Below are 43113 nucleotides of genomic sequence, written 5' to 3'. Positions count from 1 at the left end.
TCGTCATTGCCTGCTTCTTTTTCTGCCATTTGAGCTTCGAAACGCTCACGTTGATCGATTGGATCGTTTAATTCTGTGAAGGCATTTGCATGCTCACGGCGAACGATAAATAGCTCGAAACGGTCTGTGAAGCGTGGGTCTTCAGGATTTTTCTTCGCTAATGGAGAAATTTCAACCGGGTGACCTGTTACGAAAGTAGGCTGCACTAATGTTTCTTCTACTTTTTGCTCAAAGAATTCATTGATGATGTGACCTACTTCGTGTGCATCTTTAATTTCCACACCGTGTTCAGCAGCATGTTTGCGTGCTTCTTCTACAGTCATTGGTGCCCAGAAGTCTACACCTGTTGCTTCTTTAACTGCATCTACCATATGCACACGTTTCCAGCCGACACCTAACTCAATTGTATCCTCACCGTATTGTACTGATGTTGTGCCAAGAACGTCCTGAGCTACATGTGCAATAAGGTTTTCCGTTAGATCCATAATATCGTTATAATCTGCATATGCTTCATATAATTCGATCATTGTGAATTCCGGATTGTGACGAGTTGAGATACCTTCGTTACGGAATACACGACCGATTTCATATACTTTCTCCAAGCCGCCAACGATTAAACGTTTTAAATGCAGCTCGATTGCGATACGCATATATAATTCCATATCTAAAGCATTGTGGTGTGTAATGAACGGACGAGCCGCCGCGCCACCTGCAATTGTATGCAGCATTGGTGTTTCAACTTCCAAATAACCATTGTTATCTAAATAGTTGCGGATTGCACGAATGATTTTTGAACGTTGGATGAATGTTGTTTTTGATTCATCGTTTGTCATCAAGTCTACATAGCGTTGACGGTAGCGTTGTTCTACATCTGTCAGGCCGTGGAATTTATCAGGTAACGGGCGTAACGCTTTCGTTAGGAAAGTGAACTCTGTTGCTTTAACAGATAGCTCTCCAACTTGCGTACGGAATACATTTCCTTTTACCCCTACGATATCTCCAAGATCCGCTTTGTTGAATAATTCGTATGCTTCTTCACCGATTGCATCTTTACGTACATAAATTTGGATTTGGCCGGCTAAGTCCTGGATATGCGCAAAACCTGCTTTACCTTTACCGCGCTTTGTCATAATACGTCCTGCGATTACAACTTCACGTGGATTTTCTTCTAATTGCTCTTTATCTAATTGCTCATTTTCTGCAATAACTTCGTTCGATAAATGTGTGCGTTCAAAACGGTTACCGAATGGGTCCATACCGTTTTCGCGAATATCTGTCATCTTCTGGCGTCTCACCAAAAGTTGGTCGTTTAATTCTTCGATATTTGACACGTATTTCACTCCTTAATGTTTTTGCGCTCCAAAACGGCACAATAGTCCATAATGTTTCCATTGTACAGCATTTCTTATAGCGATTCACCTGTTTCGAATTAATTTTAAATATCAGATAATTCTGTTAAGCGCTTTTTCTTTACATAACAAAAAGGCATCATGAGCTGATGCCTTTCACTACTGTCTATACAATAACCGCTTCTTCTTCGTATTCATCTGCCACACTGTTCAAAAGAATACGTAAGTCTTGCTCAGTCTCTGTTAAATTGATGGCATTACGGATTTTCCCGTTTCCGCGAATTCCTTTTAAATACCATGATGCATGTTTACGCATTTCTCTTACCGCCACTTTTTCACCTTTAAGTGCTTTCAGACGTTCAAAATGGAGTAAACAAACATCCATCTTTTCACGAACAGATGGCTCTGGAATTTGAATGCCTGATTCCAAGTATTTCACCGTTTGATAGATCATCCATGGATTCCCTAAAGCAGCACGGCCAATCATAACCGCGTCTGCATTCGTATGTTCCAGAATGCGCTTTGCATCTTCCGGTGTTTCCACGTCCCCATTTGCGATAAACGGAATGCTGATATTTTTCTTAACTTCGGCTAAGATATCCCAGTTTGCCTTCCCTTCATACATTTGCACACGTGTTCGGCCATGCATTGCAATAGCCGCTGCACCTGCACGTTCTGCTGCTTGGGCATTTTCCACAGCGAATACACGCTCTTCATCCCATCCGATACGCATTTTTACCGAAACCGGCTTGTCTACTGCATCGACAACAGCTGAAACCATTTCGTAAATTTTGTTCGGATCAAGAAGCCATTTTGCACCAGCTTCACATTTAATAATTTTGTTTACAGGACACCCCATATTGATATCGATAATGTCGGCTGTTGTATGTTTGTCTACAAACTTCGCTGCCTCTACTAAATTTTCTTTGTCTCCTCCGAAAATTTGCAGTGTCATCGGATTTTCGCGCTCATCGATATAAAGCATGTCCAATGTTTTTTTGTTGCGGATATTCAACGCTTTATCACTGATCATTTCAGCATAGACTAACCCTGCACCAAACTCTTTTACAGTTAAACGGAAAGCCGAGTTGCAAATTCCAGCCATTGGGGCAAGAACGACACGGTTATCCATAATAATATCGCCTATTTGGAATGGCTTTTGGTCGATGTTTGACACCTTTATGTTCCCTCCACTTGGTTATTCACCTTTTAATTCGTTTATATCTATTTGTAATACATCTGCAATTGTTTGAAGTTGTTCTTCAGAGGCTTTTTTCTCGCCTCGTTCAATACGCCCTAAAATTGTTACAGATATACCTATATGTTTTGCAAATTCGGTTTGCTGAATTCGTTTTAGTTTTCGAAAGGCACGAATTCTGCGACCGTATTGATTTTCTTCCACAGATTGACGCCTTCTTTCTCTATATCAAGTGCATGTAACGCTTTTTGCACGCCTACAAGCATATCACAGTTTTGCGTCATAATCTCTTCTAATGGTACAAGCACGAATGCACGCTCATACATACGAGGATGTGGAATCGTTAAATTTTCTGTTTCATATTGTAATTGACCATACAGCAAAACGTCCAAATCGATAATTCGTGGTCCCCAGCGGAATTTGCGAACACGGCCGAGATCATTTTCGATTTTTTGGCACTGGGCAAGAAGCTCATAGGCATCAAGCTCTGTTTCAAGAGCAACGGCAATATTTAAAAAATCGGCCTGGTCTGTATAACCTACTGCTGCTGTTTCATAAATTGAAGAAATCGCTGTTACTGAAATGGCCTCATGTGCAATGAGCAGCTTTACCGCGTCCTGCAAGTTTTGCTCACGCTCACCGATATTTGTGCCAATCGATAAATAAGCTGTCGTCATCATACGAATTGCCCTCTAGTAATTTCAACTGCAACTTCTTTATAATGCCCCGGAATTGGAGGATCCGGCTTAATAATTTCGACGCGGCACCCGAAAATCTGACCTTCATACTGCGTTAAAATACTTGAAGCCACTTTTTCCGCAACTGCTTCAATTAATTTAAACGGTTTACCTTCAATCACTTCTTTACAAATATCATAAACGCCAACATAGCTTACCGTATGATCCAGCTCATCCGTCTCACCTGCCCGCTTCATGTCAACAGCAAGTGAAACATTAGCCCGAAAGCGTTGTCCTAATACGTTTTCTTCCGGTAATACACCGTGATAACCAAAAAACTGCATTTCTTTTAAATGAATATAATCCATTGCAAACTCCTTAATGTCTCGGTGCCAATTCACCTTGTACTTCAAATTTCCCTACAAGCGCATCCATCATTTTCACTGTACGCGCAACTTCCTTAACATCATGAACACGCATCATATGGCAGCCCTTTTGGACTCCAAATGCGCACGTAGCGGCTGTCCCTTCCACTCGTTCCTCTACAGGCAATTCTAAAATCGATCCGATCATACGCTTGCGTGATGTTGCAAGCAATACCGGATACCCTAATGCTACAAGCTCATCAAGGCGCTGCATTGTTTCAATGCTTTCGCTTAGACTTTTCACAAAACCGATGCCCGGATCAAGGAAAATGTGCTCGTCTCGCACACCTGCTGCTTTTGCAATCGTAATGCTTTCCTGCATATCGGACATATAATCGGAAAAGTAGTTATCGTACTGATCTGACAGTCGGTTATGCATTAAAATAATCGGCACATCCAGTTCTGCAGCAACATTCGCCATTTCCGGATCCGCTTTTGCACCCCATATGTCATTAATAATATGTGCACCCGCTTCAATTGCGGCACGTGCAACATTTGATTTATACGTATCAATTGAAATAATCGCAGGTACTTCTTTAAGAAGCGCTCTAATTACCGGTACGACACGTGCAATTTCTTCCTCATCGGAAATTCGTATATAGCCGGGGCGTGTAGATTCCCCGCCGACATCGATAATTTTCGCTCCATCTGCCACCATTTTTTTCGCCTGGGCAACAGCTTTTTCTACCGAATTGAACTTGCCGCCATCCGAAAATGAGTCGGGTGTTACGTTTAAAATGCCCATCACGAATGTTTCTTTGTGAAAATCCAATTCAATCCCATTTAATGTGAGTACTTTATAGTTTTCTAACATGACGTTCTCCTAAAAGCGTAATGATTTTCTGTAAATATATTTGATGCAGCTTTTTATAAAGTCTGCCTTCGCTGCCGGCAAACTGCACCTTACCAATACGGGAAATCGGTACAAGCTCCTGTACAGCAGTTGTGATAAAGCATTCATCTGCCTGTTCCAATTCCCATGCCATAAAGCGGCCTTCCCGGACCGGGATTTGGAGTTCGTCAGCGAGTTGAATGACGATTTTTCGGGTAATCCCCGGTAAAATACCTAAATTAGTAGAAGGCGTATACAGTATACCATCTTTTATCCAAAAGACGTTTGACGTAATGCCTTCTGCGACAATACCGTCCTGATTGGTAAAGAATCCTTCCTGTGTCGCCAAGCTAGGCAATTCTAGACGCGCCCGAACATTGTTGCCGTAATGATGACTTTTATAGCGCGTCTGCTGTTCAGGGGAATTTCGCGCTGTTTTCAGCCAGACCGCTTCTTTTTCTGTACCGCGCACCATATTCGGCAGTTCTTTGCGAAACAGAATAACGGTCGGTTCGTTATATTCTGACGGGGCAAGTCCGATCGGATGTACACCAGCCGAGACATTCAAACGAAAATACCCTTCTTTTCCATCCTGTGCATTCAACTTTTCAATGATCTCTTCCATGTTCTGCAGCGTATACGGAAAATCAATACGGTATTCTTTTAAAGCTTCCAGCAGGCGGCTGAAATGCTCATGTAAATAGACAGCCTTTCCCTCATATGTACGAAACGTTTCAAAAAAACCGAGTCCATATAAAAAACCGTGATCAAATGGGGAAATTTTCAGATCCTGTTCATCGATATACTGACCATTCATCCAACAAAGCATTGCCCTTTCCTCCTAACAATACGTCTCAATAAATGTTTTTAACAGCTGCATGCCGTCTTCAGTCATAATCGATTCCGGATGATATTGAACCCCTTCAATCGGATACTGTTTATGACGCAGACCCATAATTTCGCCTTCCTCTGTCCAAGCCGTCACTTCCAGACAGTCCGGTAATGTTTCAGGTTCTACAATCAGCGAATGATAACGCGTTGCTAAAAACGGATTCGCATTGTTTTTATGCAGACCAATTCCATTATGAAGAACAGGAGATGTTTTCCCATGCATCAATCTCTCGGCACGCACGACTTCGCCTCCAAACACTTGTGCAATTGCCTGATGGCCTAAGCACACACCTAAGATTGGAAGCTTCCCTGTGAAATGTTCGATAATGCGAAGGCTTTCCCCCGCATCATTTGGTGTACAAGGTCCCGGTGAAATAACAAGCATCATCGGACCTAGCTTTTCGATTTCTTCCACCGTAATTTCGTCGTTGCGCTTTACGACCAGCTCATGGCCGAACTCACCGAAATATTGCACTAAGTTATATGTAAACGAATCATAGTTATCAATCATTAAAATCATTTGCTCACCTCTTCTGCCATCGCTTTTGCCTGCCACATTGCCTTCGCTTTATTCATGGATTCAATATATTCGTTTTCCGGAATCGAATCGATGACTATTCCTGCACCAGCCTGAATGTACGCAATGCCATCTTGAATATACGCTGTACGGATAACGATATTTAATTCCAGGTCGCCTGTGTAGCCAATCCAGCCGATCGATCCTGTGTAAAGACCACGGCGTACAGGCTCAAGCTCTTCAATAATTTCCATCGTACGGATTTTCGGTGCTCCTGTAATCGTTCCACCCGGGAACATTGCCCGAATGACATCGGCATTTGTTTTTCCTTGCGCAATTTCCCCGCGGACATTCGAAACGATATGCATTACATGCGAATAATGCTCAATTACCATGAACTCATTTACTTCTACCGTTCCGTATTTGCTCACCCGTCCTAAATCATTGCGTTCCAGGTCAACCAGCATGACATGTTCTGCACGCTCTTTTTCATGTTCAATAAGCTCATTGGCCAAGGCCAGATCCTGCTCCTCGGATTCTCCGCGCGGACGTGTCCCTGCAATCGGTCTTGTTGAAAGTTCATTACCTTTACGTTTTACAAGCAACTCCGGTGAACCGCTGACAACCGCAAAATCTTCACTTTCAATATAGGCCATATACGGCGAAGGATTAAACGAACGAACTGCCTCATACATCGCAATCGGTGCAGCCGAAAGCTTTTTCGCCTGACGCACAGATAAGTTCACCTGGAACACATCACCTTGTCCAATATAGTGCTGAATTTTATGTATAGCAGCTTCAAATGCATCCCCGCTGAAGGAAACTTGCAATTCCGCTTCATCCTGCTGCATATTTTTTGCTGTTTCCTGGTTAAAATGACGCTTTTCCAATCCGGCTTCCGCATACTGTTGCCAATCCGATTGCCATGAAGGCAAATCAACTTCACAAGTAGCAAATTTCATCAATGTCACTTCATCTGTTTGGACATTATGTACTGCCCAATGATCAAACAAATAAAAATATAGATCCGGTACTTGCAAGTCATCTTCCGCTTCATTTGGAAGAAATTCAATTGTGCGCGCATAATCATATGAAATAAATCCAATTGCCCCGCCTTGGAAATCAGGAAGCTTCGGGTTCGCTTCAAGCTTATACTCGGCAATCACTTTTTCCAGCTCCGCGAGTGCTTCACCTGTTTTCAGCTCTGTCTCGCCATTTCCCCAAGTCAGTTCAAGACCTTGAGCCAATGACTTTGCGGTTGCAATAGGCTTCCATGCGGCGATCGAATATTGCCCCCCACGACCGCTTTCCATAAACGCCCGCTGTTTTTCGGTTGCCGTCTGTTCCTGAAAACTATAATAAAATTCATCTTTTGTCATGTAAAATGTATGTGTTTCTAGTTGTTGCATCAATTTACACCTGCTTTGCCTTTTTCTTAATTAAACTCGATAACGCTGTAAAAATCCATTTTTAACTTAGCAGTTTCTAAGAAAAAAAGCCATTTTGCGAGAGTTATTCTCGCAAAATGGCTTCCGAAGATCTTTTAGATAAATTTTAATTAGTCTTCAAATTGGTATAAAGGTGTTGATAGGTAGCGCTCACCGTTTGATGGGATAATCGCTAGTACGTTTTTGCCTTTACCTAAACGTTTTGCTGTTTCGATTGCTGCGTAAATTGCTGCACCTGAAGAAATACCAGCTAAAATACCTTCTTCGCGTGCTACTTTACGTGCATATTCGAATGCTGTTTCGTTTTCAACCGGTAATACAGAATCATATACTTCTGTGTTTAATACGTCCGGAATGAAACCTGCACCAATACCTTGAATTTTATGTGGGCCAGGGTTACCGCCTGAAAGAATTGGAGAATCTTTAGGCTCAACTGCGATGATTTCGATTTCAGGGAATCTATTTTTCAATACTTCGCCTGCACCAGTAATCGTACCGCCAGTACCTACACCTGCAACAAATGCATCTAATTTTAAGCCGTCTTGCTCGAATGCTTCCGCAATTTCAGGACCTGTTGTTAAACGGTGAATCTCTGCGTTTGCTTCATTTTTGAATTGTTGTGGCAAGAAGTAGCCTTCTGATTTAGATAATTCTTCTGCTTTTGCAATTGCACCTTTCATACCTTCAGGACCAGGTGTTAATACTAAATCAGCACCATAGGCACGTAAAAGGTTGCGGCGCTCTAATGACATTGTTTCAGGCATTACTAAAACTGCTTTATAGCCTTTTGCTGCAGCAATCATTGCTAAACCGATACCTGTGTTACCAGAAGTCGGCTCGATGATTGTACCGCCTGGTTTTAATGTGCCGTCTTTTTCTGCTGCTTCAACCATAGCTAAAGCTAAACGGTCTTTTACAGAAGAACCTGGGTTAAAGTATTCAAGTTTTACATAAACTGTACCTTCATTTTCACTTGTTGCATTGTTTAATTTTACGATTGGTGTGCGACCTACTAAATCCGCCACTGAATTTGCTAATTTACTCATTTTATCCATTCCTCTCCAAATCCCTACCAACTCAATAGGTTTTACTTAATTTGTATCTTATCAATTTTTAATACTACTTGTCAATTAATTGAAACGAAATTTTCGGAAAATTTCTGACTATTCCATAGAAATTGAAAAAGGCAGGACAGCAAAATTGATTTCCATTCCGGGGACGCTTTCCGGGGGCACGGCGTGGGGCCAACACGATGTTGGTCACAAAAGCGTTGCCACAGGACGTGGCGCTCTTAGCTTTTGTTCCTAAGTCTCTGGCATCGCGCTATTCCCCCAGGAGTCGCCCCTCCATTCCAATCAATTTTATTAAGTAGCAGTTTCTCAATAAAAGTTCCTCTTTCACTAAAAACTTCGACTTCTGTCCTTGCCTGTTTAAAATCTTGGGTTAATTTTTGGATTCTCCGTAGATCCATGTGGCATCAAATTCTGCCCAGAAAGCTTCCGGTGTAATGGAAGGCGGCAGCTGCTCTAAAGCGAGCTGGCGTTTTACATGGCCTTCCACTTCACCAAAGCTGAATGACTGCCCTTCCATATTCTCTGTAACGGTAACAATCGCATAGCGCCCATCACTTAAGACAAATGGTTCGGAAGTCTCCTTTTCCTTCAGCTTTTCTACTACCGGTAAAATTGCAGGATCGACTGCCGACTGACTTGATGAAATAAAGCCAATATCGCCGCCTAAACTAGCCGAAGCTGTATCCAATGAATGTTCACGTGCCAGAACTGCAAAATCAGAGCCGTCCTTCAGCTCTTTTTCCACCCGTTCCGCGTCCTCTTTTGAATTCACGATAATCATACTTGTCCGGTGCGTAGTTGGAATATTATAAATCGACTTATTGTCTTCATAATATTTTTTAGCCTCTTCTTCTTTTACTACAATATCATTTGTCAGTACTTTATCCAGGATTAGCTGTGCACGCACTTTTTGGCGCAGTTGATCTGGAGATAAGCTATGTAGAGTTGTATCGTTTGAATCTTGTGCCGATCGTAATAAGGCAATTTCTAAATCAATCTCTTCTTCTTTTACTTCGAGTTTATATTTTTTCGCCGCTTTTTCCATAACAGCTTCATTTACTAAACTCTGCAATGTTTCTTTTCCGTATCGGTTTTCCATTTCAGCAAGCCATTGTTGACGTGTAATTGGATCTCCCTCGACGGCAGCAATTTGTTCGCCGCCGCCATCTTCTTTTTCTGATGTTTTTTCATCAGATGGGAGTAACCATAGCACAAACCAAAAAAGATTTCCGATTAACAATAGCAGTAATAACATTAACGTAGGTTTTGTTTTTAAGCGTCGTTGTGTGTACGGTAAATTATTTTGTGGTGGTTGTGGTGTTTTGTGTAAATTACGATTGGATTTCATTCACAAAGCCTTCAAGTTCATTTTTATCGAAGTGGTACTTTTCCAAACAGAAGTGACATTGCGCTTCCGCTTGACCATCTTCGTCAATCATTTCCTGGATCTCACCGACACCTAAACTGATAATTGCCGCACCAAAACGCTCTTTTGAACATTGACATTGGAATTGTACAGGCATTGATGAAAGAATTTGAACATTTCCTTCTCCTAATACCGCCTCTAAAATTTGCTCAGGTGTGTATCCCTTTTCAATCATTTTTGATACAGGCTCAATTGAAGACAAACGTTTTTCAATTGCTGAGATCGTTTCTTCTTCACAGCCTGGCATTAATTGAATGATAAAGCCACCTGCAGCTAAAATTGTGTTGTCCGGATTTACTAATACACCTAAGCCTACTGATGAAGGTACCTGTTCAGATGAAGCGAAGTAGTATGTGAAGTCTTCAGCGATTTCTCCTGAGACAATTGGTGTTTGACCCGAGAACATATCACGTAAACCCAAGTCTTTAACAACTGTCAGTGCCCCTTCAGAACCGACACCTGCACGTACATCGAGTTTTCCTTGTCCGTTTAACTCAAAATGAACATGCGGGTTTGTAACGAAGCCGCGCACATCTCCTTTGGCATCTGCATCGATAACCATTGGACCGATGGGACCGTTACCCTCTATTTTCACCGTAATTTTGTCGTCCCCTTTTAACATCGCACCCATCATTACAGATGCTGTCATTGAACGGCCTAGAGCAGCAGAAACGACCGGCCATGTATTATGACGGCGCTGTGCTTCTCCTACAGTTTCAGTTGTATTTGTTGCAAATGCACGAACTTGTCCGTCATATGCAATTCCTCTTACCAAGTAGTCTTTCATGTTGAAATTCCTCTTTTCTATTGATTTCTTTTATAGATCGTCGCAAGTCCCTTGAGTGTCAAAAATGGATCGACGACATCAATCATCTGGGTTTCATCAGCGATTAATTTTGCGAGCCCGCCAGTTGCTATAACTAGGGGCTCTTCTTTACTTTGAGCCTTCATACGACTGACGATGCCTTCTACTTGTCCTAGAAAACCGTAAAAAACACCTGCCTGCATAGCAGCTACCGTATTTTTTGCCACAACTTGAGATGTATGGGCAATTTCTATGCGAGGGAGCTTGGCAGCACGTGTATAGAGCGCCTCTGTGGAAATAGCAATACCGGGTGCTATTGCCCCACCCGCATAATCGCCGCGCTCATTAATATAGCAATACGTAATCGCTGTACCAAAATCGATAATAATCAATGGTCTGCCGCTATATTGCTGTAATGCGGCAACTGCATTCACGATCCGGTCCGCTCCTACTTCACGCGGGTTTTCATACTTTATATTCAAGCCGGTTTTTACACCTGGCCCTACAATTAAAGGCTGGATATTGAAATATTTTTTACACATTAATTCAAGTGCAAACATGATAGGTGGCACAACTGAGGATATAATAATTCCTTTTACTTGTTCAAATGAAATGCCTTCATGAGCAAAAAACGCCTTGAATTGCATCGCATACTCATCTTCAGTTTTTCTTATGTTTGTTTCTGTCCGCCAATGATGGATAAGTTTATCCTGATGATAAATTCCTAAAATGATATTGGAGTTACCTGCATTCATTACTAAAATCAAAGTGGCACCTACTTTTCCTGTACTGAAAAAAATCATACCATATTTGGCCATCTACTATACAGTATTCAGTTTTTTTAGCCGGCAATCGTTCCCAAAAGGACAGAAGTTTTTCGTAATATTAAGAAGAAAAAACTGACTATCTCCTTTTCCCGGGAAATAGTCAGTTTCTTTGTATTATTTTGGACGGTCTTCATCGATGCCTTGCGGGCGATCATCTGACACGTCTTTCGGTAAATCTTCAACAGTTGGTGATTTCTTTTCACCTTGAACTTCTTCATTGATCGAAACATTACCAGCAGTTTCAATTGTTGGTGTTGCTTCATTTTGATCTTTTGGAAGCTCTGATTCTACTACCGCCTCTTCAGGAGGTAACGTACCATTGTCACGTAAATGTTCAATTTGCTGAGCATTTAACGTCTCTACTTGAATTAACGTATTTGCGATTAAATCTAGTAAATCACGACGCTCTGTTAAAATACGTTTTGTACGAGCATATTGCTCATCGACGATACGCTGAACTTCTTTATCAATTTCATATGCTACTGTATCAGAATAGTTTTGGTCCGAACCGAAGTCACGACCTAAGAATGGGTTGCCGCCCTGATTTGAGCCGTATTGAACAGCACCAAGACTATTGCTCATTCCGTATTCTGTTACCATTGCACGTGCAATGCTCGTTACTTTCTGGAAGTCATTATGTGCACCTGTTGATACTTCACCAAGCACGATTTCCTCCGCAACACGTCCGCCAAGTAATCCGGCGATACGGTCAAGTAACTCTTGCTTCGTTGTGAAGAAACGCTCTTCTTTCGGTAACATGATGGCATAACCACCAGCTTGCCCACGAGGGACAATCGTTACTTTATGAACAGTGTCTGCTTCATCCAATTCAAGACCGACAACTACGTGGCCGGCTTCATGGAATGCAACAAGCTTTTTCTCTTTTGGAGAGTACACACGGCTTGCTTTTGCAGGACCGGCGATTACACGGTCAGAAGCTTCATCAATATCAACCATGTTAATCGTTTTTTTGTTTTTACGAGCTGCTACTAGAGCTGCTTCGTTTAACAAGTTTTCTAAATCCGCACCCGAGAACCCTGGTGTACGTTGTGCAACAGCAGCCAGATCAACTGTATCTGATAATGGCTTATTGCGTGCATGTACTTTAAGGATCGCTTCACGGCCTTTTACGTCTGGGTGACCAACCGTAATTTGACGGTCAAAACGACCAGGACGTAATAATGCTTTATCTAGAATGTCCGGGCGGTTTGTTGCAGCGATGATAATAATACCCTCGTTTGCACCGAAACCATCCATTTCAACTAGTAATTGGTTTAATGTTTGTTCACGCTCATCGTGTCCACCACCAAGACCTGCACCACGTTGACGACCTACAGCATCAATCTCATCGATAAAAATGATACATGGGGCATTTTTCTTAGCGTTTTCGAATAAGTCACGAACACGAGATGCACCGACACCGACGAACATCTCTACGAAATCAGAACCTGAGATCGAGAAGAATGGTACGCCCGCTTCACCGGCAACAGCACGTGCAAGTAATGTTTTACCTGTACCTGGAGGACCTACTAATAGAATCCCTTTTGGAATACGTGCACCGATATCAGTGAATTTGCGGTGATCTTTTAAGAAATCTACTACTTCAACAAGTTCTTGTTTCTCTTCGTCGGCACCTGCCACGTCATTGAAACGAACTTTTTTCTTCGTGTCATCAAACAGTTTTGCTTTTGACTTCCCGAAGTTCATCACCTTATTACCGCCACCTTGCGATTGGCTTAGTAAGAAGAAGAATAAAATAATAATGATGACAAATGGAATGATGCTCGTAAGGAATGTTACGAACCCACTTGTTTGTGGTTGTTCTAAAATTTCCACTCCTGGGTATTCACCGTTTGCAACTTGTTCTTCAACTTGCAAAATACGGTCTACAGAAGTTTGGTCATTTTGTAAAACGTTCACTGTGAAAGTTTCGCCTTCTTCAGCGCCTCTCATCTGACCTACAATTTTATACACGCCTCGCTCAGGCTGTATATCCATAGAAGCAATCTCATTGCTCTCTAAAGCCTCAAAAAACGCATAGTAATCAAGGTTTTCAGTTGTCTTTTTTCCACCATTAAATGTCCCAAAAATCCCGATAATCACGAGAAATATTAGTAAATAAAATATGGTGTATCGAAATATTCGATTCATCCCCAGCCTCCTCACAACGTTACAGAAAAACTATAAGTAAAATCTTAACATACGTTGAAATTTTCATACAATAAAAAGCACCGCACATTTTAAACGTTGAAACGAATTATGACAAAATCCGTTCATTTACTACTCAGGTCCGGATGTTCACCTCAAAATCGAGGGTTTGTACCATCTAGAAAATATTAAAATGAGTATACTTCACGTTTTAAAATTCCAATGTAAGGTAAGTTACGATATTTCTCTGCGTAATCCAAACCGTAGCCTACAACAAAACCGTCTGGTACTTCAAATCCAACAACATCTGCATTCAATTCCACTTTACGGCCAGATGGCTTATCCAGTAATGTTACGATTTTAATCGATTTTGCTTTACGGTATTTAAATAAATCTACTAAATAGCTTAATGTTAAACCACTGTCGATAATATCTTCAATAATAATGACATCGCGGCCTTCCACACTTGTATTTAAATCTTTAAGAATTTTTACTTCCCCAGATGAAACAGTTGCATTCCCATATGAAGTAACATCCATAAAGTCCAGTTCAATATAAGAATCGAAGCGTTTCATCAGATCTGTCATAAATGGCATTGCACCTTTTAGCACCCCGACAGCTAACGGGAACATGTCTTTGTATTCCTCTGTCAGTTGAGCACCAAGCTCTTTAATACGTTCCTGAATTTGTTCTTCTGTAATCATAATTTTTTCGATGTCATTTTGAATCATGAGTAGATTCCTCCTTTTATTGTTCAAACTTTCTAAAGACGTTCATTGCTATCGACAATAAGCACCATATCATGTACTGCCGACTTTACATTAGAAAATTTATTGTTAACGCGTACAGCTACTATTGCTAAAAGGTCATCATCAGCATCGACTAACAATGGCCAGCTAGCTCTTTTTGTGAAAGGAATCTTGTCATCAATAAAAACTCGAGATACTTTTTTCTGATGCTGCATACCTTGTAGCAAAATACGATCCCCTTGTTTGGGAGCCCTTACGTAGAAAGGAAACGATACTGATGATGCGGCGAAAAAGTGATGTGGATACTTTTGAAGTAAGTCCTCATCACATTCTGCAAGTTCCCCAATATATATGCGCATCGTTCCAAGCACACACCACTCATTCAAAGTGATTTGCTGATTTGATGTTAGCAGGTCCTGCTGCTTGTACTCAAATACAACTTCATCGTATTGTTGACGCGCAATAAAATTATCCGGTAAATCAAGTGCACGACTTCCATCCGACGTTGAGAATAACGTCAAAATCTTCATACAGAGTGCATAGCTTTGAATCGTATTTGAATCGTTATAAAGATAACTTAATAGTATTAAAATGAGCCTCCTTTGTAAAGCAAGCGGCTCTTTTTGTAATGCCGAAACTTTCACTTTATAGCAATTTCTGCCGACTTTCTGAAAAAGTTTCGAAAAACGCTCTTCTGCAAGCTCCATTAAATACGAATCATCATCTGAAAGCTGCTGTGCAATGTGGACTGCATGTTGGGAAACAAGGGGATTTTCTTCCTTCAAAACTGGTACGACATTGTGACGGTAACGATTACGGGTATAGTCATCTTTTGCATTGCTAGGATCTTCACGGTGTAAATGACCTTTACTATGTAAATATTCCCCAATTTCGTCTTTTGTAACCATCAAAAAGGGACGAATTACGGTAAATTGTTGAAATTTACGTGACGGTAAAATGCCTTTTAATCCATTTAGTGAACTCGCTTTCGTCAATGCCATTAACATTGATTCGAGCTGATCATCCGCATGATGTGCAGTTGCTAATTTTGAAAACTTCTGTTCATGCATGACGGTTTCAAAAAATTGATAGCGTTCCTTCCGGCAAATCGCCTGAATGTTCCCGCCTTCCGCTTTGTGGATTTCTGTAATGGGTATCGCACAGCTATAGAAAGGAATTGCCCAGTTATTGCATGCCTGCTCAACAAATTGGCGGTCTTGGGCAGATTGTTCGCCGCGCAGCATATGGTCAACATGCGCCACGGCGAGCTCAATTTTAAAGTAATTCCGGAAATGATAAAAAAAAGAAAGAAGCGCCATTGAATCAACGCCTCCTGAACAAGCAATTAGAAGTCTGTCTCCGCTTTTTATAAGCTGCCGCTCTTTTATATACGCTAATACTTGATGTTCCAAAGTGTGCATTTACTCACCTCATATTACATTTCAATGTGTGATTGCTGGTCTGAATACTTGCCACGGCTTTATTACATGCTGCAAGCGGAATAGCATCACAGTGCAATCGTCTGCAATCGGGTATCTTTGCTTGAATTGTGTCATGACATCAAATAGTACAACCTGGATGGAAGCACCATTTTCCAGCCCTTGACGAATCAGCCTGATAAATAATTGCTCCTGTGCATCCCATTGCGCAGATGGAGAAAATAACCCGTCAGAAATCATTAAAATAACATCCTCTGACAATAGTTGTGTCATTTCCGTATCAATTGCAAAATTAGGTAAAAATCCGATTGGGGCACTTGTACTCTCTATTTTGAATAAATCATTCCCTCTTAACACATATGTTGTCATGCCTCCCGCTTTCCAACACCATAAATGGCCGAACTGTAAATCGACAAGCGCAAAATCCATTGTTGCATACATGTCCGAATCGTTTTTCAGCGACATAACATAATGCATTGTGTGCATCGCTGTTTCAGGGTCCATGTTGTACGTAAGGCAATCCTGCATCATTTGAATTAAGCGTTCACTTTCTCGATTCGCCCGCACATTCGTCCCCATTCCATCCGACAGCATAATCGCCATAAGTCCCGGATGAATCGGAAATACACGGTAAGAATCACCGGAAATTGCATGGTTTGCATGGGAATACGTATATATATCATACTCCAACTGATAACGAATTGCTGAAGTAAACTTAATTTGACGATAAAAAATAGGCGATTGCTGCTCGTAAATCTGTTCCCCTCTTAATGGTTCATGCAGAAATTCAAACAGCTGCTGCTCTAGCTGCTGGATAACGACATGTGCATCACGATGATCTGCGACATAACACACGAACTCCCGATTTCCTATTTCGTTTTTTATCCACTGAATATGCAAACAGTGAATATCATGTTCTTTTAAGAATTGCTGCATCTCCCCATCCATTTCCGATGTGCCGATTTCTAATCGCTGGCTGTTTAACAGTTTTTCAAAGTGGCTGCTTAAATCACGAAGCTGTAAGGCTATCATTTTTTTGCCATGATAGAACTGTCTCTCCATATGCTCTTTGTGTAAAGCAGACTCTAGTTCTTCCAGCAATTTAGAAGATTTAATGCATTTCCCCTTCAGCTGTTCCTCTACCCGAATCCAGCTGACCGGTTTCGTACTTCTTTTCGCTAAGCGCCACGAATCGATAATTCCTTCCATCTCCCCTTTTCTACCCCAGCACTCTTCATATTTGAAACAGCTGGAGCAAATGAGAAACGGTTCTGCAGTTGTCTTACTTTTCGTCTTATTTTGTGTGAAATGATCGAATACAAGCTCCTTCATAAAAGATACAAACTGCTGAAACTGCTTAAGCTGCACTTCCACCACTTCATTGCGGTTCACTTGAATTATACTGACGGTAGTTTGTTTATAATACATTTTGCAGTACTCGAGTACATTTTTCGGCAAAAGCAGAAAAATGATGGCACCTGTAAGCATCGACATAAAATAAACACTGTCAATCGGTAATGTCGCATCATAGAAGAAGAAAAAGATACTTGGCAGAAAGCTAAAGAGCGCAACGACATAACGTCCCTGATTTTGTACAAAAGCAGCGACCAGCCCTGTACAAGCATATAAAATCATCATACCTGTGAAAGATAAATTTGCTAAGCCAATAAAAAACCCAAGAGATAATGAAAAGATGACCGTAGCTCCAACCGTAGAGGCATAGGCTACAAGACAAATGAGGAAGTGAAGGACAATCAGCGTCATTGAAAAATAAAAAAGAGTCAAGTTTTCCATACCGATGAGCATACCGGCCAAAACGACAATAATTGCCGTTATTTTTTCTCTTGTCCATTCGATTTTTCCGTTTTCTTTACTTGGCAATGTCAAGATACGCATAAAAAATAAAATCGAAACGGCAAAAAAGCATTCATATATGATATAAAATAACGTCATGACAGATGGCATACCACTATGAAGCATCATTTGCCATGCCAGTTGAATAGCGATAATTGTAACCCCCAGTAAAAAGTATGGGGAAATTTTTATAAACTTGAAGCGGACGAGACACTCCAAGAAGAAAAGCTGCACTAAAACAACGGCTGCTTGTCCAAATCCGAGAAAGAGTGTTCCGAGTATTCCCCCTAGTAAAGCACTCTTCTGAAATGAGACAAATCTCGTTCGAATAACTAGCCAAAAAGGTAAAAACAACGGAGTAACAGCTTCAAAGAAGACTGCCTGAGCAAAACAGAAAGCTGCAAACGCTATAACAATCGCTATTATCATTCTCGATTTTTCTTTATATAAGAATAAGCTTAAGTTTAGTGTTTGAAACTCATTTTGATTATTTAATGTCACCATTTTCCCTATCACCTTTTCTTTTTACCGCTATTATATAAAGGGGAAAAAGTGAATTTTGTCTGTTTGTAGTATTGGCGTCAAAAAATTGTTCGACTGTTTTTTTACGGTAATATGCGCGTTTTTACACTTTTTTTATTGGTATTTGCAAAAATTAATAAGAAGTAAGTTTCTGTGTAATAGGAGAGGGGAAATATTAAAAAAATAGTGTTGACACTAAATAGACTGCAATGTATTATTAGTTTTGTTGTTAATTTTGGCGGTGTAGCTCAGTTGGCTAGAGCACTCGGTTCATACCCGAAAGGTCGTGGGTTCGACTCCCTCTGCCGCCACCATTTATAGGCCCGTTGGTCAAGTGGTTAAGACACCGCCCTTTCACGGCGGTAACACGGGTTCGAATCCCGTACGGGTCATCTCAAAAGCTGTTTAGGAACTTAGTATTCCTAGGCGGCTTTTATTTTGTCTCTATTCATATTCTGTAAATTTGTGACACACACTCTCCCTTATACATTATACTTATTATATAAGAGGAGGCGTTTTCTTTGGTGCAAAACTTTACATATTTAGCTTTTCTTTGCGGTATTAGCATGCTTCTAGTCGTTGGAGGCGTCATATTGACAAACCTGCCGCTCCCATTACAAATCATTATGATTGCAATTGGATTAATTGGAGGCATTTTTTGCTTCGTTACCCTTATCAGGATACTCATCAAGCATAATACCGAAAAAGAATAATCTAATTACGGGACCCCGTCCTTTATTTACGAAAAAAAGCGATGGATTGTAAGGTTTATACTTACAATCCATCGCTTTATCATCTATTTGACACTTTTTCTACGTTCAAACAGCCAGCAAAATTATCCTCTGCGAGCTCCACGGCCACCGCGCTTAGACTCAGTTGCACGCTTTAATGTAGTTAAACGCTCATCGCTATCTTTTAAGAAACGCGCCATCTTCTGTTCAAAGTTCTCTTTTGGTTGACGATCATTACGATCGTTAGAACGGTTGTTTTCGCGACGAGGACGCTGTGGACGCTCTGGTCGCTCAGCTTGAGGCTTTGCTTTACGAATTGAAAGACCAATCTTTCCATCCGCTTCAACATTCATCACTTTAACTTCGACTTCATCGCCTACTTTAAGATGCTCGTTAATATCTTTTACGTAGTTATCTGCCACTTCACTAATGTGAACTAAACCTGTTTTCCCATCTGGAAGCTCTACGAATGCACCGAAATTTGTGATTCCTGTTACTTTACCTTGTACTTTGCTGCCTACTTCAATTGACATAAAAAAAATGCTCCTCCTTAAATTTTAAGAGACTCTTCGATTGAAAAGCCATTTATCAATTATAATGAAACTTTTGTTCAATAGCTTCTTCTCTAATTATAGCTAACATAAAAAGAGTGTCAACAAGACACTCTACCTAAAGGCAATTAATACCAGGAATTTTAGCGTAATATTACTATACTGACTGGTTTTTTATTAAATTTCCAAGTCACATTTTTCTTTATATAGCGCGTGTTGCATTATTCTTTGTCATCTTCAGGCTTGTCTTTATTTTCTTTGTCCGATTTATTCGGTATTGTGAAAATAATTTCGCCCTCTTCAGAAAGGAAAAATTCTTTTCTTGCCAGCTTCGCAATATACTCATCATCTTCCAGCTTCGCAATCTGCAAATTCAATAGCTCTTGTCTGTGAAGCGCTTCTTCCAATCGCTCTTCAACCGCAGCTTTCGTTTCTTCCTTTGCGGCGAGGCGATCACTTTGGACCATGTTTGCTTTTACTAATGCGGCTATTGCTACAGTTGCTAAAATGAAAAATACTGCTAATCTTCTGCGACGACGTACTGCAATTTTTGCTTTAATTTGAGCTTTTGCTTGCGGATTTGAGCGGACATAGTCGTTATTCAACGACTGGACATTATGGTTATGTAGCTCTTCTTGCACATTTTTTCTTCCCATTTCCGTCTCCTCCCTCACAATCAATAGTTGTTCTCATTATACGAGTTCACTGCTGTGTTTTAAAGTTTTTTAACAAATATTTCTTGAAAAGCTTAATAAAGGGACGGCAAATAAATAATACAATCCCTATTAATAGTTTTATAATATTTTTAACAAGCTTAACTACTACATGTCCAATAAAAATAACCGGCTTCACAAATAAATTTATACACACTCTTCCAATAAAGCGGATAATTTTTTGGAACAGCAATTCATATGTTGCAATTCCGGCGATTTGGGCAAGTGGATCAACTACCCGCCATTGCCCTCCTTTTACTATAAATAATAAATAAAACGTAGTAACCCCTAGTATTAACCAGACTATCCATTCTAAAATCCAGGTAATACGCCGAATATTTTTTAGAGGGATACGATTTACATTAATTCGGATACAATCGATTATTGCACCTACAGCAACTCCGCTTATAAACATGACAAGAATGCTTATAAGCTGCGCACTCATCATCATCCAAACAATTTATGAAGGAAACTTTTCGATAAGCCACTCTCGCTTTCATCGTATTGGAATTGCTTCACTTCCCCTTCTAACGTCAGTAATCCCTTGTCCACGTCTAAATGAACAATACGCAGTTCCTCACCACGAATCAATAAATGACCTTGTGATGTATTTACATAAAATTCTTCCTGATCAAATCGTTCGATACTTTTAACAGATGTCATGTCCATCCGTTTGCGATTACGTACCGTTACTAAGTGATCTCCTGACGAAATGGTATAGCGCGCGCTTTCTTGATGAATAGTCAATGCAAGTCCCCCTTTGAGCTTATAGTTGTACACTATATGCAACAACGGAAAGAAGCATGACTCAAAAAGTTGGTCATGCCTTATTCTTATTCTTCATCATCAATAAATTCAGGTTCAACTTTCTCTAAACGCTCTTCTTTTATTATCGTGAACATTTTTAATGCCTCTTCTTTTTTCACATTTTCACGGATTTCTTCGACACGTGCCGTGACGATTTTCTGACCGAAGCGAATTGCCAGCTCATCGCCTACTTTTACGGTACTGCTTGCTTTGGCTACTTTATCATTGATTGTAATACGACCTTGCACCGCTACTTCCTTTGCTAATGTCCGACGTTTAATCAAACGTGAAACTTTCAAAAATTTATCTAAGCGCATCCCATTTACTCCCCTTTTTCCAGTTGTTTTGCTTCATTCCAAAAGGCATCCAGCTGCTCTAGTGTAAAATCACTGAACGCTTTGCCGCTCTTTGCTACACTTTGCTCAACGAAATGAAAGCGACGTGCAAATTTTTCATTGGCATGTAGCATCGCTTCTTCAGGTGAAATTTTATAAAAGCGTGCGATGTTTACAAGTGTGAATAATACATCCCCGAATTCATCTGTACGGCTTATTTCGTTCCCCAGTGTTATTTCTTCGCGGAATTCTTGCCATTCTTCCGTAAACTTCTCCCAGGCATCGTCAGCATTTGGCCAATCAAAACCGACTGTCGCCGCTTTTTTCTGGTAGTTGTACGATGTTTGAAGCGATGAGTACGGACTATATTCGTTCTTTAATAATGGTACGTCATCTGCATGGCCTTTTTCCTGCTTTTTAATTGCTTCCCAATTGGCTACTACAGTTTCGGCATCTTCTGCAGTTACATCCCCAAATACATGCGGGTGGCGGCGAATCATTTTTTCACTTATCGATGCAAGCACTTCTTCCAAGGTGAAATAACCATTATCTTCCCCTATTTGCGCATGTAAAAACACTTGTAGAAGGACATCACCAAGCTCTTCAACCATAGCAAAGTCATCTTCCGCATCGACTGCGGCTAAAAATTCATGCGCTTCTTCCAATAAGTACTTTTTCAACGATTCATGCGTTTGCTTCTGATCCCAAGGGCAACCGTCCGGGCCACGCAATGTTGCAATGATCTGACGGAATGTTGTCCAGTCCCGTAACGCCTCCTCATCAGATTGAACAGGCGGCACATATACCGTTGTTAAATTATTGATTTCAGCAGCCTGATCAAGCTCATAAAGGGGCACAGTACGCAATAACTCCTGTGAAGATCCCGCAGCCGTGACAATCGTTACCGGGTAGTCGTCACGGTACTTCTCCATTAACGTAAGCTTTACTTCCGATGCGCTGAACGAATCATACACTTGGGCAATCAGAATGTGCTGGCGCATGTTCATATCATGGATAGACATGCTCGTCCCGTCCAATAGCTGAAACCCTTCAATCGGATCAATTTTTAGAGCACCGAAAATCGGATCCAAAAAGCTTTGCCCGCCTTCGATTACAAGCTTGATCTGCCCGTTTCGGTCCGCTTCAATTAAGTGCTGGATGGTCTGTTCTGCTACGAGCGGATGTCCCGGAACAGCATACATTATATCCTCTTGTGCTACAGCCTCAATAAGTTTCTTTGCAATTTCTTCATAAACGGGACCGAATGAGCCATGTTTAACATACACATCATCAAAGCTCGTAAATTCGATTCCTTCCAGTTTCAAATCCCGGATGACAGGATGGTCCTCTGTTCGGACATATATTTTTTTTGCTGCTTTAATTTTTTTATAAACACCCATTTGCATTTGTTCAAAATCGGCTGCTCCTAAGCCAATAACGGTTAATTGATTCAAGTTATACACCTACTTCTTTCGATTTAACATTAGTTGATATGCAGCCATTCTTCTGCCGAGCGGGATTAAAAACCAATCCTTTTCTGTTAAAACACGCATTTTTGCGACTGCTGTAATAAAAGTTCCTGCACCAAGCATTACGAGCACACCGCTGTAAATAAGTGCATCAAAACGGCTGAACATGCCGGTAAACAGAATGTTTAAGCTGTATACAGCACCTTGTACGACGGCAGTCATGACGAGACAGGCAATGGCCAGTTTTTTATAGAACGCGCGATTCGCCAGGCGGATCGCCGTCAGTTTTTTCAAATAAACGATAAGTGCCGAAGCTGTAAAAATCAGTCCGACATTACTCGCTATTGCTGCGCCGAGCACATCATAATGCGGGATTAAAACAACATTCCCTATACATTTCAATACGATTCCGAGCCCTAAAAAAACGGCAGGCCCCTTTAGTCTACTATAGCCTTGTAAAATCGCTGTAAACGTTAAAATAATCGATAACGAAATAATTTGAAGCGAATAAAGCTTCAGCACATTTGAATAGGCATCTGTCTTAAACAGCATTTGATTTACATAAGGCATAACAAGTATTAATCCGAGTGCCGCAGCAATTCCGAATATGAGGGAGCTGCGGAAAGTCAACTGGATAAACGGCTTTGCACCGCGACCGTTGGGCTGATTTGCCTTTAATGCGACGAGCGGCACAATGGCCAGGGATAAGGAAGTTGCAATAACGATTCCAAGCTGGACAAGCGGTTGCCCGCGGTCATAAATCCCCTTTACTTCCATCGCTTCCAGTGCAGGCATTCCCGAATGGACAAGCATTTTATATATCGTAAAGGAATCTACAAGCTGGAAGCATAATAATAGCAGCGCACTCATACTGATCGCGATACTGTATAATGTGACCTCTTTTAAAATTGGCCAAATTTTTACACGGGCCACTTTTCCGGATGGCTGATACTGCCGTTTCAAAAAGTAGAGCAGCAGGACAATACCTGCTATTTCCCCGACAACTGTACCGAGCATCGCCATTTTCCCTGCTGCGTAAACAGATTGTGTGTATTGCAGCAAAACAATTGTTCCGACTAATATAATCGATACCCGAATCATCTGTTCGAATACTTGGGCATAGGCAACCGGCTGCATTTTACTTTCCGATTGGAAGCTCCCCTTCAAAACAGCTAAAAGCGGCATACATAATGTAATAAAAGAGCCGACTTGCAAGAGCCCTGCCAGCTGAGGGTCTTCCATCAAATCCGCTAACGGCTGTGCACCAAAAAATAAAAGACAGAAGAAGATAATGGCCAATGCTGTTAAATAATAAAAGATAATGCGTGATACAGATCGTTTCTCTTCATATGTACCACCACGTCCTTCAATGTCTGCAAGCATTTTGGAAATGGCAACAGCAAACCCGCTCGATGTCCATACGACAAAAAACGAGATAAAAGGGTATACTTGCTGATACACATAAAACCCTTGGTCACCTACCAAGTTTTGATAAGGAACTCTGTAGATGGCACTTAATATTTTTACTAATAGGGCCGCGACTGTCAGAAGAAGAGCGCCCTTCATATAATTTTTCATACCATAACTTTGCGAAGTCATTCTATTTCCATCCTCTATTTCATACAATGTACTAATTATATCATGAAAACCATTTGCTAATTTTACTCGGGGAATTAAAAAAAACGCCCATTTATATGGACGTTTTGAAGTGATTTTAGTTTTCCATTTGCTTTGCTAAAAAGTTGGCTGCTGTTTCAGCTGTTTTTTGTTCTACTTCACCGATGAAATGGGCCCGTGATATTAAATAAATAGCACCAATCGGATCTCCATTTGAAACTATTGGTACGATGCAATACGATTTCACTTGTTCATACTGTCCTGCTACAAGTTCAATCGATGTCTCCAGTTTTTCACTGACAGGTGTCCTGTTTTTAATAATATCTTCTGCAAATACAGTTAAACGTCTCGCCACATAATCTTTTTTCGAAACGCCTGCAACAGCTATTACTTCATCTCGGTCACTTATTAATGTTGGAGTACCTAATGTTTCAAATAATGATTCCGCATATTGTTGTGCAAATTCGCCTAAATCATTAATTGGCGAATATTTTTTTAAAATCACTTCTCCTTCGCGGTCCGTATAAATTTCAAGGGGATCCCCTTCACGGATGCGAAGTGTTCTTCTAATTTCTTTTGGGATAACAACACGACCTAAATCATCGATGCGGCGAACTATTCCTGTTGCTTTCATCGTTCATGTTCCCTCACTTTCCATCAATTCACAGCATGATGCTCCTAGTATGGAAAGAAATACATGAAACTATGCATTGTTCGAAAAGGATAAAATAATATTTCGTATATGCTTATATAAATATGATGAATTACCTAACTTTTTGCAACCCGATATAGGAAATTAAAACGTTTTCGTTCAGTTTATGTTTTGTTTTTTAAAAAGAGGCAATAGACAAAATAAAACAATCTTTTTCGGAGGTGCAGTAATAATGGTAAGAGTCGATCGTATTACGTCAACACCGGACGCATATCGTCAGCATCAATATTATGCAGGTACTCATTTAGCCTATTACCCGGATTTATCGAAGGAAAGGTCTACATCTATTTCAAAATTTGAAAACGGTATTTTCAGGCGTTACTTGGAAAAACCAAATGGCCAGCGCGATTTAGTATCTGCCTCCACTACAAAAGAAAAACAGTTATTAGAAATGCGCGAAGAACACCATAACCGTGAAGAACTGCTCCAACGCTTAAATTATTCGAACGGTGTACATTATAGTGTGCAGCATTCTTTCCTGTAATTCATCTTCTGTCTCCAAACGAAAAGAGAGGAAATATTAAAAGTACCCGACTTTTAATATTCCCTCTCTTTTTTTATGAATCTTTTTTTGCAGATGCGATAATTTGCATCATTTTTTCCACGACATCAAATGGCAGATGATTTCCGCATTTATTGTAGTCTATTGTAATTACCAGCTGTGTTCCTTCCATTCCAAAGCCGACCGCACGACCAAACTCCATTGATTGTTCAACGATTTGCGCTCCGTTTGTATTGGCCGTTCCTTCTTCTGAAAGAATAATAGATACAATCTGCTGCTTTTCCTTTATTGAAAGCACATTAGCCTCTTTCGCCCAAACTTTCATTCGGGCCACACGCATCAGACGCTCTGTTTCAACCGGCAAGTCTCCAAAACGGTCTTGCAGTTCATCGATAATTTCCAAATAATCCTCGATGTGTTCCATCGCCTTAATCCGTTTATACATCTGAATTTTTTGGTAGCCATCAGGAATATACGCGTCCGGAATGTACGCATCAACATGCAGCATAATCTCCACATCCTGCTTCTCTTCTTTCTTCACACCGGTACGACGTTCTTCAACTGCTTCTTCCAGCATTTGCGAATACAGATCAAAACCGATTGAATCGATAAAGCCATGCTGCTGGGCACCAAGTAAATTCCCGGCACCACGAATCGATAAGTCACGCATCGCAATTTTGAAACCAGATCCTAATTCCGTGAATTCTTTTACTGCCTGCAAACGCTGCTCAGCCACTTCAGTAAGAACTTTGTCACGTTCATACATAAAATACGCATAGGCAATACGATTTGAACGCCCTACACGCCCCCGCAACTGATACAGCTGGGAAAGCCCCATACGATCCGCATCATGGACAATTAAAGTATTTACGTTTGGAATATCTACACCTGTTTCGATGATCGTTGTTGTGACAAGTACATCATACTCACCTTCTATAAACGATAAAATAACCGATTCAAGCTTCGCCTCCGTCATTTTCCCATGTGCAAAGGCAACCCGTGCATCCGGAACAAGCATCTGAATTTCTTCTACTCTTCTTGTAATATCCTCTACACGATTATATAAATAAAACACTTGTCCACCGCGCGCCATTTCACGTTCAATTGCTTCACGTACAAGCGCACCGTTATGCTCCATTACATACGTCTGGACAGGGAAACGGTTTTGTGGCGGTGTTTCGATAACCGACAAGTCACGCACTCCTACCATTGACATGTGCAGTGTACGCGGAATTGGAGTTGCTGTTAATGTCAGTACATCGACATTCGTCCGCAGCTGTTTGATCTTCTCTTTATGTGTAACACCGAAACGCTGCTCCTCATCGACGATAAGCAGTCCTAAATCTTGGTATACGACATCCTTTGATAAAATACGGTGTGTACCGATCACCATATCAACTGTACCTTCTTTTAAGCCTTTTAACGTGTCTGTCTGCTGTTTTTTCGAACGGAAACGACTAAGCAGCCCTACATTGATTGCATAGTCTTCAAAACGCTTCGAAATCGTTTCATAGTGCTGTTGTGCCAAAATCGTGGTCGGCACTAAAAACGCCACTTGCTTGCCGTCCAAAATCGCTTTAAATGCAGCACGGATGGCAACTTCTGTTTTCCCGTAACCTACATCACCGCAAACGAGGCGATCCATTGGACGTTCCCGTTCCATATCCTTTTTCACTTCAGCAATTGTGCGTAACTGATCTTCCGTTTCCTCATATGGGAAAGCCGCCTCGAAACTTCTTTGTTCATCCGAATCCGGGGAGAAGGCATAACCTTTCTCTGCTTCTCGCTTTGCATAAAGTTTGATTAGATCATCTGCAATATCCTGTACTGCATTCGATACTTTCTTATGTGTTTTCTTCCATTCCGTACCGCCGAGTTTATGAAGTTTCGGTTCTTTTTCACCTGATGGCACGTAACGCTGAATGAGTTCAATTTGATCTACGGGTACATATAACTTATCGTCTTCACGGTAGCGTACATGCAAATAATCTTGATGTGTGCCGTTCACAACAAGTGTTTCGATGCCAATATATTTCCCGATCCCGTGATGTACGTGTACAACATAGTCGCCAGATTTAATTTCGGTATAAGACTTTATTCGCTCAGCATTTGTCATCTGCTGCGGGCGTGATTTTTTCTTCGCCTGCTGTTTAAAGAGCTCATCATCCGTAACAACCGCTATTTTCTGTAATGGCAGTTCAAAACCAGACGATAATGGTGTATTGACCAAATAAATACCCGGTGCATCTGCATAGCCGATTGTTGACGCGATATGATAATCATCCAGTAAATTCTGCATCGCCTTAATCCGGCTTTCCGAACTGGCCGTAAATAAAACAATGAATCTTTCATTTGACCAACGTTCAATTTCATTTTGCAGCAAAGCGATTTGCCCGTGGAATTGCTGCATCGGTTTACAGGAAATGTTGATGGTCTTTTTAAGAGTGATGCCTGCAAATGTTCTTGTGAATAATGCAAAGTACATTTTCTGCTGTTTCAGCATTGAAAGCACTTCTTTTAATGAATGGGACGGCTTTACATCGTGAAGCATCTTGCCGCCCTCAATCAATGAAATAAACCATTCATTTTCTTCACGTTCCCATGCTTCCATCACTTCCTGAATACGGCCCAACTCATCAAATAAAACAAGGCCGTCCTTTTTAAAGTAATCACCTAAAAAATACGGCTGCTCGAATAAAAGTGAGCCATATTTTGCAATATGATCCGGCAGATGGCCAAGGCGCAGCAGCTCAATATCATGTTGAATATTTTGTATGAGCAGTTCCTGTGTTTCCTTTTTACGCACCTTTTTTAAACTAGTCGCCAATGACACTTCCAGACGTTCTGCAATTTTTATTCGCTCCTCTTTCGTTAAAAGAAGCTCTGTGGCAGGGAAAATTTTGATTTCAGTTAATTTTTCAATTGAGCGCTGATTATCGGCAGAAAAAGTACGAATCGAATCCACTTCCGTATCAAACAACTCAATTCGAATCGGATCTTGTGCATATGGAGGATAAATATCCAAAATTCCGCCACGCATCGCAAACTCACCTGGTGTTGTTACCATTTCACTTCTCGTATAGCCCATTTCCACAAGCTTATCCAACCAAATATTAATGTCGACATCCTGGCCGATTGATGTGTAAAGTTCGTATCCAAGCCACTTTTGAGGTGAGCTTAGCATACTGCGCATACCTGCAGCCGGAATAATATAGATACCGCGTTCCTGATTGACTAAACGTCCTAATGTCGCAATACGCTGTGCACGCAGCTCATGGGAAGTAGTCGTCATATTTGCTGCGATAAATTCCTCGGCAGGGTAATAATGAACATGCCCTTCACCAACCAATGCAGTCAGATCATCTACTAACTTTTGCGCCTGCAATAGATTTGAGGACACGATATAAATCGATTTATTTGTCTCTTGATAGATTGTATGGATCAATGCAGGTCTTGCACTTCCCGTTAACCCCGTTATAAGGTGATCGTTTGCTTGTTCCTTTTGAATTTGCTCTATCATATTATCAATCTGTTTATCTTTTTTAAATATTTGATGTATCGTATCCACGTTAGTCCCCCTTCTCTTTTTCGATAAATGAAAACGGAAATGGAAAAAGCCTTGGCGCAGTTTATGCGACCAAAGCAACTCCTCTACTGTAACCATCTTTTTAACGCATAGTAATCGGGAAACTGACGCAATGAATCTTCACAATGCTCACAAATGCTGTAAACGGTCGTTTCTCCCCGCTCATTTTTTTTTATGAATTCATCAATTTCACCTATTTCAAACAGATGAAGCTTTTGAACCGTTTCTTCTGCATCGAAAGGCAAAGTACCAATCTCTACCTCACAATGTCTGCAGCGGTAGCGTACAGGCATCTCCCATGGCCTCCTTTAAACACTTATGTATATTAAAGTCTAACCATTATTTGATTAATTTATGCGCCGTTAAATTTGTTCATCACTTCTAAAAACGGCTTTGTTAAAGCTGTTTCCACAGCATCACAGCTCTTTTCCACAGCTTCTTTTACAATCGGCTGATCATCTTTTGAAAATTTGGCCAATACGTAATCTGCAACTTTCATACCTGCCGGCGGACGACTTACTCCGACACGGATCCGGTTAAATTCCTGTGTCCCCAAGTGCTGAATTAACGACTTAATCCCGTTATGTCCCCCGGCACTTCCTTTGCCGCGTAATCTTAACTTACCCGTTTCCAGATCTAAATCATCATAAATAACAATAATATCTTCAATTTCTATATCAAAATAATCCATTAGAGGTCTAACACATTCTCCTGATAAGTTCATATATGTTAGAGGCTTCAATAAAATGACTTTTCCTTCAGGACGATGAACCGTTGCATACATACCATTAAATTTAGTTTGATTTAATGGTGCATTCCATCGATCGGCTAATTCATCAATCACATCAAAGCCTATATTATGGCGTGTATGTTCATATGGTTTTCCCGGATTTCCTAAACCAATAATTAATTTCACTAGTAATCGCATCCTTTTTCTCTGATCGCCTTTATTTTATCATATATACTCCTGAAAAGTATGTATCGTCCTCTAGTATTGGACCAATGATTTCTCACGCATTTTCCTTACAAGGAAGAGTACTAAAAAGCCTACCGCTGCAAAAAAGCGAACTGCTGTCGATAAATACATCGCTGTTTCCATCGAGTACGTTTCGAGCAGCCAAATCCCGACTTGCGGGGAAGAAAACGCGATGACTGCCAGCAGCACATTATAAGTTGTTATACAGTATGTACGGACTTCCTGCGGTGAATTTTCCAGCAATAAATTAAATAATATTAAAACCGTTCCTGAAACAAACAGGCCCGAAAGAAAGGACATCGCAACTAAATAATAAAGGTTAGTCGATAAAACCATGAGTAATGGGGCTGTCGACATACCAAAAGCAACCCAGACAAAAACACTCATATTGCCGTATTTTTGCGACCATTTACGCCAAAGTGAAAATGAAAAAATTTGGGCAATCATATTTGCAACATTGAACATACTAATCCAAAAGATTGTCGCTTCTGCATAGCGTACATTATAAATATTAAAAATACCCCATGCCATTTGCCAGCCAAAGTTAAAAACAAGCGCAACAATTAAAAACAAGACATATTTATTGTTTTTAAAAATCGACCAATCCATTGCACGTTTCTTTTCTATATTCAGTTCACGCGCCGGTTCATCATGCTTTAATAGAAAATACAATTCCACAACCCCGACAGCAAACGTAAACATGAATAGTATTTGATAAGCCACCCGGTTGGCGGTCATGTCTTTCATAACAATGCCGATCGTTAATGTAACAAATAGGCCAACAACTGTCAGCAGGCGATTGCGGTCACTGAAAAACTGAGCTCGACGCGTGTCCTCAATAATATTGCCGATAAAAGATTGCCAGCCCATATTCGCCATCGTATTCGGCACACTCATTGCAGCAATCAGGCCAAGCAGCAACCATGATCCAAAACTTCCTGGTACATAACTGATAAAGGCAATGAGCAGAAAAACAAAGCGTGCTGCCAGGATTGAAAAAGCAACAAGCCTTTTTTGTTCGAATGCACGATTCAGTAAAATGGCAGCCGGCAACGTCATAAGTAATGTAATTAGCGGTGGCAAGGAACTGATCAACCCGACCTGATAGTTTGTCGCACCAAGAATCGTCATTGCAAAAATTGGAATATAGCTGTTTGAAGTATTTTGTGCAACAGCAGATGCCATCCCGTGGTAAATGCTCATTTTTTCATTATGTGTTCTCATAAAGACCTCTAATTATTCTTAATATTTACTCATCTCCTTATTATTATACTGATTTTCCTTCGGATGTCGAAGTATTTTTTAGCCATTAAAAAACCGCTCTATATAATAGAGCGGCCTGTCCAATTTCTTAATCTTCTCTACCTGGTTTTTCAGGCGATAATTTTTCTCCCGTTGCATCAAGGTCGTCGGCTGTTACATTTTCTGCATTTGCATCAACATCTTCAACTGGCGCTGCTGGCGGTGTTACCGTTGCTAATGTATAGTCATCATTATCTACAATCGTAAACGCTGTAAACTGATCACGGACATCACTCACAGATAACGATTCACCAACTGCTAATTCGGATACATCGATTTCAATTGAGTCTGGAATTTCGCTTGGATTCACTTTAATTTTCAATGTATGGTTAGGTTGAGTAATTACTCCACCTTCTTTTACACCAACTGAAGTTCCGGTAAATGCGATTGGAACATCCACTTCAAGTTCTTCTTTCATATTGATAGCAAGGAAGTCAACGTGCTTCACATGTCCTTTTAGTGCATCACGCTGGATATCAGTAAGTACTGCATTTACTCTTTTCCCGCCTACTTCAATTTTAAACACGCTTGTTGAACCATATGTTTGAACTGCTTTAGCAGTGTCTCTATAGTCCAACGTAATTGGCGTTGTTTCAGTTTCATAGCCATACAGCACAGCTGCCAGTTGGCCTTCATTTCTAAGTTGGGTTAATATCGAACGTTTCCCAGTTTCCCGCTTTGTTGCTTGTAATACTGTAGTCATATTCCATCGTCCCCCTTAAATAATTATACAAAGATAAATTTACCCTATCTTTGTCCACTCTAAACATAATCAATTGTCAGATTTTTTGCAAATATTTGCCTATAAAAATACTAGGATATAAAAAAACGAGGCCGGGACATAACCCAAAAACACTATTTTTCTCTCAGAGAAAAATAGTGTTTTTTTGCTGAACGTTAAAATTGATTTCCATTCCGGGACGCTTTCCGCGGGCGTGGCCTGAGCCTGTAGTCTCAGGCGTCACGCTATTCCCGCAGGAGTCGCCCTGCATTCCAATCAATTTTTCAAATATCCGTTTTTTAATAATGTCTTTCCTCTTATTTAACGGTTATTCTACTTATGTCCCGGCCCCGTTTTGCAATCGATTAGTCGAATAATGTACTAACAGATTTGTTTTCATAAATACGAGAGATTGCATCTGCCATTAATTTAGCAACTGATAATTGCTGAATTTTTGGAGAAAGTTTTTCTTCAGATAATTGAATTGTGTTTGTTACAACTAATTCCTTAATCGGAGAATTTTCAATACGCTCAATTGCTGGACCTGATAATACTGGGTGTGAACAACATGCGTAAACTTCTTTAGCACCGCTCTTAATTAATGCCTCTGCACCAATCGTAATCGTACCTGCTGTATCGATAATATCATCGATTAAAATACATACTTTACCATCTACATTACCAACAATATTCATTACTTCCGCTACGTTTGGTTTTGGACGGCGCTTATCAATAATTGCAATCGGAGCTTTTAAACGCTCTGCCAATTTACGCGCACGAGTTACACCACCATGGTCCGGAGAAACAATAACCAATTCCTCTTCATTGAATCCTTTTGTTCCGAAATGTTCAGCAAGTAGTGGTACAGCCACTAAATGGTCGATTAAAATATCAAAGAAACCTTGAATTTGAGGTGCATGTAAATCCAATACGATTACACGAGTTGCACCGGCAGTTTCAAGTAAGTTTGCTACTAATTTAGCAGTGATTGGTTCACGCGCTTTTGCTTTACGGTCTTGACGTGCATAGCCATAGTAAGGCATAACAACGTTTACTGTACGAGCAGATGCACGTTTAACAGCATCAATCATAATTAAAAGTTCCATTAAATGCTCATTTACAGGCGCAGAAGTAGATTGAACGATAAATACATCCATTCCTCGAATACTTTCTTCAATGCTAATTTGGACTTCTCCATCACTGAAGTGTTTAACGGATGATTTTCCTAGTTCTAGACCCATTTCATCGGCAATCTCTTTGGCAAGGGGATTGTTGGAATTTAATGAGAAGATTTTTAATTTTGAGTCAGCGTATTGATACGGCATGATGGCCTCCTGTATTTTAGTTAATTTTATTTTGAATTTAATTTACTCATATAGCCTAATTTGTTTTCCTGACGAGCACGTGCAATTGCCAATGCATCTTCCGGTACTTCTTTAGTAATTGTCGATCCTGCAGCAATGAAAGAACCTTTTTTCAATGTTACCGGAGCAACTAAGTTCGAATTACATCCAATGAATACATCGTCTTCAATAGTTGTTTTAAATTTGTTTTTACCGTCATAGTTTACAGTGATTGAACCGCAGCCAATATTTACGTTACTGCCGACTTCTGCATCGCCAATATAGCTTAAATGTGACACTTTCGTATCATCACCTAACGTACTCTTCTTCACTTCAACGAAATTACCGATTTTCACATGGTTTCCTAATGAAGATTCAGGACGTAAATGTGCAAACGGACCTACTGCTGTTTCGCTGCCGACTTGGCTGTTTAGCACGACTGAACTATGAATCGTAGTCGCATTACCAATTTGACTGTCCACAATATGACTATTCGGGCCAATTTTACAATCTTCGCCAATAACCGTTTTTCCTTCAATGATCACTCCAGGTAAAAGAACCGTATCACTTCCGATTACTGCGTCTGCACTAATATGTGTAGAATTCGGATTAATAATCGTTACACCATTGCGCATATGACGTTCGTTAATACGTGCACGCATAAGCTCTTCTGCCTGAGACAGAGCAAAGCGGTCATTTACGCCAAGCGTTTCATCAAAGTTTTCTGTTACATAAGCTGCAACTGTTTCACCTTGCTTTTGTAAAATTTCAATAACATCCGGTAAATAGAATTCACCTTGTGCATTTTCATTTTTTACGAGCTTAAGTGCTTCAAACAACGCTTCATTATCGAAGCAGTATGTGCCGGTATTAATCTCTTTTACAAGCTGCTGTTCAGACGTAGCATCTTTTTGTTCAACAATTTGCGACACTTGTCCATGTTCGTCACGTAAAATACGACCATAGCCAGTCGGGTCTTCTGTAACCGCTGTCAAAATAGTTGCTTTTGCATTTTGAGATGCATGCTGATCAAGCAGTGCCTGCATTGTTTCAGGGCGAATTAAAGGAGTATCACCGCATACGACAAGTGTAGTTCCGCTAAGTCCGCTTAAAATCGGCTCAGCTTGCTGAACTGCATGCGCTGTACCTAGTTGTTCTTCTTGTAAAACATACTCACTCTTGTTTCCAAGGGTTTCTTTAACCAGCTCCGCGCCATGTCCTACAACAGAAACTACACGCTCGACATTTAATGAGCCGATATGATCGATTACATGTTCCACCATAGGCTTTCCGCATACTGGGTGAAGCACTTTATATAATTTGGACTTCATTCGTGTACCTTGACCAGCCGCCAGTACGACCGCAAAAATATTTGTCATATTACGAGTCCTCCAATTTAGCTCATTTTCTCTTATGACTATAAAGCAATTTCATAATCTTTTCAAGGTATTCAGACTTGACAAATGTTTGAATTTAAAATATCTATAATAGTTTGACACAATTTCTTTTGTGTACTAATTCAGCAAAAATTTACGTTAAAAAGTAAATAATCAGTATATTATCGTCCTAATTGTTATTTTTCCGTTTCTGTTATAGAACATTTCTGCGTATAAAATAATTCACAAAAAAAGAGCCCCCTCATATGAGTGACCCTAGTTAATATTAAACATTCACTTCTTCAAGCTCCAAAGTTTCCTCTACATTTTCCTCAGCAGATGCATGGAAAGCTTCCAAAACGATTTCCTGGATTTTATTGCGCGTATTTGAATTAATCGGATGCGCAATATCGCGGAATTCGCCATCTGGTGTTCTTTTGCTAGGCATTGCTACAAATAAACCAGTATTTCCATCAATTACACGAATATCATGGATGACAAATTCATCATCTAGTGTAATTGAGGCAATTGCACGCATACGGCCTTCTGTTTGAACACGTCGTAGTCTTACGTCAGTTACTTCCATTATTTATACCCCCTGTAGTTTGATGTGTTGTTTTTAGTATTCGGGATGAAAGATGCTTTTCCTTCTATTCATCCAGTAAATTTCTAAAAATACATCATTTATCAATAGAATACAATATAATGTAATTTTTTTCTATCTACAATTTTTATAATTATTAAAATAAACTAAATATTCTACTTATTTACGAGATTTTTCTTAATAAATGCTATAAATAGAGTCACAATATTTTTTTAGTAAAAAAAACCACGTCCTTTCTAAAATTAGAAAGTCGTGGTTTTAAGGTAAATTAAAATATAAACAAAGAAATTATTATTTTACTAATGCAATGACTTCAATTTCAACTTTTACATCTTTTGGTAAACGCGCAACTTCTACTGCAGAACGTGCTGGCTTGTGCTCACCAAAGTGACTTGCATACACTTCATTCATTATAGCGAAATCATTCATATCTTTCATAAATACTGTTGTTTTAACAACTTGGTTTAAAGAAGAACCGGCTGCTGCTAAAACAGCTTTTAAGTTTTCGAATACTTGGTTCGTCTGTGCTTCAATATCGCCTTCTACAAGTTCCCCTGAAGCTGTCAGTGGAATTTGGCCTGAAGAATAAAACATGTTATTTACTACAATACCTTGTGCATATGGTCCGATTGCTGCTGGTGCATTTGTTGTTGAAACAGTTTTCATTTTAATTTCTCTCCTTTTGAAAAAAATTACCTTCACTTAATGCAATTGTGCGATCTTTCTCATTTACTTCCTGTAGTTTTACTAAAGAATAGTAGTCATCTACTAATGTAACATCCGCATGCTGTGCTTCTACTAATACAGCAATACCTGCCAACTCACATTCGAATTCTTCCAGTAAGTTCTTCATACCATTCATCGTGCCTCCGACTTTCATAAAATCATCGGTAATTAATACACGCTGGCCGCTTTTCATACTGCGTTTTGATAAAACCATCGTTTGAATACGACGAGAAGATCCTGATACATAATTAATACTCACTGTCGAACCTTCAGTCACTTTGCTGTCACGACGTACAACAACTACCGGAACATTTAAATGTCTGGCAATCGCATGTGCAATTGAAATCCCCTTTGTCGCTACTGTCATAATGACATCAATTTGACGATCTGCAAACACGCTCGCAAATACTTTACCTACACGATTCATTAATTCCGGATTCCCTAAAAGATCCGTCATAAATAAATAGCCACCAGGTAAAAGTCGATCGGATTGACTAAGTTCTCCCATAAATTCCCCAATTATATCACGAACTTCTTGTTCCGCCATTTTAGGGATATATTTAACACCGCCTGCTGCACCAGGTACGGTAATTAAAAGCCCAATTCCTTTTTCTTCGAATGTTTCCTTTACAATTGTTAAATCTTCACTGATCGAAGACTTCGCAGAACTGTAAAGCTCAGAAAAATAAGTTAGCGGGATCAACTGATGTGGATGCTCAAGTAGATAATAAGTCATATCTACAAGGCGTTCACTGCGCTTCCATTTCATGCGACCCTCTCCTAAACATTAATTATTAAAATACGAATATTTAATAGTCAAATTACCATAATTATACGTATTTATGCAAGTGGATTTCGTTCCCCTAACATACGTACTACATAAACTTCCTCACAAAAACCACGTAATCCATTATAAATTCGGCTGACACGTGCTTCATTTTCCACCAGCCCGAAAACTGTCGGACCGCTGCCGCTCATTAGTACCGCGTCGGCACCAAAACGCTGCATCTGTTCTTTAATTGTTATAACTTCCGGATGAAGCTTAAATGTTACAGTTTCCAAAACATTTCCAAGTGAATTGCACATTAGCTCATAATCATCCGTCTCAATCGCTTTAATCATTTCTTTCGTGTTTGGATGTTGTAAACCTTCAATATTTAGTCCGCCATATACATCCGCTGTCGATACGCCAATTTTCGGCTTGGCTAAAACGACCCAGCAAGTTGGAGGTGCAGATAGTTCTTTAATCTTTTCTCCGCGCCCTGTTGCCAAAGCTGTACCGCCATATACACAGAATGATACGTCAGAACCGATTTTCGCTCCATGCACCGCAAGCTCGTCCAACGTTAAATTCAGATCCCAAAGCTCATTTAAACCGCGCAATGTAGCCGCTGCATCGCTGCTTCCACCCGCCAGACCCGCAGCTATGGGGATTTGCTTCTCAATTGAAATTGTTACGCCTTCTTTAATACCGTATGTATTTTTCAAAAGCTCTGCTGCCTGGTAAGCAAAATTCCGCTGATCATCCGGAACAAAATTATCTGTCGAAACAATTTTAATTTGGCCGTCTGCTCGTGATTCCAGTCCAATTCGATCGGCCAGGTCGACCGTTGTCATAATCATTTCCACTTCATGATATTGATCCGGACGTTTATAAAGCACATCAAGTGTTAAGTTAATTTTTGCGGGTGCTTTTACGTATAACATTGAAAACTCCTCCTACTGTATAAGGCACGCATAATATGTAATACGCGATTAAAATTCTATTGCCCCTATTTTACCATACGAAAGCCTTGTATTATGCACGAAAACATTCACTTTTCTTTGCAAATTATCGTTAACAAATACATGCGGGACAATTCAGTAGCGAGACAATCCAAGTATAAGGTAAATGACTTTCCTGCAATCAAAATAACACCACCGTAAGCGAGAACCTACGATGGTGCCATCTTTGTGTCAACTTATTTTTGGTTGTTCTGCGATTGTTTAGCCAAGTTTTCCTGAGCCATTTCAACCGCACGTCTTACCATGTTTCCTGCATCACGGGCTTTAATTCCGCCCCAACCCTCACGTTGAACTACGTCGTAAAATCCAAGTTCTTTTGCAATCTCTTCCTTTAGACGACTCGACATGATTTTTTGTCTTGCCATGCAAAAAACCTCCTTTTCGTTGACGCTTTTAGCATGTGCAAAAAAGAAAAAAACACTCACTTTTAATGAGCGCTTTTTTAAAAATATTAAAATAAGTACTAGAAAAACTATTTGATGGTAGCTACAGCATCATCTAAAAAAGTAATCTCTACTGCTTCGGTAAGTATATCTGTGTAACTGTAAGATACGCGCTTGCACGCATTATCTTCCTGCTTTAGTTCAATAACGAACACTGCATGGTAAGTGTCACTCAAGACGCCTTCGCATTCAATTGTTTTCTTGCGACCACCATTTGCTTTTAATTGCAAACGTTTACCCAAATGACTATCCAATGATTTTTTAATGTCTGCTAACGTTTTTGGCATTTTTGCATACACCTCACTATAAAATAGTGTACCATGATGTAGTTAAAATGTCAATAAAATATAATATTTTATCACCGTGATTCAAAGTCGTCAACTTTTTTCTTAAGATTTCTTAAAATTTTTTAACGGTAAATTCAATTTATTGTCGTACACAAAAGTGAGGATATAGGCAATCCGCTAATTTGCCGAACTCTTGAATTGACAATGTTTCGCCACGACGTGACGGCTCAATTCCGGCTTCGTCCAACGCTTGAAGGATAAGCTCTTTATTTTGCTTTCCATTTACAAGCCCGTTTTGTAAATTATTTAAAATTGTTTTGCGGCGCTGTGCAAAAGAGGCGCGTGATACTTCAAATAGGAAGTCCTCATCAATTACTTTCACCGGAGGGTTTTCATGTCTGATCAGGCGAATTACCGCCGAATCTACATTTGGCTGTGGCATGAATACCGTTTTCGGTACAACCATCGCTATTTCCGCTGTTACATAATACTGAATCGCAATTGATAAAGAGCCATATGCTTTCGTACCCGGTTTTGCGGTAATACGGTCTGCTACTTCCTTCTGCATCATCACGACATAACCGCGAATTGGCAAACGATCATTTAAAAGCTTCATTAAGATCGGTGTTGTTACATAGTAAGGTAAGTTAGCCACAACCATAATATCTTCTATTCCTGGCATCTCTTCTTCAATCACTTTTGCAACATCCGCTTTTAAAATATCCGAATGGACAATCTTTACATTGTCATAAGGGCTCAGTGTATCCTCCAGCACAGGTAAAAGGCGCTGATCGATTTCAAAAGATACAACCTTTTTTGCCTCGCGCGCCAAATGTTCCGTCAAGGCGCCTATTCCAGGTCCAACTTCAATCGCACCACTATTTTCCGTTAAATTAGCGTGACTGACAATATTACGTAAAATATTCGGGTCGATTAAAAAGTTTTGCCCTAAACTCTTTTTAAATGAAAATCCGTATTTTTCTAAAATTTCTTTTGTACGTACCGGTGTAGCAATATCTTTATGCATGCGTATCCTCCTGATCTAATTGCGAAATTGCCTCTGCAAACTGCTCGATTGTTATTTGAAACATCATTAATCGTTTATGAAGCTGTTTACCATTTGTCATCCCTATATTTAAAATTTCACCTAACTGGTCCCTGCGTTTTTTTGATTGCGGGTGTCCTATCAGTTTAGCTGTCATTAAATCTTCCAGTGTAATTTTTTCTTCGATTTGTGAATCCGCCAATGTATAAACATTGCTTAATGCTTCACGGATATCCTCATCGTTTGCGTGTTCAATCCCTAAACCTTTGCCGTTTTTGGCGATTGTTTTCGCCTTTGCTAAAAACGCATGCTTCACACCTGGTATCCGCTCTTCAATAATCGCGCGAATACGGCGGCCAGGATAATCAGGGTCCGTAAATACAATGACGCCTCTCTTTTTCTGGGCATGTGCAATACGGCGCAGTACTTCATCTGAGATAGCAGAACCGTTTGTTTCAATAGTATCTGCTCCTGTCGCACGCTTAATCGCTGTTGTATCATCTTTTCCTTCAACAACAATAATCTCTTGTATATCCAAGAAACGTTCCTCATTTCTAACTTAGTCTTTCGCTATTTTACCATAGATTGCACTTTGTTACCGCTGTGCTAACTTCAAGAACAAAAGTGCTCAAGCGCCCGTTTAGCTCCGACAGACATTGGAGGTCCCTCGTGCAAAAGTAAACGCTTCACCATTTTTGCACGAGGGACCTAATGGTGCGTGGAGCTAGCGCTTTAGCCTAGACGGGGACAAAACTTTCTTACAAAGTTATACCCAATGCTAAAATCTATATTTCCTTCACAATGAAAAAAGCTCCCTCGCCATCAGTCAAAAAGCGAGAAAGCCATATACATTTTGGATTGTTGATTTATATAATACAACTGAATAAACAATTATACCCTGGCATAATTGCAATCAGATTTTTTCTTCACGAAATGCGGGTCGGTCAGCCTTTGTCACACGATGTATGTTTATAGGCTGATTTCATTTTTCCTTTAGCGAATCGATAGCTTCTTACAGGTTCATCCACATTCCGATTACGCATGGAAATAACATTTAGTTCAGTACTTTAATACGTACTTTTTTACGCCCCCAGTTTTTTGCTTTGGACGTTGTCGGTACTAAAACATCGATTTTTTTACCTTTTATCGCACCGCCTGTATCGGCAGCTACAGCATTTCCGTAGCCTTCAACCCATACTTTTGTTCCTAATGGAATTACTTTAGGGTCAACTGCAATGACCTTCATATCCGGATTTGCGCGCAGGTTAAGACCTGCTGCCGAAATACCCGAGCAGCCTGCACAATTTGGTGTGTATGCTGTTGCAGTTACGTAGAACTCTTTCCCTGAGCTTTTTGGTTCACTAGATCGGGAAACATTAGCAGTGACAACTTTTGTCCCTACAGATACAACTTTTGCCTTTGGTTCTTTAATTACTTTTTCAGAAGCAAGCTTTTTCGAAACGACTTTACCATTCTCTTTAACGATAGAGTATGTACGCTCTACTTTACCTTTTTTACCTTCTGAAACAACCTTTTCTTTGCCCTTTAATAAAGAAGAATCATTTTTCTTTTCAATTGCGAAATCTACTGATTCTTCCACTACATCGGTAACCTTTTCTACGCGAACAACTGCGATTTTATCATTTGGAGTGATAACTTCCTCCAAACCTTTCTCGACACGATCCGATTCACCTAATTGAACCTCTTGTTGTTTTAAAAAGTTAGCGACCGTAGTCGAAGTGGACCATACTTGTCTCTCTTTTTTGCCATCGACAAGCGTTAACTGAAACGCTTTTTGAATATCGATTTTGTTATCGGCTCCTACTTCTGTATCTAAGCTTTGCGATACAAGATCATGCTCTGTTACTTCAATATTTGCTTCTTCCAAAATGTTCTTCACTACATTTTCAGTTGTCCAAACTTTAGACTGATTTCCATCAACTGAAATTACTACTTCTTTTGCCTGTTCCCATTCTATTGACATTCCACTATCAATACTGGTACTCAGTGAGGGTGATACTTTATCATATTTTGTATAATCTATATTTTGAGCTGTAAGTAGCTCATCAACCGTAGTTGCGTGTGTATAAATTTTTGTGGTCTCTCCGTCAGCTGTTAACATAACGGGAGTTTTTGTTCCATGGTATAGAACAAATGCAATTACAGATACAAACAGGACTACTGAAAGAATTCGGACCCCTGTTTGCTTACTCCTCAATGATCCTAAGAACTGGCTTTTCATGGATTGATTTGACATGAAAATAACGCCTCCTTAATACAAAGTTGGATTATACGTACTAGTTTTCCTACTGTCAATAAAAAAGAATTTATCAAAAATTGGGCATTTTGTCTGAACTCGTACTGCAACTAGTATTGGAGGCGACTTATCATCCTGAAGCTTTTTCACTTTGAAAAACAATCCAAACGTAAAAATCCTTAATGGATTTCTATCGTTATTTTGAAGTTTTCATCATTGAATTTTAAAAAAGCGTTTTGCATTTTCCGTTGTTTTATTAGCTACTTCTTCCACAGGCAATTCCTTCAGGCGAGCAATCTCTTCTGCCACCAATGTAACGAATGCCGGTTCATTTCGTTTTCCTCGAAATGGATGTGGTGCTAAATACGGCGCATCTGTTTCTATAAGCAAATGCTCCAGCGGAATTTCTGCCGCGACTTCTTTTGGCTGACGTGCATTTTTAAATGTTACCGGTCCTCCAAGACTAATCATGAAATTCATGTTTATGCACTCGCGAGCTGTTTCAACACTACCGCCGAAACAATGCATAATCCCGCCTACAGCAGCCGCATCTTCTTCTTTTAAAATCTGAACGACATCTCCTGTTGCATCGCGATTATGAATAATAATTGGTAATTCGAGTTTTTTTGCTAATTGTATCTGCTTACGGAACCAATACTTTTGAATATCTTTCGGGGATTTATCCCAGTAATAATCCAATCCAGTCTCACCGATTCCGACAACTTTAGGGTGCTGTGCAAGCTGTTCGATCCAGTTTAAAAACTCATCTGTACAATCAACTGCATCTACAGGGTGCCAACCGATTACTGCGTAAATAAAATCATAATCCTCTATCAGTTGCATCGCGCGCTCTATCGTTTTTTTGTCAAAGCCGATGACAACCATCTTTTCAACGTTGGCTTCAATAGCACGGTCAATTACTTCCTGTAAATCTTCATCATACTGATCTGCGTTTAAATGGACATGTGTATCTATAAATGTGCTCATATTCATTTCTCCTATCGTGTATTGTACTCATAGATCATATTTCTTAGTTTTCAGTATT

Annotated in this window: 44 protein-coding genes and 2 tRNA genes (1 of these 46 running past the window's edge); 4 read left to right on the top strand and 42 right to left on the bottom strand. The window is 40.1% G+C overall.

Annotated elements, in window-relative coordinates:
• The 17 genes from lysS to MKX73_RS07425 all read right to left on the bottom strand — a co-directional run.
• Positions 1-1340, bottom strand: the 5' portion of a protein-coding gene (gene lysS / locus MKX73_RS07505) for a lysine--tRNA ligase (protein WP_340716915.1). The gene continues 163 nt to the left of window position 1, outside the view; only the first 1340 of its 1503 coding nucleotides appear in the window; it begins with the start codon at positions 1338-1340; its stop codon lies beyond the left edge, outside the window.
• A gap of 175 nt (positions 1341-1515) precedes the next feature.
• Positions 1516-2526, bottom strand: a complete 1011-nt coding sequence (gene dusB / locus MKX73_RS07500) for a tRNA dihydrouridine synthase DusB (protein ID WP_340716914.1) — start codon at positions 2524-2526, stop codon at positions 1516-1518.
• A 21-nt stretch (positions 2527-2547) separates the two neighbouring features.
• On the bottom strand, positions 2548-2751 hold the full coding sequence (locus MKX73_RS07495) for a helix-turn-helix domain-containing protein (RefSeq protein ID WP_340716913.1): 204 nt from the start codon (positions 2749-2751) through the stop codon (positions 2548-2550).
• Positions 2703-3227 carry a 2-amino-4-hydroxy-6-hydroxymethyldihydropteridine diphosphokinase gene (gene folK / locus MKX73_RS07490; protein ID WP_340716912.1) on the bottom strand — a complete coding sequence of 175 codons (525 nt, stop codon included), beginning with the start codon at positions 3225-3227 and terminating at the stop codon, positions 2703-2705. Before folK ends, MKX73_RS07495 begins: the two co-directional genes overlap by 49 nt.
• On the bottom strand, positions 3224-3592 hold the full coding sequence (gene folB, locus MKX73_RS07485; protein ID WP_340716911.1) for a dihydroneopterin aldolase: 369 nt from the start codon (positions 3590-3592) through the stop codon (positions 3224-3226). Before folB ends, folK begins: the two co-directional genes overlap by 4 nt.
• A gap of 10 nt (positions 3593-3602) precedes the next feature.
• On the bottom strand, positions 3603-4463 hold the full coding sequence (gene folP, locus MKX73_RS07480) for a dihydropteroate synthase (RefSeq protein WP_340716910.1): 861 nt from the start codon (positions 4461-4463) through the stop codon (positions 3603-3605).
• Complete coding sequence (gene pabC / locus MKX73_RS07475; protein WP_340716909.1) at positions 4447-5310, bottom strand: aminodeoxychorismate lyase; 864 nt, start codon at positions 5308-5310, stop codon at positions 4447-4449. Before pabC ends, folP begins: the two co-directional genes overlap by 17 nt.
• A gap of 12 nt (positions 5311-5322) precedes the next feature.
• Entirely contained in the window at positions 5323-5892 is a 570-nt protein-coding gene (gene pabA, locus MKX73_RS07470) for an aminodeoxychorismate/anthranilate synthase component II (protein WP_340716908.1), read from the bottom strand.
• A complete protein-coding gene (locus MKX73_RS07465; protein WP_340716907.1) occupies positions 5889-7298 on the bottom strand; it encodes an anthranilate synthase component I family protein in 1410 nt (469 codons plus the stop codon). Before MKX73_RS07465 ends, pabA begins: the two co-directional genes overlap by 4 nt.
• Positions 7299-7447: 149 nt before the next feature.
• Entirely contained in the window at positions 7448-8383 is a 936-nt protein-coding gene (cysK, locus tag MKX73_RS07460) for a cysteine synthase A (protein WP_340716906.1), read from the bottom strand.
• Positions 8384-8780: 397 nt separating this feature from the next.
• Positions 8781-9758 (bottom strand): peptidyl-prolyl cis-trans isomerase, encoded by a 978-nt coding sequence (locus MKX73_RS07455; RefSeq protein WP_340716905.1) that lies wholly within the window; start codon positions 9756-9758, stop codon positions 8781-8783.
• A complete protein-coding gene (gene hslO / locus MKX73_RS07450; protein WP_340716904.1) occupies positions 9742-10623 on the bottom strand; it encodes an Hsp33 family molecular chaperone HslO in 882 nt (293 codons plus the stop codon). The genes MKX73_RS07455 and hslO overlap by 17 nt, the downstream gene beginning before the upstream one ends.
• Before the next feature lie 17 nt (positions 10624-10640).
• The gene (locus tag MKX73_RS07445) at positions 10641-11408 is read right to left on the bottom strand and encodes a type III pantothenate kinase (RefSeq protein WP_340716903.1); all 768 of its coding nucleotides are present in this window, start codon (positions 11406-11408) and stop codon (positions 10641-10643) included.
• 174 nt (positions 11409-11582) lie between these two features.
• Positions 11583-13619, bottom strand: coding sequence for an ATP-dependent zinc metalloprotease FtsH (gene ftsH, locus MKX73_RS07440; protein ID WP_340716902.1), 2037 nt, complete (start codon positions 13617-13619; stop codon positions 11583-11585).
• A gap of 185 nt (positions 13620-13804) precedes the next feature.
• Positions 13805-14347 carry a hypoxanthine phosphoribosyltransferase gene (hpt, locus tag MKX73_RS07435; protein WP_339174675.1) on the bottom strand — a complete coding sequence of 181 codons (543 nt, stop codon included), beginning with the start codon at positions 14345-14347 and terminating at the stop codon, positions 13805-13807.
• Between the two features lie 32 nt (positions 14348-14379).
• On the bottom strand, positions 14380-15786 hold the full coding sequence (gene tilS, locus MKX73_RS07430) for a tRNA lysidine(34) synthetase TilS (protein ID WP_340716901.1): 1407 nt from the start codon (positions 15784-15786) through the stop codon (positions 14380-14382).
• A 21-nt stretch (positions 15787-15807) separates the two neighbouring features.
• On the bottom strand, positions 15808-18162 hold the full coding sequence (locus tag MKX73_RS07425) for a SpoIIE family protein phosphatase (protein ID WP_340716900.1): 2355 nt from the start codon (positions 18160-18162) through the stop codon (positions 15808-15810).
• A 255-nt stretch (positions 18163-18417) separates the two neighbouring features.
• On the opposite strand from MKX73_RS07425, the gene MKX73_RS07420 reads away from it, so the two are divergent.
• The 3 genes from MKX73_RS07420 to MKX73_RS07410 all read left to right on the top strand — a co-directional run bounded on the left by MKX73_RS07420 (position 18418) and on the right by MKX73_RS07410 (position 18893).
• A tRNA-Met gene (locus tag MKX73_RS07420) sits at positions 18418-18494 on the top strand.
• Positions 18495-18500: 6 nt separating this feature from the next.
• Positions 18501-18572: transfer RNA gene (locus MKX73_RS07415), tRNA-Glu, on the top strand.
• A gap of 132 nt (positions 18573-18704) precedes the next feature.
• Positions 18705-18893, top strand: a complete 189-nt coding sequence (locus MKX73_RS07410) for a sodium:potassium antiporter (protein WP_340716899.1) — start codon at positions 18705-18707, stop codon at positions 18891-18893.
• Between the two features lie 122 nt (positions 18894-19015).
• On the opposite strand, the gene MKX73_RS07405 is transcribed toward MKX73_RS07410, so the two are convergent.
• The 8 genes from MKX73_RS07405 to spoVT form a co-directional block, all read right to left on the bottom strand.
• Positions 19016-19444, bottom strand: a complete 429-nt coding sequence (locus MKX73_RS07405; RefSeq protein ID WP_008408265.1) for a S1 domain-containing RNA-binding protein — start codon at positions 19442-19444, stop codon at positions 19016-19018.
• Positions 19445-19683: 239 nt separating this feature from the next.
• Entirely contained in the window at positions 19684-20118 is a 435-nt protein-coding gene (locus tag MKX73_RS07400) for an FtsB family cell division protein (RefSeq protein WP_340716898.1), read from the bottom strand.
• A gap of 46 nt (positions 20119-20164) precedes the next feature.
• On the bottom strand, positions 20165-20626 hold the full coding sequence (gene yabQ / locus MKX73_RS07395) for a spore cortex biosynthesis protein YabQ (protein WP_340716897.1): 462 nt from the start codon (positions 20624-20626) through the stop codon (positions 20165-20167).
• On the bottom strand, positions 20623-20922 hold the full coding sequence (gene yabP, locus MKX73_RS07390; RefSeq protein WP_008408271.1) for a sporulation protein YabP: 300 nt from the start codon (positions 20920-20922) through the stop codon (positions 20623-20625). The genes yabQ and yabP overlap by 4 nt, the downstream gene beginning before the upstream one ends.
• 86 nt (positions 20923-21008) lie before the next feature.
• On the bottom strand, positions 21009-21299 hold the full coding sequence (locus MKX73_RS07385; RefSeq protein WP_340716896.1) for an RNA-binding S4 domain-containing protein: 291 nt from the start codon (positions 21297-21299) through the stop codon (positions 21009-21011).
• Positions 21300-21304: 5 nt separating this feature from the next.
• The gene (mazG, locus tag MKX73_RS07380; RefSeq protein WP_340716895.1) at positions 21305-22771 is read right to left on the bottom strand and encodes a nucleoside triphosphate pyrophosphohydrolase; all 1467 of its coding nucleotides are present in this window, start codon (positions 22769-22771) and stop codon (positions 21305-21307) included.
• A gap of 9 nt (positions 22772-22780) precedes the next feature.
• Positions 22781-24385: a putative polysaccharide biosynthesis protein gene (locus MKX73_RS07375; protein WP_340716894.1), complete on the bottom strand. Its 1605-nt coding sequence runs from the start codon at positions 24383-24385 to the stop codon at positions 22781-22783.
• Positions 24386-24500: 115 nt separating this feature from the next.
• The gene (spoVT, locus tag MKX73_RS07370) at positions 24501-25037 is read right to left on the bottom strand and encodes a stage V sporulation protein T (protein ID WP_340716893.1); all 537 of its coding nucleotides are present in this window, start codon (positions 25035-25037) and stop codon (positions 24501-24503) included.
• A 250-nt stretch (positions 25038-25287) separates the two neighbouring features.
• Between spoVT and MKX73_RS07365 the strand changes: the two genes are divergently transcribed.
• Positions 25288-25599 (top strand): hypothetical protein, encoded by a 312-nt coding sequence (locus tag MKX73_RS07365; protein WP_340716892.1) that lies wholly within the window; start codon positions 25288-25290, stop codon positions 25597-25599.
• Between the two features lie 73 nt (positions 25600-25672).
• On the opposite strand, the gene mfd is transcribed toward MKX73_RS07365, so the two are convergent.
• From mfd to MKX73_RS07280, 17 genes are all read right to left on the bottom strand, one after another.
• The gene (mfd, locus tag MKX73_RS07360) at positions 25673-29185 is read right to left on the bottom strand and encodes a transcription-repair coupling factor (RefSeq protein WP_340716891.1); all 3513 of its coding nucleotides are present in this window, start codon (positions 29183-29185) and stop codon (positions 25673-25675) included.
• An 83-nt stretch (positions 29186-29268) separates the two neighbouring features.
• Positions 29269-29496 (bottom strand): anti-sigma-F factor Fin family protein, encoded by a 228-nt coding sequence (locus MKX73_RS07355; RefSeq protein WP_079523129.1) that lies wholly within the window; start codon positions 29494-29496, stop codon positions 29269-29271.
• Positions 29497-29555: 59 nt separating this feature from the next.
• Complete coding sequence (gene pth / locus MKX73_RS07350) at positions 29556-30119, bottom strand: aminoacyl-tRNA hydrolase (protein ID WP_340716890.1); 564 nt, start codon at positions 30117-30119, stop codon at positions 29556-29558.
• A 72-nt stretch (positions 30120-30191) separates the two neighbouring features.
• A complete protein-coding gene (locus MKX73_RS07345) occupies positions 30192-31403 on the bottom strand; it encodes an MFS transporter (protein ID WP_340716889.1) in 1212 nt (403 codons plus the stop codon).
• 127 nt (positions 31404-31530) lie between these two features.
• The gene (locus MKX73_RS07340) at positions 31531-32184 is read right to left on the bottom strand and encodes a 50S ribosomal protein L25/general stress protein Ctc (RefSeq protein WP_340716888.1); all 654 of its coding nucleotides are present in this window, start codon (positions 32182-32184) and stop codon (positions 31531-31533) included.
• A gap of 383 nt (positions 32185-32567) precedes the next feature.
• Positions 32568-33527 (bottom strand): ribose-phosphate diphosphokinase, encoded by a 960-nt coding sequence (locus MKX73_RS07335; RefSeq protein WP_079523132.1) that lies wholly within the window; start codon positions 33525-33527, stop codon positions 32568-32570.
• A 26-nt stretch (positions 33528-33553) separates the two neighbouring features.
• Positions 33554-34924 carry a bifunctional UDP-N-acetylglucosamine diphosphorylase/glucosamine-1-phosphate N-acetyltransferase GlmU gene (gene glmU / locus MKX73_RS07330; RefSeq protein ID WP_340716887.1) on the bottom strand — a complete coding sequence of 457 codons (1371 nt, stop codon included), beginning with the start codon at positions 34922-34924 and terminating at the stop codon, positions 33554-33556.
• A gap of 283 nt (positions 34925-35207) precedes the next feature.
• Complete coding sequence (gene spoVG, locus MKX73_RS07325; RefSeq protein ID WP_340716886.1) at positions 35208-35507, bottom strand: septation regulator SpoVG; 300 nt, start codon at positions 35505-35507, stop codon at positions 35208-35210.
• Between the two features lie 309 nt (positions 35508-35816).
• Positions 35817-36191 (bottom strand): RidA family protein, encoded by a 375-nt coding sequence (locus MKX73_RS07320; protein ID WP_340716885.1) that lies wholly within the window; start codon positions 36189-36191, stop codon positions 35817-35819.
• A gap of 1 nt (position 36192) precedes the next feature.
• Positions 36193-37020, bottom strand: a complete 828-nt coding sequence (purR, locus tag MKX73_RS07315) for a pur operon repressor (protein ID WP_079523135.1) — start codon at positions 37018-37020, stop codon at positions 36193-36195.
• Positions 37021-37091: 71 nt separating this feature from the next.
• Positions 37092-37958: a 4-(cytidine 5'-diphospho)-2-C-methyl-D-erythritol kinase gene (gene ispE / locus MKX73_RS07310; protein ID WP_340716884.1), complete on the bottom strand. Its 867-nt coding sequence runs from the start codon at positions 37956-37958 to the stop codon at positions 37092-37094.
• A 254-nt stretch (positions 37959-38212) separates the two neighbouring features.
• On the bottom strand, positions 38213-38401 hold the full coding sequence (locus tag MKX73_RS07305) for a small, acid-soluble spore protein, alpha/beta type (RefSeq protein ID WP_008408295.1): 189 nt from the start codon (positions 38399-38401) through the stop codon (positions 38213-38215).
• 107 nt (positions 38402-38508) lie between these two features.
• A complete protein-coding gene (gene veg, locus MKX73_RS07300; protein WP_008408296.1) occupies positions 38509-38766 on the bottom strand; it encodes a biofilm formation stimulator Veg in 258 nt (85 codons plus the stop codon).
• Between the two features lie 139 nt (positions 38767-38905).
• Positions 38906-39793: a 16S rRNA (adenine(1518)-N(6)/adenine(1519)-N(6))-dimethyltransferase RsmA gene (gene rsmA, locus MKX73_RS07295; protein WP_340716883.1), complete on the bottom strand. Its 888-nt coding sequence runs from the start codon at positions 39791-39793 to the stop codon at positions 38906-38908.
• Complete coding sequence (gene rnmV / locus MKX73_RS07290; RefSeq protein WP_039967429.1) at positions 39786-40349, bottom strand: ribonuclease M5; 564 nt, start codon at positions 40347-40349, stop codon at positions 39786-39788. The genes rsmA and rnmV overlap by 8 nt, the downstream gene beginning before the upstream one ends.
• 516 nt (positions 40350-40865) lie before the next feature.
• Positions 40866-42068 (bottom strand): ubiquitin-like domain-containing protein, encoded by a 1203-nt coding sequence (locus MKX73_RS07285; protein ID WP_340716882.1) that lies wholly within the window; start codon positions 42066-42068, stop codon positions 40866-40868.
• Between the two features lie 213 nt (positions 42069-42281).
• On the bottom strand, positions 42282-43055 hold the full coding sequence (locus tag MKX73_RS07280; protein WP_340716881.1) for a TatD family hydrolase: 774 nt from the start codon (positions 43053-43055) through the stop codon (positions 42282-42284).
• Positions 43056-43113: the final 58 nt, after the last annotated feature.

Origin of the sequence: Solibacillus sp. FSL W7-1436, assembly GCF_038007305.1 — a bacterium.
Classification (GTDB): Bacteria; Bacillota; Bacilli; order Bacillales_A; family Planococcaceae; genus Solibacillus.
The sequence above is the reverse complement of the archived record's forward strand: the minus strand, read 5'-3'. Positions and strand labels throughout refer to the sequence as shown.

Coding starts and splice junctions, on each gene's coding strand:
- folK (WP_340716912.1), bottom strand. CDS start 3,227: ATGATGACGACAGCTTATTTATCGATTGGCACAAATATCGGTGAGCGT.
- folB (WP_340716911.1), bottom strand. CDS start 3,592: ATGGATTATATTCATTTAAAAGAAATGCAGTTTTTTGGTTATCACGGT.
- folP (WP_340716910.1), bottom strand. CDS start 4,463: ATGTTAGAAAACTATAAAGTACTCACATTAAATGGGATTGAATTGGAT.
- pabC (WP_340716909.1), bottom strand. CDS start 5,310: ATGCTTTGTTGGATGAATGGTCAGTATATCGATGAACAGGATCTGAAA.
- pabA (WP_340716908.1), bottom strand. CDS start 5,892: ATGATTTTAATGATTGATAACTATGATTCGTTTACATATAACTTAGTG.
- MKX73_RS07465 (WP_340716907.1), bottom strand. CDS start 7,298: ATGCAACAACTAGAAACACATACATTTTACATGACAAAAGATGAATTT.
- cysK (WP_340716906.1), bottom strand. CDS start 8,383: ATGAGTAAATTAGCAAATTCAGTGGCGGATTTAGTAGGTCGCACACCA.
- MKX73_RS07455 (WP_340716905.1), bottom strand. CDS start 9,758: ATGAAATCCAATCGTAATTTACACAAAACACCACAACCACCACAAAAT.
- hslO (WP_340716904.1), bottom strand. CDS start 10,623: ATGAAAGACTACTTGGTAAGAGGAATTGCATATGACGGACAAGTTCGT.
- ftsH (WP_340716902.1), bottom strand. CDS start 13,619: ATGAATCGAATATTTCGATACACCATATTTTATTTACTAATATTTCTC.
- hpt (WP_339174675.1), bottom strand. CDS start 14,347: ATGATTCAAAATGACATCGAAAAAATTATGATTACAGAAGAACAAATT.
- tilS (WP_340716901.1), bottom strand. CDS start 15,786: ATGCACACTTTGGAACATCAAGTATTAGCGTATATAAAAGAGCGGCAG.
- MKX73_RS07425 (WP_340716900.1), bottom strand. CDS start 18,162: ATGGTGACATTAAATAATCAAAATGAGTTTCAAACACTAAACTTAAGC.
- MKX73_RS07405 (WP_008408265.1), bottom strand. CDS start 19,444: ATGTCAATTGAAGTAGGCAGCAAAGTACAAGGTAAAGTAACAGGAATC.
- MKX73_RS07400 (WP_340716898.1), bottom strand. CDS start 20,118: ATGGGAAGAAAAAATGTGCAAGAAGAGCTACATAACCATAATGTCCAG.
- yabQ (WP_340716897.1), bottom strand. CDS start 20,626: ATGATGATGAGTGCGCAGCTTATAAGCATTCTTGTCATGTTTATAAGC.
- MKX73_RS07385 (WP_340716896.1), bottom strand. CDS start 21,299: ATGCGCTTAGATAAATTTTTGAAAGTTTCACGTTTGATTAAACGTCGG.
- MKX73_RS07375 (WP_340716894.1), bottom strand. CDS start 24,385: ATGACTTCGCAAAGTTATGGTATGAAAAATTATATGAAGGGCGCTCTT.
- spoVT (WP_340716893.1), bottom strand. CDS start 25,037: ATGAAAGCAACAGGAATAGTTCGCCGCATCGATGATTTAGGTCGTGTT.
- MKX73_RS07365 (WP_340716892.1), top strand. CDS start 25,288: ATGGTAAGAGTCGATCGTATTACGTCAACACCGGACGCATATCGTCAG.
- MKX73_RS07355 (WP_079523129.1), bottom strand. CDS start 29,496: ATGCCTGTACGCTACCGCTGCAGACATTGTGAGGTAGAGATTGGTACT.
- MKX73_RS07345 (WP_340716889.1), bottom strand. CDS start 31,403: ATGAGAACACATAATGAAAAAATGAGCATTTACCACGGGATGGCATCT.
- MKX73_RS07340 (WP_340716888.1), bottom strand. CDS start 32,184: ATGACTACAGTATTACAAGCAACAAAGCGGGAAACTGGGAAACGTTCG.
- MKX73_RS07335 (WP_079523132.1), bottom strand. CDS start 33,527: ATGCCGTATCAATACGCTGACTCAAAATTAAAAATCTTCTCATTAAAT.
- glmU (WP_340716887.1), bottom strand. CDS start 34,924: ATGACAAATATTTTTGCGGTCGTACTGGCGGCTGGTCAAGGTACACGA.
- spoVG (WP_340716886.1), bottom strand. CDS start 35,507: ATGGAAGTAACTGACGTAAGACTACGACGTGTTCAAACAGAAGGCCGT.
- MKX73_RS07320 (WP_340716885.1), bottom strand. CDS start 36,191: ATGAAAACTGTTTCAACAACAAATGCACCAGCAGCAATCGGACCATAT.
- purR (WP_079523135.1), bottom strand. CDS start 37,020: ATGAAATGGAAGCGCAGTGAACGCCTTGTAGATATGACTTATTATCTA.
- ispE (WP_340716884.1), bottom strand. CDS start 37,958: ATGTTATACGTAAAAGCACCCGCAAAAATTAACTTAACACTTGATGTG.
- MKX73_RS07305 (WP_008408295.1), bottom strand. CDS start 38,401: ATGGCAAGACAAAAAATCATGTCGAGTCGTCTAAAGGAAGAGATTGCA.
- veg (WP_008408296.1), bottom strand. CDS start 38,766: ATGCCAAAAACGTTAGCAGACATTAAAAAATCATTGGATAGTCATTTG.
- rsmA (WP_340716883.1), bottom strand. CDS start 39,793: ATGCATAAAGATATTGCTACACCGGTACGTACAAAAGAAATTTTAGAA.
- MKX73_RS07285 (WP_340716882.1), bottom strand. CDS start 42,068: ATGTCAAATCAATCCATGAAAAGCCAGTTCTTAGGATCATTGAGGAGT.
- MKX73_RS07280 (WP_340716881.1), bottom strand. CDS start 43,055: ATGAGCACATTTATAGATACACATGTCCATTTAAACGCAGATCAGTAT.